Annotated in this window: 55 protein-coding genes (1 of these 55 cut by a window edge); 23 read left to right on the forward strand and 32 right to left on the reverse strand. The window is 63.1% G+C overall.

The annotated features are described in order from the left end of the window. Window positions 1-209: 209 nt before the first annotated feature. Together E2481_RS15100 and E2481_RS15105 are read left to right on the forward strand one after the other, a co-directional pair. The gene (locus E2481_RS15100) at window positions 210-935 is read left to right on the forward strand and encodes an FkbM family methyltransferase (RefSeq protein WP_136717996.1); all 726 of its coding nucleotides are present in this window, start codon (window positions 210-212) and stop codon (window positions 933-935) included. A 70-nt stretch (window positions 936-1005) separates the two neighbouring features. Beyond that, window positions 1006-2136, forward strand: a complete 1131-nt coding sequence (locus E2481_RS15105; RefSeq protein WP_136717997.1) for a hypothetical protein — start codon at window positions 1006-1008, stop codon at window positions 2134-2136. 171 nt (window positions 2137-2307) lie between these two features. Here the strand turns inward: E2481_RS15105 and E2481_RS15110 are convergent, their stop codons facing one another. The 6 genes from E2481_RS15110 to E2481_RS15135 all read right to left on the reverse strand — a co-directional run bounded on the left by E2481_RS15110 (window position 2308) and on the right by E2481_RS15135 (window position 8548). Continuing rightward, window positions 2308-3363 (reverse strand): lipid II:glycine glycyltransferase FemX, encoded by a 1056-nt coding sequence (locus tag E2481_RS15110; protein WP_136717998.1) that lies wholly within the window; start codon window positions 3361-3363, stop codon window positions 2308-2310. A 64-nt stretch (window positions 3364-3427) separates the two neighbouring features. Next, window positions 3428-4675: a sulfatase family protein gene (locus E2481_RS15115; RefSeq protein WP_136717999.1), complete on the reverse strand. Its 1248-nt coding sequence runs from the start codon at window positions 4673-4675 to the stop codon at window positions 3428-3430. A gap of 32 nt (window positions 4676-4707) precedes the next feature. Then, complete coding sequence (locus E2481_RS15120; protein ID WP_136718000.1) at window positions 4708-5832, reverse strand: DegT/DnrJ/EryC1/StrS family aminotransferase; 1125 nt, start codon at window positions 5830-5832, stop codon at window positions 4708-4710. 90 nt (window positions 5833-5922) lie between these two features. Further along, the gene (locus E2481_RS15125) at window positions 5923-6888 is read right to left on the reverse strand and encodes a Gfo/Idh/MocA family protein (RefSeq protein ID WP_136718001.1); all 966 of its coding nucleotides are present in this window, start codon (window positions 6886-6888) and stop codon (window positions 5923-5925) included. Further along, on the reverse strand, window positions 6885-7973 hold the full coding sequence (locus E2481_RS15130) for a DegT/DnrJ/EryC1/StrS family aminotransferase (protein ID WP_136718002.1): 1089 nt from the start codon (window positions 7971-7973) through the stop codon (window positions 6885-6887). The genes E2481_RS15125 and E2481_RS15130 overlap by 4 nt, the downstream gene beginning before the upstream one ends. After that, window positions 7970-8548: an acyltransferase gene (locus tag E2481_RS15135; protein ID WP_136718003.1), complete on the reverse strand. Its 579-nt coding sequence runs from the start codon at window positions 8546-8548 to the stop codon at window positions 7970-7972. Before E2481_RS15135 ends, E2481_RS15130 begins: the two co-directional genes overlap by 4 nt. Before the next feature lie 144 nt (window positions 8549-8692). Between E2481_RS15135 and E2481_RS15140 the strand changes: the two genes are divergently transcribed. Both E2481_RS15140 and asnB read left to right on the forward strand, forming a co-directional pair. Continuing rightward, window positions 8693-9601 (forward strand): NAD-dependent epimerase/dehydratase family protein, encoded by a 909-nt coding sequence (locus E2481_RS15140; RefSeq protein WP_169302461.1) that lies wholly within the window; start codon window positions 8693-8695, stop codon window positions 9599-9601. Further along, the gene (asnB, locus tag E2481_RS15145; RefSeq protein ID WP_136718005.1) at window positions 9601-11544 is read left to right on the forward strand and encodes an asparagine synthase (glutamine-hydrolyzing); all 1944 of its coding nucleotides are present in this window, start codon (window positions 9601-9603) and stop codon (window positions 11542-11544) included. The genes E2481_RS15140 and asnB overlap by 1 nt, the downstream gene beginning before the upstream one ends. Window positions 11545-11571: 27 nt before the next feature. Here the strand turns inward: asnB and E2481_RS15150 are convergent, their stop codons facing one another. Continuing rightward, a complete protein-coding gene (locus tag E2481_RS15150) occupies window positions 11572-12912 on the reverse strand; it encodes a nucleotide sugar dehydrogenase (protein WP_136718006.1) in 1341 nt (446 codons plus the stop codon). Window positions 12913-13014: 102 nt separating this feature from the next. Here E2481_RS15150 and E2481_RS15155 point away from each other — a divergent pair, with 102 nt between their 5' ends. Next, the gene (locus E2481_RS15155; RefSeq protein ID WP_136718007.1) at window positions 13015-14136 is read left to right on the forward strand and encodes a DegT/DnrJ/EryC1/StrS family aminotransferase; all 1122 of its coding nucleotides are present in this window, start codon (window positions 13015-13017) and stop codon (window positions 14134-14136) included. Between the two features lie 22 nt (window positions 14137-14158). On the opposite strand, the gene E2481_RS15160 is transcribed toward E2481_RS15155, so the two are convergent. Beyond that, on the reverse strand, window positions 14159-15967 hold the full coding sequence (locus E2481_RS15160; protein ID WP_136718008.1) for an ABC transporter ATP-binding protein: 1809 nt from the start codon (window positions 15965-15967) through the stop codon (window positions 14159-14161). Between the two features lie 288 nt (window positions 15968-16255). Next, the gene (locus E2481_RS15165; RefSeq protein ID WP_136718009.1) at window positions 16256-17230 is read right to left on the reverse strand and encodes an NAD-dependent epimerase/dehydratase family protein; all 975 of its coding nucleotides are present in this window, start codon (window positions 17228-17230) and stop codon (window positions 16256-16258) included. Between the two features lie 120 nt (window positions 17231-17350). Here E2481_RS15165 and E2481_RS15170 point away from each other — a divergent pair, with 120 nt between their 5' ends. The 3 genes from E2481_RS15170 (at window position 17351) to E2481_RS15180 (ending at window position 19119) form a co-directional block, all read left to right on the forward strand. Beyond that, the gene (locus E2481_RS15170; protein WP_136718010.1) at window positions 17351-18433 is read left to right on the forward strand and encodes a guanosine monophosphate reductase; all 1083 of its coding nucleotides are present in this window, start codon (window positions 17351-17353) and stop codon (window positions 18431-18433) included. 75 nt (window positions 18434-18508) lie between these two features. Beyond that, window positions 18509-18871: a helix-turn-helix domain-containing protein gene (locus E2481_RS15175; RefSeq protein ID WP_136718011.1), complete on the forward strand. Its 363-nt coding sequence runs from the start codon at window positions 18509-18511 to the stop codon at window positions 18869-18871. Window positions 18872-18873: 2 nt separating this feature from the next. After that, a complete protein-coding gene (locus E2481_RS15180) occupies window positions 18874-19119 on the forward strand; it encodes a type II toxin-antitoxin system RelE family toxin (protein ID WP_136718012.1) in 246 nt (81 codons plus the stop codon). Between the two features lie 34 nt (window positions 19120-19153). Here the strand turns inward: E2481_RS15180 and E2481_RS15185 are convergent, their stop codons facing one another. Next, window positions 19154-20533, reverse strand: coding sequence for a uracil-xanthine permease family protein (locus tag E2481_RS15185; protein ID WP_136718013.1), 1380 nt, complete (start codon window positions 20531-20533; stop codon window positions 19154-19156). A gap of 141 nt (window positions 20534-20674) precedes the next feature. Next, window positions 20675-21220: a hypoxanthine/guanine phosphoribosyltransferase gene (hpt, locus tag E2481_RS15190; RefSeq protein ID WP_136718014.1), complete on the reverse strand. Its 546-nt coding sequence runs from the start codon at window positions 21218-21220 to the stop codon at window positions 20675-20677. Window positions 21221-21347: 127 nt separating this feature from the next. On the opposite strand from hpt, the gene E2481_RS15195 reads away from it, so the two are divergent. Continuing rightward, window positions 21348-21566 carry an antitoxin VapB family protein gene (locus E2481_RS15195; RefSeq protein WP_136718015.1) on the forward strand — a complete coding sequence of 73 codons (219 nt, stop codon included), beginning with the start codon at window positions 21348-21350 and terminating at the stop codon, window positions 21564-21566. 31 nt (window positions 21567-21597) lie between these two features. Here the strand turns inward: E2481_RS15195 and E2481_RS15200 are convergent, their stop codons facing one another. Beyond that, window positions 21598-22569 carry an NAD-dependent epimerase/dehydratase family protein gene (locus tag E2481_RS15200; RefSeq protein WP_136718016.1) on the reverse strand — a complete coding sequence of 324 codons (972 nt, stop codon included), beginning with the start codon at window positions 22567-22569 and terminating at the stop codon, window positions 21598-21600. 3 nt (window positions 22570-22572) lie between these two features. After that, entirely contained in the window at window positions 22573-23742 is a 1170-nt protein-coding gene (locus tag E2481_RS15205; protein ID WP_136718017.1) for an NAD-dependent epimerase/dehydratase family protein, read from the reverse strand. A 155-nt stretch (window positions 23743-23897) separates the two neighbouring features. On the opposite strand from E2481_RS15205, the gene E2481_RS15210 reads away from it, so the two are divergent. Then, on the forward strand, window positions 23898-24644 hold the full coding sequence (locus E2481_RS15210; RefSeq protein WP_136718018.1) for a hypothetical protein: 747 nt from the start codon (window positions 23898-23900) through the stop codon (window positions 24642-24644). Here the strand turns inward: E2481_RS15210 and glmS are convergent, their stop codons facing one another. The 6 genes from glmS to E2481_RS15240 all read right to left on the reverse strand — a co-directional run bounded on the left by glmS (window position 24645) and on the right by E2481_RS15240 (window position 32360). After that, a complete protein-coding gene (gene glmS / locus E2481_RS15215; protein WP_136718019.1) occupies window positions 24645-26435 on the reverse strand; it encodes a glutamine--fructose-6-phosphate transaminase (isomerizing) in 1791 nt (596 codons plus the stop codon). Next, a complete protein-coding gene (glmU, locus tag E2481_RS15220) occupies window positions 26435-27628 on the reverse strand; it encodes a bifunctional sugar-1-phosphate nucleotidylyltransferase/acetyltransferase (protein ID WP_136718020.1) in 1194 nt (397 codons plus the stop codon). Before glmU ends, glmS begins: the two co-directional genes overlap by 1 nt. 111 nt (window positions 27629-27739) lie before the next feature. Next, entirely contained in the window at window positions 27740-28597 is an 858-nt protein-coding gene (locus tag E2481_RS15225) for a CheF family chemotaxis protein (RefSeq protein WP_136718021.1), read from the reverse strand. A 183-nt stretch (window positions 28598-28780) separates the two neighbouring features. Then, complete coding sequence (locus E2481_RS15230; protein WP_136718022.1) at window positions 28781-30400, reverse strand: hypothetical protein; 1620 nt, start codon at window positions 30398-30400, stop codon at window positions 28781-28783. 69 nt (window positions 30401-30469) lie between these two features. Beyond that, the gene (locus E2481_RS15235; RefSeq protein ID WP_136718108.1) at window positions 30470-31288 is read right to left on the reverse strand and encodes an undecaprenyl-diphosphate phosphatase; all 819 of its coding nucleotides are present in this window, start codon (window positions 31286-31288) and stop codon (window positions 30470-30472) included. Window positions 31289-31421: 133 nt separating this feature from the next. Next, window positions 31422-32360, reverse strand: a complete 939-nt coding sequence (locus tag E2481_RS15240; protein WP_250137843.1) for a ribonucleoside-diphosphate reductase — start codon at window positions 32358-32360, stop codon at window positions 31422-31424. A 176-nt stretch (window positions 32361-32536) separates the two neighbouring features. Between E2481_RS15240 and E2481_RS15245 the strand changes: the two genes are divergently transcribed. Then, window positions 32537-33199 carry a helix-turn-helix domain-containing protein gene (locus E2481_RS15245; protein WP_136718023.1) on the forward strand — a complete coding sequence of 221 codons (663 nt, stop codon included), beginning with the start codon at window positions 32537-32539 and terminating at the stop codon, window positions 33197-33199. An 18-nt stretch (window positions 33200-33217) separates the two neighbouring features. Here the strand turns inward: E2481_RS15245 and E2481_RS15250 are convergent, their stop codons facing one another. From E2481_RS15250 to E2481_RS15260, 3 genes are all read right to left on the reverse strand, one after another. Then, complete coding sequence (locus E2481_RS15250; RefSeq protein ID WP_136718024.1) at window positions 33218-33484, reverse strand: type II toxin-antitoxin system HicB family antitoxin; 267 nt, start codon at window positions 33482-33484, stop codon at window positions 33218-33220. 99 nt (window positions 33485-33583) lie between these two features. Continuing rightward, complete coding sequence (locus E2481_RS15255) at window positions 33584-35158, reverse strand: SLC13 family permease (RefSeq protein WP_136718025.1); 1575 nt, start codon at window positions 35156-35158, stop codon at window positions 33584-33586. Between the two features lie 197 nt (window positions 35159-35355). Next, entirely contained in the window at window positions 35356-35610 is a 255-nt protein-coding gene (locus E2481_RS15260) for a hypothetical protein (RefSeq protein WP_136718026.1), read from the reverse strand. A 259-nt stretch (window positions 35611-35869) separates the two neighbouring features. On the opposite strand from E2481_RS15260, the gene E2481_RS15265 reads away from it, so the two are divergent. From E2481_RS15265 to rnhB, 4 genes are all read left to right on the forward strand, one after another. Further along, window positions 35870-36766: an esterase/lipase family protein gene (locus E2481_RS15265; protein WP_169302462.1), complete on the forward strand. Its 897-nt coding sequence runs from the start codon at window positions 35870-35872 to the stop codon at window positions 36764-36766. A gap of 52 nt (window positions 36767-36818) precedes the next feature. Continuing rightward, window positions 36819-38126 (forward strand): tRNA pseudouridine(54/55) synthase Pus10, encoded by a 1308-nt coding sequence (locus E2481_RS15270; protein ID WP_136718028.1) that lies wholly within the window; start codon window positions 36819-36821, stop codon window positions 38124-38126. A 67-nt stretch (window positions 38127-38193) separates the two neighbouring features. Further along, window positions 38194-38379, forward strand: a complete 186-nt coding sequence (locus tag E2481_RS15275) for a hypothetical protein (protein WP_136718029.1) — start codon at window positions 38194-38196, stop codon at window positions 38377-38379. A 74-nt stretch (window positions 38380-38453) separates the two neighbouring features. Then, window positions 38454-39101 carry a ribonuclease HII gene (rnhB, locus tag E2481_RS15280; protein WP_136718030.1) on the forward strand — a complete coding sequence of 216 codons (648 nt, stop codon included), beginning with the start codon at window positions 38454-38456 and terminating at the stop codon, window positions 39099-39101. 233 nt (window positions 39102-39334) lie between these two features. On the opposite strand, the gene E2481_RS15285 is transcribed toward rnhB, so the two are convergent. Both E2481_RS15285 and secF read right to left on the reverse strand, forming a co-directional pair. Then, window positions 39335-40891, reverse strand: a complete 1557-nt coding sequence (locus E2481_RS15285; RefSeq protein ID WP_136718031.1) for a preprotein translocase subunit SecD — start codon at window positions 40889-40891, stop codon at window positions 39335-39337. After that, complete coding sequence (gene secF, locus E2481_RS15290; RefSeq protein ID WP_136718032.1) at window positions 40888-41757, reverse strand: protein translocase subunit SecF; 870 nt, start codon at window positions 41755-41757, stop codon at window positions 40888-40890. The genes E2481_RS15285 and secF overlap by 4 nt, the downstream gene beginning before the upstream one ends. Window positions 41758-42013: 256 nt before the next feature. On the opposite strand from secF, the gene E2481_RS15295 reads away from it, so the two are divergent. Continuing rightward, window positions 42014-42358, forward strand: coding sequence for a hypothetical protein (locus E2481_RS15295; protein WP_136718033.1), 345 nt, complete (start codon window positions 42014-42016; stop codon window positions 42356-42358). Here E2481_RS15295 and E2481_RS15300 read toward each other — a convergent pair whose 3' ends face one another. The 3 genes from E2481_RS15300 to E2481_RS15310 form a co-directional block, all read right to left on the reverse strand. Next, a complete protein-coding gene (locus tag E2481_RS15300) occupies window positions 42359-44122 on the reverse strand; it encodes a histidine kinase N-terminal 7TM domain-containing protein (protein ID WP_136718034.1) in 1764 nt (587 codons plus the stop codon). 138 nt (window positions 44123-44260) lie between these two features. Continuing rightward, window positions 44261-44719: a DUF5812 family protein gene (locus tag E2481_RS15305; RefSeq protein ID WP_136718035.1), complete on the reverse strand. Its 459-nt coding sequence runs from the start codon at window positions 44717-44719 to the stop codon at window positions 44261-44263. A gap of 63 nt (window positions 44720-44782) precedes the next feature. Then, complete coding sequence (locus E2481_RS15310; protein WP_250137844.1) at window positions 44783-45391, reverse strand: hypothetical protein; 609 nt, start codon at window positions 45389-45391, stop codon at window positions 44783-44785. 110 nt (window positions 45392-45501) lie between these two features. Between E2481_RS15310 and E2481_RS15315 the strand changes: the two genes are divergently transcribed. From E2481_RS15315 to E2481_RS15325, 3 genes are all read left to right on the forward strand, one after another. Next, on the forward strand, window positions 45502-46824 hold the full coding sequence (locus E2481_RS15315; RefSeq protein ID WP_136718036.1) for a glucose-6-phosphate isomerase: 1323 nt from the start codon (window positions 45502-45504) through the stop codon (window positions 46822-46824). Window positions 46825-46899: 75 nt separating this feature from the next. After that, window positions 46900-48057, forward strand: a complete 1158-nt coding sequence (locus E2481_RS15320; RefSeq protein ID WP_136718037.1) for a CPBP family intramembrane glutamic endopeptidase — start codon at window positions 46900-46902, stop codon at window positions 48055-48057. An 89-nt stretch (window positions 48058-48146) separates the two neighbouring features. Further along, on the forward strand, window positions 48147-48281 hold the full coding sequence (locus E2481_RS15325; RefSeq protein ID WP_136718038.1) for a CopG family transcriptional regulator: 135 nt from the start codon (window positions 48147-48149) through the stop codon (window positions 48279-48281). Between the two features lie 43 nt (window positions 48282-48324). Here E2481_RS15325 and E2481_RS15330 read toward each other — a convergent pair whose 3' ends face one another. Continuing rightward, window positions 48325-48783 carry an NOB1 family endonuclease gene (locus tag E2481_RS15330; protein WP_136718039.1) on the reverse strand — a complete coding sequence of 153 codons (459 nt, stop codon included), beginning with the start codon at window positions 48781-48783 and terminating at the stop codon, window positions 48325-48327. 15 nt (window positions 48784-48798) lie between these two features. After that, entirely contained in the window at window positions 48799-49038 is a 240-nt protein-coding gene (locus E2481_RS15335) for a PRC-barrel domain-containing protein (RefSeq protein ID WP_136718040.1), read from the reverse strand. Window positions 49039-49283: 245 nt separating this feature from the next. On the opposite strand from E2481_RS15335, the gene infB reads away from it, so the two are divergent. The 3 genes from infB to E2481_RS15350 all read left to right on the forward strand — a co-directional run bounded on the left by infB (window position 49284) and on the right by E2481_RS15350 (window position 52647). Continuing rightward, window positions 49284-51107, forward strand: a complete 1824-nt coding sequence (gene infB / locus E2481_RS15340; RefSeq protein ID WP_136718041.1) for a translation initiation factor IF-2 — start codon at window positions 49284-49286, stop codon at window positions 51105-51107. A gap of 262 nt (window positions 51108-51369) precedes the next feature. Next, window positions 51370-52083, forward strand: coding sequence for a hypothetical protein (locus tag E2481_RS15345; protein ID WP_169302463.1), 714 nt, complete (start codon window positions 51370-51372; stop codon window positions 52081-52083). 330 nt (window positions 52084-52413) lie between these two features. Further along, window positions 52414-52647 carry a hypothetical protein gene (locus tag E2481_RS15350; RefSeq protein ID WP_136718043.1) on the forward strand — a complete coding sequence of 78 codons (234 nt, stop codon included), beginning with the start codon at window positions 52414-52416 and terminating at the stop codon, window positions 52645-52647. Between the two features lie 316 nt (window positions 52648-52963). On the opposite strand, the gene E2481_RS15355 is transcribed toward E2481_RS15350, so the two are convergent. Next, entirely contained in the window at window positions 52964-53317 is a 354-nt protein-coding gene (locus E2481_RS15355; RefSeq protein WP_136718044.1) for a DUF5811 family protein, read from the reverse strand. A gap of 40 nt (window positions 53318-53357) precedes the next feature. Beyond that, a complete protein-coding gene (locus E2481_RS15360) occupies window positions 53358-53834 on the reverse strand; it encodes a pyruvoyl-dependent arginine decarboxylase (protein WP_136718045.1) in 477 nt (158 codons plus the stop codon). A 289-nt stretch (window positions 53835-54123) separates the two neighbouring features. Between E2481_RS15360 and E2481_RS15365 the strand changes: the two genes are divergently transcribed. Beyond that, window positions 54124-54486, forward strand: a complete 363-nt coding sequence (locus E2481_RS15365; protein WP_136718046.1) for a hypothetical protein — start codon at window positions 54124-54126, stop codon at window positions 54484-54486. A 12-nt stretch (window positions 54487-54498) separates the two neighbouring features. Here E2481_RS15365 and E2481_RS15370 read toward each other — a convergent pair whose 3' ends face one another. Beyond that, a protein-coding gene (locus E2481_RS15370) for a heme-binding protein (protein ID WP_136718047.1) crosses the window boundary here: on the reverse strand, window positions 54499-56368 show its 3' portion. The gene runs 68 nt beyond the window's last position; only the last 1870 of its 1938 coding nucleotides appear in the window; its start codon lies off the right edge, out of view; it ends in the stop codon at window positions 54499-54501.

Genomic DNA, 56368 nt, shown 5'->3' on the forward strand with positions numbered 1-56368 from the left:
TACTGTCTCGGTAGCCGCCGCATTCAAGAAGTCGTCTACCGAAGCTACGTCTTGCAGGGCGTTGGTACTGCTGGACACAGTTTCCAAACCCTGCGGCCTCCCACGGGAGGCTTTCTATGACACGCTCAAAATGCCAAATACAGGCCAACAAGTGCCTTTGTGACATTTTTACCGGCATTTATTAATGACGCAGTAAAATCATCGAACACATGACATTGAATATGTTCAAGATACCCGGAAAGTTTCTATTGAGTCAGATGTCCCACTCGAAATTCACATTTCATTTGCAGTGCTTTGCACTGAATTTCGTTTCTAACCTCCCGAAACATATCCTTGCAGACAAAGGAGATACTGTATTAGCTGCAGGAGTCTGGAGGGTTGAGACAGTCGAAGACTGGGTTGATGCCGTCGGTCCTGACGGCGAGGTCTTCGTCGTGGAAGCCGAGCCCCAGAATGTCGAGATTCTGCGAGTCGAGAAGGAGAGACGAAACTGGGAGAACGTGACGATTCTCCACCGTGCAGTCTGGAACGATTCCGAGGAGATAGAATTCCTCGTGAGCACCAATTCCGCGATCAATCGAATTTCGAGTGCGGAAACTTTCGTTCCTGACCACCCGCCAGAGGAATACCGAGAACGGGTGCCGGTCCAAGCCGACACGATCGACACCATCATTGAGGACGCGAGCGCCGGTGATGTGGACCTCGTCTTCACTCAAATTAGCGGGGCCGAGATAGAAGCCGTCGAAGGAATGGAAGAAACCCTTCGCCAACCAGACATACGAGTGTGGATGCGAGCCACACAGCCCCTCGAAGACGAAGATACCGCCGCAAACGAGAAGATCGCAACGATGCTTCAGGAACGTGGTCTAACAGTTTGCCACGGCAAACATGAACCCGACCGTTACGGAGGAAACGTCTATGCAGCACGACTGTGAACGTTCCTTACAGTCTGGCGGTTTGAATTCAATACATTCATTCGACGGACCAGGTCAGAGGTAACACAGTATGGAGTATTCTTCCGCTGAGATTTTACGTGGAGTTCAAGAAAAGCATCTTCTAGACGACGGTGTTAGCGTCGAAGATGTCGCCAATCGGACTCACAACTACTTCAACCAGCGGGGAGAGTTACAGATTCCTGTTTTAGACGAGAAACGAGCAGCTGAGGAGGGACGTCCAGAATATCCGAACGGTAAGGAATTCGCGGTGTGTCTCACACACGATGTAGACCACATCTGTCCACAAGCACTGAAGCCCCAGATCCGGCAGTTACGGACTACCGTTTCGAATCTCGTGGATAACGAGGCGAGGTCCTCACTGGTCAAGTCGTGTTTGCGGCAGTTATACGCCTTCTCGCGAGCGGCAATGTCTTCCGGGGAATCGGCCAGTGAGACAGTCTCGGGGATTGATGCTATCAGAGACGTCGAACGGAAGTACAATGCACCCTCAACGTTTTTCGTTCCACCGGAGCATTCGCTTGTGGAGTCCAGGTTGGACCCACACATCAGTTATTCAACTTGTATCGAGTACGACGGTGAAACGCGTCCATTCACAGAGGTGATGAAGGAGTTGTTGAAGGAGGGCGTTGAGATCGGTCTCCATCCTTCACTCGGAACATATCGAGATAGTTCAGCACTCCGAACACAGCGCGAGCGACTCGAAACAGTCATCGGTTCGTCCATTGAGAGCGTACGACACCATCGGTTGCAGTATGACATCCAGTCAACGCCAAGCGTGCAAGCGCAAGCAGGCTTCAAATACGATTCGAGTCTTGGGATCAAGGGTGACAACGGTTTTCGATTCGGAACGTCATATCCCTGGAAACTCTATGACTGGACGGATACCGACACGAGTGACGTTTTAGAGATTCCCCTTGTCTTGGACGAAGGGTTCTTGAAACCCGGTCGGGGGGGAATTTCAGACGCCACTTACATGTCGTATGTCGATCACTTCATTAGAGAAGTGAAGGCGGTTTCCGGCACATTAACGCTACTTTGGCATCCGAGTTTCTTCGACGACGGCGGAAGAGTAGCACTGTACGAGTCTGTCTTGGAACGACTGGCAGAAGCGGGGGCATGGTTCACCACAATCGGGCAACTTGGAGCGTGGTGGAACGAAAATGTCCAAAGTCCTAGTTGAAGAATTGGATCGATAGATGGTATGGGAGAGTGTTTCACCATGCATCGGTTCAAGAACGGTCAGCAGGAGGAGCGAGAAAGGTCGGTTTAAAGGCCGTCATTGATTTCACGGTTACGTGAGGGATAGTGAAGGACTGGAAGCAGGACGGCTTCGATGCTAACAGCCGATGGGTTACAGTTCGTCAAACGGAAGCACGTAGAACCATGGGTACTCATTTACTACCTCGTCTGGAGACAACGAAGTAAGCTCACTAACATCCTCATACTGATTAACGAAGTAATAGTACTCAGTCTCTATTGGTTCAAAACTACGTTTGAACTTGTACACACCATCCTGTGTCGTCCACGTCCCACCGAAGTTCCAAGTATCGTACCCTTCCCTGATACCATCTCGCATCGCTTGATAGATCAGATAGTTCATGGGATAGACATCACGGTACTCCGAAATAGTAACGGGGGTGAAATATTCAATCGTTTGTTGGTGATAAAATAGCAGAAGCAGTCCCACAACTTCGTTATCATATTCTGCGACATACACTTTGAAATCGTCGTTTGGTGAGAAGTGAGATTCGAGTTCTCTGAAAAACGCAGGTGGTTTCGGCGTCCCACCGACCGCTTCCATATGTTTCGTATGCTCGGTAATGAGCAGTTCGCGAATGCGCTCGTCGCACGTTCGCTCGGTGACATCAACCCCCTCTTTTTTTGCCTTGCGGATCGCCGTTCGACAGCGTTTTTCGACATCGTAAAGCAGTGTTTCCTCATCGGCGGATTGCGGGAGCGGTTTTATCTGACCGATTCGTGAATCCGTGTAATCTGGATCCAACTCTTCCTGATATATGGTATCCTCCTCAAACGGAGACGTTATGACCGTTGAGAAAACACAGTTTTCTTCACGTGCGACTGACTTGATTGTCGAAAGTAGCTCGGAACGGGCAGTGCTCCGGGTTTCTTGATCAATCTCCGACGAGACCAGAACTCCGCCGTGGCTTCCGAAGAATGGAAGTGAATTTAGAACGTTCCCATATTCATCATTTCTCGTGACGAATGTTGGAAGCGCGCCCACGGGGCGTGAGTCTTCGTACGCGATGAAATACTTCGGCTCATCTCGCATAACCAACTGTAAGTGGTCCCGGTACGCCAACGAATGGAAGAATGTACTGTTTGCCGCGGTATCAAGTACCGACTCATAATCCGACTCGTTGTCTGCTACAACTTGTTCGATTTCCATCAATAGTTAACAGCTGCCCGTTAATTGGAGTTCATTTGATAGCCGACGCGCCTGGAACATGTTGTCAGAGGTACCCGAGGTCTTCAAGTCGTTCCTGGACGATATCCGAATCCGCCCCATCTTTCATCACTCCCACATTTTCAATTTCGTCTTCCAGGATTTTCCGAAGTTCGGCGACAACCTCAGTGTTTTGCTCAGAGACATCAGTGCGTTCATCCGGGTCTGACTTGACATTATAAAGTTCCTCTGTATCGTTTTCAGGGTCCCAGATGAGTTTCCATGTGTCACGGATGACCGAGAAGTTACTGATGGCCGAGATGTCACGTTCAGACGGGTTCTCGTATCTCGTGGTGGCGCTGAATGCGATAGAGGGATAATCGACGGCCGCGGTGTCACCTTCGATTGCAGGAGACAGCGAGATTCCATCGAGGTGATGGTTGACGTCTTTCTCGATCCCAACGGACTCGTACAAGGTGGGCAGGATATCTATCGAACGGACGGGCTCCGTGATGCGGATTCCCGTTTCAGTGCCTAGATTATACAGTATTAGGGGCACTTTCAATACCTCGTTGTACAGGGACGGGCCGTGTAAATCGAAGGCGTCCATGTCTGACCGGTCCTCACGACGTTCACCCCAGGTCTCTCCGTGATCAGCCGTGATTATTATCGCTGTATCTTCCAATAGGTCCTCCCGCTTCAAACGGTCGATGATCGCACGCAGGTACCACTCACTGAAATGTTCGATTGCATTCTGGTACCGGTATTTCATCTCTCGTAAATCGTCCTCGTCATTGGAGCGAAGTTTATCGAGTCCTTCCTCCTGTGCTCGATACCAAGCCTCCTTCGAGTATTTAAGCACGTATGGAAGGTGGGTCCCTCGATAGAGATTGAAGAGGAAAAACGGTTCGTCCCCTTGTTGGGTGATGAAATCCAGAAGGTTCGTTAGGTCGAGTGATTTCGCGTAGTAATCAACATCTTTGTCCCATTGCTCATAGAGACTTTCACTGTCTAGAAAGGCAGCCGTCGTGTATCCTTTCGAAGAGAAGTGTTCAAAAACCGTCTGGACCGGTTCATCGTTTAGGTCGAACTCAGATGAGAAAATGTTCATCCGGTGGGCATATTTGCCAGTTAGATGCGTGGCGACCGAAGGGACCGTCCACGGTGCCGACGACGTGACGTCATCGAATACGACACCGTTGTCAGCAAGTCGGTCAATTTCAGTTGTCAATACAGATTCATTTCCATAACAGCCGAGATAATCCGGGCGAAGGGCGTCGACAGCCAGGTAGATGACATTCTTCTTTCGTGGCATTGCTCTTCCGCAAACCCACGGATGGAGTATTTTTAAATATTCGTGTTATCCGGGTTCTCGTCCCCGTCAGCATCTCTGAACTCGGCCACCGCCGCATCAACAGCGCTTGCACAATTTCTGACGTACTCCTCGCTGACTGTCGAATCTACCCATAGATTAATCGTGTGCAGTGACAACCGAGTTGCTACTTCGACTGGTTCGGCCCCTCCGAACTGACGGTCGATTGGATAGTAGAGGGTACTCGCGTGGAAATCGTCATCGCGAAGTGATGAGACCACATGCTCTCGACACGATTCCGACGGCATTCGGACGCTATACCTGTAGTATGAAGGTTCCCCCAGTGGTGACGGATGAGTCACTGCTGGATGGGATATTTCTGAACGATATATTCCTGCATGACGTCGACGGGTTCGGATTTCGTCCTCGAGACCGTCCATAGCTGCCTCTATATCGGCTATCGAGTCGATTTCGAACCCTTGCATGTACAGCGGACGAAACTGTTCCGGAAGTACCTCAAAGAGTTTGCCCCCACGGCGAAATTCAGATTGATAATCCTCGATAGCATAATAGAGTCGACGGTAGTGTTCCGTCATCCGTTCCAGTACATCCTGGTCTCGGACAGGAACGGCTTTCTCACGCTCGCGGAGTTCGGCAGCTAACTCGGAATTATCCGTCAGAATTGCCCCACCGTGACCGGCGTCAATCGGTTTCTTGTCGTTGAAACTGACGAGGCTCACGTCCCCTCCTGAACCGGGTTGTGGACCGTCGTGGCTAGTGCCGATCGCGTGACAAGCATCTTCTATGAGTTTCACATCGTATTCTTCACAGACGGTCGCGATAGGGTCTAGGTCAAGCGGGTGTCCGAAAAGGTGTACCGCTACCACAGCATCCGTATCGGTACTAATGACGTCTTCGAGTGCCGCACTATCCAGATTGTAATCTGACGCCCTGACATCACAGAACTTCGGCTGCGCTCCCCCGTAGATGCAACTGTAAACGGCTGAGGGACACGTGTAGGCCGGGAATATGACATCTCCGCCGTCACACATTGCTTCGATGGCAAGTGCGAGGCCGGTCGTAGCCCTCCCAAAGAGAACGCACGCTTCTCGGTCGAAGTAGTCCGCCACACTGCTGGCGAGTTCACGTCGAGAAGTCATTTATCGTCCCTCCCAGTGGACGCCTGAGACCTTCTGTTCGGGCGAACGAGAGCTGAAGCCATTTTCTGAAGGCCATTGCGAACGGGGACATCATTCTCTAAGAATCCTATCGACGATACGTGATGCACACCTGATGGCCTCGATACCGTCTTCCCCGTCGACGCGCGGTTTGGTTCTGTTCCGAACACACGCCAGGAAATGTTCAATTTCGTTTTTTAGGGGTTCGCGTGTGCTGACGAATGGACGCTCGGTTATTTTCTCCATCCGATAGCCACTCTGGTTCTCCAGTCGCGTCATCTGTTCGACTCCACGCCGTTGAATGCGGATGGACTGTTCTTGATACTTGAGTTGGATGTACTTTTCCCGTGTGGTGATGTCCAAACGCCGGACCTTTCCGTGAGTTACGTGGCTAGACGTCGCAGTTGCAACTACACCACCCTCGAAGTTCATCGTTGCCACTGCGTGGTCGATCTCTTTGGAGTAGGTCGTCGTTCCGACCGCGTTCAGCGACGTACAGTCCGCATGGACGATATTCCGGATGATGTCGAGATCATGAATCATCAGGTCGTAGACGACGCTTTCCTGTGTCAGATGCTCGTTAAACGGGCCGAGCCGATGCGCTTCGATAGCGATCAGTTCCTCATCGGAGAGGATGTCATCTAGCAGTTCTACTGCCGGGTTGAAACGCTCGATGAGACCGACTTGCAGAATGGCATCGTTTGACTTTGCAGTGTCGACAATAGCGGTTGCATCCGCAACAGTCATCGCGAGTGGCTTCTCAACGAGGAGATCTAGTCCCATTTGGAGACAGGTTTCGGACACCTCGCGGTGGCGATGGTTGGGCACAGCCACCGTTGCCGCATCGGCTACGGCGATATCCTCCGGCGAATCGAGAACGGTAACATCGTACGTATCACGGACTTCTGCTGCTCGGCTCGCATCAGGTTCAACGACTTCGACGAGTTCTGCACCAGGGAGTTCGTCGTACACCCGGAGGTGGTTTGCACCCATGTTACCGGCGCCGATGACAGCCACTGGAACGGTCTTCGATGTCATGACTCTCTTTGAGTTCGGTTGATAGTATTGCCAATCCGTTCGATGTCAGCTTCCAACAGCGTCGGATGGGTTGGGACTGAGATCACCTGCTCACTTAGCTCCCTTGCTATTGGATACAGACCACAGTCGTCATACACATGTTGGCTCGAAATCGGTGTTGGGTAGTAGATGCCATACCCGATGTCGGCCTCTTTTAGACGGGTTTCGAGATGGTCACGTAGGGGCGAGGTGATCGTGTACTGGTGGAATGCGTGGATTCTATTCTCAGGTATGTAGGGGGGAGAGGCGACGGTAGATTCGTGGATTTTTGTAGTGAGAGACCGAGCGTTCTCACGTCGTTTCTCGATCCAGTCCGGGAGCCGTCGTAACTGCTCCCTGCCGATGGCCGCGTGAACATTCGTCATCCTAAAATTGTATCCTATCTCCACATGCTCGTACCGACTGGTACGGCCGTGGTCGATGAGACGCCGTGCTCGATCGGCCACCTCGTCGTCATCGGTCGTGATCATCCCGCCCTCACCGGTCGTCATGTTCTTCGTCGGATAAAACGAGAACGCCCCAGCATCACCCAGTGACCCAACCATCTCGCCGTCGAACGTAGCGCCATGGGCCTGGGCAGCGTCTTCGAACAGTTGGAGCCCGTATTCCCGGGCGATGTCCCTGAACGCGCCCATGTCTGCCGGAAGCCCGTAGAGATGGACCGGCATGATCGCCATCACGTCGTCGCGTTCGGCCAGTACGTCCCGGACGGCGTCGGGGTCAAGGTTGAACGTATCGCGCCGTACGTCGGCGAAGGCTACCTCGGCACCCGCATGTCGAATCGCGTTTGCGGAGGCGATGAACGAGAACGGCGTCGTCAGGACGACGTCGCCGTCACCGATCCCGGCCGCCTCAAGCATCGCGTGCAGCGCTGTCGTTCCAGAGGACGTCGCGATAGCGTGGTCGACGCCGACGTACTCGGCGAACTCGGCTTCGAACTCGCGGACCACCGCACCGTCGGCGAGCATCCCCGAGTCCAGTACGTCACAGACCGCTTCCTTGGCGGCTTCTGAGACCTGTGGGTCGGCGATGGGGATCTCAGTCATAGATCGTTCTCACCAGCCAGTTCCGGCGGGAGGTCCTGGACCGTCGCTGGGACGCCCGCGGCCAGCATCCTCGCCGGCACGTCGTCAGTCACCACGGCACCAGCGGCCACGAAGGCCCCTTCACCCACGGTCACGCCCGGCAGCACAGTCGCGTTCGCGCCGACGGAGACGCCGTCTTCCAGCGTCGGTCCCGTCAGGTCGACGTCCTGCCGGAGGGGATACGGGTCGTTCAACAGCGTCGCGTTCGGGCCGAGGAAAACGTTGCTCCCGATGGTCGTGTTCCGGGGGACGTAGACCCCCGTCTGCATGCTGACGTCGTCGCCGACAGTCGTCGCCCCATCGACCACCGCCTGTGTGCCGACGAGGACATCGTCACCCACGTGGGTCTCCTCCCGAACCAAGGCGTGGTGGCCCGTCGTAAACGAACGGCCGGCCGTCACGTCATCGTAGACGATAGTCCCTGCTCGAATGACGCTTCCCGGGCCAAACTCCGGCGGGGCCGTCTCGTCATCGTAGGCGACGCCGACCGTCGCGCCATCCGAAACGACAACGTCCGGCACTGTCTCGTCGTCCATGCTTCGTTGCCTGTGGCCTGTAGTCGAGTACGTATGTGTATTTCGCCCGAGTGGACGGGAACGAGAGAGATGTCGAGGGAGGGAGTTCGGATGACCCCTCGGGGGACCGAAGGTTCTAAGCGGATACTGAACGCAATCCCGCATATGGATATTGCCGTCTTCGGCGCGTCGGGCTTCGTCGGCCGGAACCTCCTCGACGAACTCGCAGACACACAGCATCGCGTTCTCGCCTGTGACATCGAACAGATCGACCACGACGCAAGCAACGTCGAGTACCGCGACGTCGACATTACCGACGAGCAGGCCGTCGAAGACGCGGTCGGCGACGCCGACGCGATCGCACATCTCGCCGCCCATCCGTTGCCCGCCAGCACCGACGACCCGAAACTGAACGCCGAGATCAACGTCGTCGGGACGTTGAACATCCTCGACGCGGCGCGTGAACACGACGTCGAGAAGGTCTTTTTCTCCTCTGCATCCTCACTCGTCGGCGAGGTCGAGACGGTCCCGGTCCCCGAGGACCATCCGGCGAGCCCGCAGTCGCCCTACGGCGTCGCCAAACACGCCGTCGAGGAGTATCTGGAGGTGTACAATCAGCTGTACGACCTCGACTATCTGGTCTTTCGTTTCTTCAACGTCTACGGCCCCTACCAGTACCCGGAGTCGGGCGCGCTGGTTCCCGTCGTTCTCTCGCGCCTGTCAGATGACAAAGGCGTCTTCGTCACCGGCGACGGCCAGCAGACGCGGGATTTTATCTACGTCCGGGACATCACGTCGTTCATCGTCGAGGGCCTCGAGAGCGACGTGAAAAACGAGGTCGTGAACATGGGTCGTGGCACCGATACGGCGATCCTCGACGCCATCGAACTGATGGCGGACGTCGTCGGCGTCGACCCGGACATCGACCGCAAGCCCGAACGACCCGACGAGATCGACGACTTCTACGCCGACACCAGCAAGTGTGAACGGCTCTTCGGTCGGACGCCGGACACCGAGTTCCGTGACGGACTGGAACGGACGTTCCAGTGGCTGACGGAGGATACCGACCAGTAATGTGCGGTATCAGCGGCGTCGTCGGTATCGAGGACCCGTCGCTGCTCGACGAGATGACGGACTGTCTCACCCATCGGGGACCCGACAGCCGCGGGACGTACTGTGCCGATGGGGTCATGCTCGGCAGTCGGCGGCTCAGCATCATCGACCTCGCGGGCGGCGACCAGCCCATCTACAACGAGGACGGCGACGTCGTCGTCGTGTACAACGGCGAGATATACAACTACCGCCAGCTCCGCTCCGCGCTCGAAGCGCGAGGCCACAGCTTCACGACCGAGACCGACACCGAAGTCCTTGTCCACGGCTACGAGGAGTACGGCATCGACCTCTTCGAAAAGCTCAACGGGATGTTTGGCGTCGCTCTCTGGGACGAGACCGCCGAGCGCCTGCTGCTCGCGAGGGACCGCGCCGGCATCAAGCCGCTCTACTACGCCCCGTTCGACGACGGGTTCGCCTTCGCGAGCGAACCGAAGAGCATCCTCGAGAGCGGGCTCGTCACCCCCGCGGTCGACACCGAGGCGCTCCAGTACTTCCTCCAGCTACGGTTCTCACCGTCTCAGACGACGCTGTTCCAGGGTATCGAGACGGTGCTTCCCGGCACCGTCCTCGAACTGGAGCGTGAGGGAAGCGAGTGGACGCGAACGGACCACGAGTACTGGCAGCCGTCGGCCACCGGACGGGAGCCGCCGTCGGACCCGGCGGCCGCGGTCGAGGACGCGCTGTACAACGCCGTCGAGCGGCAACTGGTCAGCGACGTTCCGGTCGGGTTCTACCTGTCGGGTGGCCTCGACACCAGTAGCGTCGTGGCCATGGCGTCGGAGATCAGCGACGACCCCATCCAGACCTTCTGCATGGGCTTCGAGGACCAGGAGTGGGACGAGCGTGCCGACGCGCGCGTCGTCGCGGATCACTTCGGAACGGACCACCACGAACTGACGCTGGACGGGGACTTCATGCAGGATTTCCCCGAGATGATCTGGTACGCCGACGAGCCAAAGCGGAACCTGTATCCGTACTACGTCGCCCAGGAGATGCGCGAGAACGTGAAGGTCGCCCTCGGCGGTCTCGGTGCCGACGAGTTGTTCGGTGGGTACATCTACCGCTACAGTCGCTTACAGGAGTATCAACAGCTTCGTGCCACCGAGACAGCGGACAGCAAAGCCGCCATCCGACAGACCGCAACGTCGGTGCTCCAGGACCATCTCGCCGCCGCCGACCTCGAATCCGACGATGCGCTCAAAGACACCTCGCTCCAGCGCCACATCGACGACCCGGCCCGCCTCTACGTCCTGCTCAACAACAGTGACGTCATCGGCGACATCGAGGTGTTCCGGGAGCGGGCCTTCAGTGATGGGCTTCCCGACGATTTCGTCCCTGCGGACTGGGTGCGCCAACGCGCCACGAGGGTCGACGACGGGTCGCTCGTCGAGCAGGCCTTCGACTGGGATTTCAGCATCAAACTGCCGGACGACTTCCTCCTCGTCGAGGACCGGATGAGCATGGCCCACTCGCTCGAATCCCGCGTCCCGTTCCTGGACAACGAACTCGTCGACCTGGCACTCTCGCTCCCGCTGTCCGAGAAGTTCGGCTCCGGGCCCATCGACGGGACGGCCGGCAAGAAGGTGCTACAGGAGGCCATGCGTGACAGACTCCCCGATGCAGTGTTCGCCAAGGACAAACAGGGGTTCACCATGCCGACCTTCCCCTTCGTCAGAGACGAACTGTTACCCCACGCACGGAGTATCCTCGATGACCCACACATCGTCAGGGAGGGATACGTGCAGGAATCGTACGTACGGACGCTGCTGGAACAGGACCCCACGGAAGCGCTCACACCCCACTACAAACTCCTCTGGAAACTCGTCGCGCTGGAGATCTGGTATCAGATGTACATCGTCGAGGGTGCAGTAGGGCCCAGCGGGATCGAGCAGCACTACAGCTGACTGGCCCGGACAGCGGGAAGGGAGGGTCTAGAGGTCAGTCGTTCCGTCACCGACGCGGGCGTACGTGAACCGGGACGTCTCGTCGGTCTCGAAGAAGCTCCGCCCGTCGACGAGCACCGGCGTCCGCATCGCGTCCGCGAGGGCGTCCAGATCCAGCCGTTCGTACTCCTCGTGGCCGGTCGCGAGTACGACGGCGTCCCACGCGCCGTCGAGCGGGTCGTCGACGGCACTGGCCCTGGTCGATTCGATCTCGGCGGGAGCGAGCAGGGGGTCGTGTGCGGCGACGGTCGCACCCCGGTCGCCGAGCGCATCGATGACGTCGAAGGCGGGCGCGAACCGCGTCTCCTCGACCCCGGGTCGATACGTGAGTCCGAGGACGAGGACGGTCGCGTCGTCGAGTGAACGCCCCGCCGCGCTGAGGAGCGATTCGGTCACGGCGACCGTGTGGTCTGGCATCCCGTCGTTGACCTGCCGGGCGGTTCGCAACAGCGGCGTCTCCTCGGCCCGGTTCATCACGAAATGTGGATACACCGGGATACAGTGGCCGCCGACGCCGACGCCGGGGTCGTGGATGTCACAGTACGGCTGGCTGTTGGCCGACTCGAAGACGGCACCGGCGTCGAGCCCCCACTCTTCGCAGGCCTTCGCGAGTTCGTTCGCCAGCGCGATGTTGACGTCCCGGTAGACTCCCTCGAACACCTTGACCGCTTCCGCGGCGGTCGCGTTCGGTTGCTCGATGACGCCGGGGTCGTTGAATTGTCGGTAGAGTGCCGCCGCAGCCTCGGTCCCCGCCTCGCTGAGGCCGCCGACGATCTTCGGATACGACTCCGTGAGGTCGGTGATCACGCGCCCCGACGACGTTCGCTCCGGACAGTGTGCGACGCCGAAGTCGACCCCCGCAGTCAGATGCTCGGGTTCGACGGCCTCGGCGAACGCGCCGGCAGTCGTTCCCGGCGGGACGGTACTCTCCAGGATGACGAGGTCGCCGGCCGCGACGCCCTCGCTGATGGTCTCGGCGGCGGCGAGTACCGGACCGAGGTCGGGTTCGTACTCGTCGTCGACGAGCGTGGGAACGAGAACGATGCTGACATCGGCGTCACGGGCGGCCGCTCGACCGTCTGTCGTCGCCGTCAGACGGGACCCGGCGTGTCTGTCCAGCAGACGCTGTAGTCCGGGTTCCGAGACGGGGGAGCGCCCGTCGTTGATCGTCGCAACCGTCTCTTCGTCGATGTCGACACCGGTGACCGTTGCACCGTTGTCGGCGAGCACTGCCGCCAGCGGCAGTCCCATTTTGCCGAGTCCGAAGACGGCGACAGTGATCGGAGCGAGGTCGTCGGCGTCGACGAGGTCGGCAGTCGCGAGTTCCATCTTCGCCGAGAGTTACCCGTCAGCACGGTAATCACTTCTGGTCGTCCGGAGAGTGCGGTGAACCATCACAGCCAAGTACGCACTGGCGCATGCTACGAGCAGATGACGGACACAATCCCGCTTATCGATCCCGTAGTCGGTAACGAGGAACTGGAGAACATCGAAGCCGTCCTCGACTCCGGCTACATGACACAGGGGCCCTACGCCGAGGAATTCGAAGACGGGTTCGCCGAACGGGTCGGTGTCGACCACGCAATCACGGTCACGTCCTGTACGACCGGGATGGAACTCGCCCTCGAAGCGCTGGGCGTCGGTCCCGGCGACGAAGTACCGCTCCCCGATTTCACGCACCCCGCGACCGCGAATGCCGTCGTCCGCGTCGGTGCAGAGCCGGTTCTCGTCGACGTCGATCGCGACACGTACAACATCGACATCGATGCGCTGTCCGATGCCGTGACCGACGAAACGGGCGCCATCCTCCCCGTGTCGTGGGGCGGCCAACCACTGCCGACAGCGCCCATCAACGACATCGCAGCGGCCCACGACGTCCCGGTCCTCGAAGACGCCGCCTGTTCCTCCGGTGCCGAATACGACGGGTCCCCGGTCGGCTCGCAGTTCGACGTGAGCGTGTTCAGTTTCCATCCCCGGAAGGTCCTGACAACCGGTGAGGGCGGGATGATCACCACCGACGACGACGACCTCGAAGAGACGGTGCGCAGCATCAAGAACTTCGGGACCGACCAGCGCGAGGGCGAGATCGGGTTCGTCCGTGCGGACGCGACGAACTTCAGGTTCAGCGACATCCTCGCCGCCGTCGGTGTCGCACAGCTCGACCGTCTCGACGACATCGTTGCCCGTCGCCGCGAGATCGCACATCGATACACGGACCTGCTGGCGTCGGTCGATGGCGTCACACCCCCGACAGAGCCGTCCGAGGCCGTCCACAACTACCAGAGCTACTGTGTCTACGTCGAAGCCGGCGACGAAACCACGCGTGAAGAACTCATCGAGCTCCTCGCCGAGGAGGACATCGAGAGTCAGATCGGCACCTACGCCGTCCACCAGACCAGCGCCTTCGCGGATGCGAAACGTATCGGCGACCTCGAGACGTCCCGTTCGCTCTATCACAACCTGCTCACGCTTCCGGTCGCACACGGCATGAGCGACGCCGACCAGGACCGCGTCGTCGAAGCACTGGAAACGGCACTCGAAACCGTTCGGTGACGGTCATTACAACCGCGTCGTATCACTCGCCCCGGGACTGAATCGCGTACAACTCGGCGTACTGCCCGCCGCGCTCGATCAATTCCTCGTGTCGGCCGGCTTCGATTATCTCACCGTCATCCACGGTGTAGATGCGGTCGGTGTTCTTTACGGTCGAGAGACGATGTGCAATCCCAATCATCGCATAGTCCCACTCCATTCCCTCAATGGAGGCTTGCACCTGCTTTTCGAGACTCGAATCGAGGTCGCTGGTCGCTTCGTCCAGCACCAGGATATCAGCGTCTTTCAAAAGCGCACGGGCCAGAGCAACACGTTGTCTCTGTCCGCCAGAGAGACGAACACCGTCATCGCCGAGTTGGGTATCGTAGCCCTCCGGCATATCGTCGAAGAACTCGTCAACCTTGGCGATTTCACAGACCCGGTCGAGTTCCTGCTGAGATACCGTCCGATTCCCGATGGTAAGGTTGTACCTGAGTGTGTCGTTGAACACGAACGGATCTTGGCGAACGACGGCGATACGTGACCGCCACTCGTCGATGTCCATCTCGTGAATCGGCCGCCCGTTGGCTCGGATCTCACCTGCATCGGGTTCGTACAGCCGCGCCAGCAACGAAACGATAGTCGACTTTCCGGCCCCCGACTGACCGACGAATCCGATGAACTCTCCTTTCTCGAACTCGAACGAGAGTTCGTCTAGTGCTGTCTCTTCCTGTTCCTCATACGAGAAGCGCACGTCGTCGAACTCGACGGTTCGAACCTCGTCGGGGACCGGTTCCGAATCGGACGTCGGTTCGCTGTTCTGTTCAAGTTCGTCGATGAATTCCTGGGTCCGAACCAGATGTGGGAGGGTGTTCTCGATCTGGTAGGCCGTCGAGTTCAGGCCACTCGCTTTCGGCCCAAGTCGGAACATCGCAAACAGGAACACGCCCAGCGATCCCAGGGACATCTCCGCGAACGAGATTGCTAAGTAGATGAGAATAAACACTGAAATAGCAGTCAGCAGATTGTAGAAATTCTGAATTGCCTGCTGGTTCCGTCGTTGTCTGATACTGAACTGTGCGTACTGATTGACAGCCTCTAAGAAGTCGTCAAACAGTTCCTGTTTCAGGCCGAAGAGTTTCGTGTCCCGGATACCCTGTGTCCCTGCTTGAGCGGTCTGCTGGACGCATTCATTCGCCGTAGCGACTCTATCACCGAGTTCGTATCCCGATTCAATAACGTTCCGAAACAGCACTGAAAACCCTCCGAGAAACACGATAGCAAATAGCGCTAGTCTCGGAGCCAGCACGACTGCGGCACCGAGATACATTAGTGCCAAAAAACCCTGCTCGATGAAGTTGACAACATGCTGAATGACTCTACCAGCATACCGTACCTGAGTGACCACAGCGTTGAGGATGTCGTCTGACCCTTCATGATCGAAGTACGCAATGCGTGCATCAACCGCGTTGTTGAAAGATTGTTTTTGCATCGCTCGCGTGTAATCGACCGACAATGCGCCTCGCAGCCACCGGACGGCAAACGTTAGCGTCCATCTGACAGTCAAGACAGAACTAACGCCAGCGACGACATATCCGAGCGTAAACGGGATACCAAGGAACTGATACGCAGAAACGAATAGACCCATTGCACCATCGGCCTGTTGTGCTGGGTCACCAGGAGCCTGTACAATTTCGACGATAGGTAAGATGAAACTTAGACCAATACCTTCTAACAGTGCAGCGAAGATACCTCCAACGATAATTGCGATAGTAAAAACCGGTCTGTATCTTGCAACCCGTAGTAGGGCATGGAGTTGCTGTCGACGACCGATTTCCTCGGCCTCACTCATTGTTTGTGCTTGTACGGTCGTTATTTATAAACACTGCGAGGTAACTGGAAGGTGATAATGCATAAGACAACAAAATCGCATCTACTCCTGGTATGATCTTCTAGATAATTCTCCCCAAGCGTAGTCAGTGAATTTCAGGTAGGCGCTCACAGATTTGCCGAGAGCGATTATCACCGCCAGCAAACAAAGATAGGAGAAAACACGCCATCCAATCGTTAATACGGAGATGTATATGCAAGTAGTCACATACTCAGGGATATACATCCTTACCGGTGAATATTAGATATCCTACGATAGCAGGGTTCGAATCGATTCTCTCACCGACTCACTCGCCTTCCAGCCCAACTTCTCGCGGGCCGATGCGGTCGACACTTGGAACGTATCGACGAGTGTTTCGTTCCCACGTGGATTCCCGACTAGTTCGATATCCGCGTCGATGCCACGCTCCTCGGCGGCAATCTCTGCAACCCACTCGGCCAGCGTCATCACGCTCGGGTCCTCGTCGCTCGCGACCTCATACTTCTCCACCCCGGTCTCACCAGCATCCAACTGCTCAATCATCTGCTCGCCGCTCCGCAGGTACGCCCGCGCAACGTCTTTCACGTGCACGAAGTTCCGCGACTGCGTACCTGGCTCGTACACCGTCAGCGTCTCTCCGGCCAACGCGCGGTTGACGAAGAAGTTGGTCACCGTCCCTTTCGAGACCGACTGGCCACTGATCTCGTGTTCCCCGTACAGGTTCGAGATCATGAACTGGTGGGCCGGGAACGCTCCGTCGGCGAAGTCCTCGATGGCCCGTTCGCTAATCAACTTCGTCCGCCCGTACCAGTTCATCGGGTCCCGCGGATGATCCACGGTGATCGGGAATTCCTGGGGATCGCCCAGCACGGCCATCGAGAAGGGGAAGATCAGCCCCGCTCCCGTCTTCCGGCAGAACCAGGCGACGTTGTTCGTCCCCTGGACGTTGGCCTCGTAGGCCAAGTCCGGTTTCTCCTCGCAGTCGTCCACCCCGGAGATCGCAGCCAGGTGCATCACTACGTCCGCGCCCGACAGTGCCGCTTCCAGCCGGTCACGATTGCGAATGTCGACGTGTTCGACCGGGACGTCGCCGATCTGGCGAACGTCGCCGAGGTAGAAGTTGTCCAGTGCGGTGATCTCCCAGTCGGGGTGTTCGTCCTGGAGGACCCGAACCACGCGACTGCCGATGTAGCCCGCGGCACCGGTGACCGCGACGGTAACGTTCGATTCCGGTGACTTCGTCATACCCAGGATGTCGGTACGCCGGTATATACGCGCCGTGGTTCGGACCACGCCGTCCAGACGGAGCCTATGACACCGGATCGAGAGGTTTAAGACTGCGACACCACTTCGAAATTGTCGGCTATGGACGAACTGCGAACGGGACTGAGCTACGGTGACGTGTTACTCGTGCCACAGCGGTCTCCCGTCGACAGTCGGAGCGACGTCGACCTCTCGACGAACCTCACGCCGGCCATCGAACTTGACACCCCACTGGTGTCGGCGGCGATGGACACGGTGACCGAGGCCGAACTGGCCAGCAGTCTGGGGCAGGCCGGCGGCGTCGGGACGATCCACCGGTTTCTCACCGTCGAACAGCAGGCCGAGGCGGTGGCGGACGTCGCCGCCGATGGCGTCCCGGTCACGGCCGCCGTCGGCATCGACGAGGACTACGTCGGCCGCGTGGAGGCAATCGTCGAGGCGGGCGTCGACGCCGTCGTCGTCGACGTGGCACACGGCCACTTAGAGCGGACGCTCAACGCTGTGGCCGACATCCGGGGCGAGTTCCCCGACATCGAGATCGTCGCGGGGAACGTGGCGACGCCGGCCGGCGTCGAGGACCTCGCCGCGGCGGGTGCCGACTGCGTGAAAGTCGGGATCGGTCCCGGTTCGCACTGTACGACCAGGAAAGTCGCGGGCGCGGGCGTCCCCCAGTTGACGGCCGTCGACGACTGTGCCGAGGTCGCCGAGGACCTCGGCGTGACCATCTGTGCCGACGGCGGCATCCGCACCTCCGGCGACGCCGTCAAGGCGCTAATGGCCGGGGCCGACACGGTGATGATGGGCAGCCTCTTCGCCGGAACGGAGGAAGCCCCGGGCGAGACCATCGAGGTCGACGGGGTCCGGTACAAGCGCTCCCGCGGGATGGCCACGACGACCGCGGCCGAGGAGCGCGGCGACAAGGAGGAGAACGTCACCGCGGACGAGGGCGTCGAGGGACTGACCCCCTACAAGGGAGAAGTCGCCGACGTCGCCGAGGAGTTCTGTGCGGGCATCAAGTCCGGGCTGTCGTACTGCGGCGGCCACACCATCCCGGAAGCGCGCGCGAACGCCGAGTTCATGCGCGTCGCCGGCAGCGCGAAAGAGCGGGAAGGTGCCCACTCGGACCACGAGTGGGAGTCGGTCAGCGTCGACAGCACGAAACACGCCACGGCCGACGACGACTGATACCGGAAATCTCGAATTCGTAGACCGTTTTGATTACACCAAACGGTTATCACTCCTGCGTGAGTATCCGTCTGTATGGCGACGCAGAACCGCGACGACAGCGGGCAGTTCGGCGAGAAGATGCGCAACCAGGACATACTGAAAGCGTTCGACTTCGAGGCGAGTGCCGACGACCCCTACCTGACTGTCAGTGAGGTTCGGGCGGCACTGACCGAACACTGGGACATCGACGTCACCGACGAAGCCGTGCGGACGCGCTTAGAACAGATGATCGAAGAGGAAACGGTCCAGCGGCGGGATTTCGGTCCGGGCGTCGCGTATCGGGCACTGGTTGGTCCGCGACTCGATTCGGACCTCGAAGACGAACTGGAGACCACTCGCGAGGACGCATGGGACGATAGCACATCGATCGATGACCTCGACTTCGACAGCCAGTGACGATGCACGTCGAGTTGTCGGACCGCGCCGAGGAGTGGCTAGAAAAGGCAGAACCGGACGTTCGTGACCGAACACTCTCGAAGATTCGGGATGCAAGTGACTTCCCGGATCACTATCTTACACGTCTGAAAGGATCGACGTTCTACAAGCTCCGTATCGGAGACTACCGCGCTATCGTCGACGTGAATCGGGATCGCGACGCAATGCTCGTTCGTCGAATCGGCAAACGTGAGGGATTTTACGAGTGAGGACCGTCAGGCTCCGTACGAGTGACGTGTAGCGTCAGTCGTCGCTCGAGACGAGTCCCATCGATTCGGCGGGCGTCTCACCCGGCTCGGCGTCGAACAGCGGGCTCTGCTCGCCGGGAACGAACGTGTTCAGGATGAGCGCCGACATCGCGGTGAGGATGACCGGCTGGCCGAAGAACGTCTGAGCGGCCGAGGGGAGCCCCTGGAGCGCTTCGGGCCGGGTGGCGACGCCGAGGCCCAGGCCGAGCGAGACGGCCATGATGACCATGTTCCGGCGGTCGAGGTCGGTATGCAGGAAGATGAGCCGTGCGCCGCTTGCGGCGACCATCCCGACCATCAGCAGGACCGCACCGCCGAAGACGGCACTGGGGATCGTCGTGACGGCGGCTCCGACCTTCGGACTGAGACCGAGCAGCGCGAGGATGACGCCCCCGATGCCGACGACGTGGCGGCTCATCACGCCGGTGAAGTTGACGATGCCGACGTTCTGGGAGAAGGAGGTGATCGGGAAGGCGGCGAAGGCCGACCCGACAGAACTGAGCAGCCCGTCGGTAAAGAGGCCGCCGCGGAACTCCTCGTGCGTCGGGTTTCGGCCCTCGGCGGCCGTGACGCCGGACATGTCGCCGACGGTCTCCATCGCCGAGACGAGGAAGAGGAACGCGAACGTGACGATCGGGACCGGCTCGAAGGCGAAGCCGAACTCGCCGGGTCGCGGGACCGCGAACCAGCCGGCCTGTCCAACGGGGCTGAAGTCGACGACGCCGAGCGCGACGGCGACGGCGTAGCCGATGGTGATGCCCGCGAGCACCGAGAGGAGTCGCGTGACGCCGCTCGTGAACATGTTGAGCACGACGGCGATGCCGAGAACCAGTGATGCGAGACCGAGGTTCGTGAGCGAGCCGTAGTCGGCGGCACCGACGCCGCCGGCCGCGTAGTCCATGCCGACCGGGATAAGATAGAGGCCGATGATGACGACCACCAATCCAGTGACGAGCGGCGGGAAGAAGGGACGGATACGCTTGAACTGCCAGCCGACGAGGCCTTCAACGACGAAGCCGGTCACGAGAATCGAACCGAAGACCGCTCCCAGTCCGTAGCTCGCGCCGATCGAGGAGGCCGCGCCGACGAACGTGAAGCTCGTCCCCATCACGATCGGAAGTCGCGACCCCACGGGGCCGATGGCGTAGGTCTGGACGATCGTCGCGATCCCGGAGAACAGCAGCACCATCTGGACGAGATACGCCGTGTCGGCACCACTGAGACCGACAGCGCCGGCGACGATGTACGCCACGGCGGTCGCCGGGACGATCATCACCGCGACGTGCTGAATCCCGAGCAGAATCGACTTCGGCAACGGGGGCTTGTCGTCGACTTCGTAGTCGAGATCGATCTCACCCTCGGTCTTGGTTCCCATCTATAGCCGTTTCCAGCGGACATCGTATCATAACGGTTTCGTTATCCCCTCAATCCAGGGATTTCACCGGGTTTCGGTCCGGATTCTCGAAGATGAAGAACTATAAGAAAATGTGAATTTTCGGTCGGAGCACTGCTTCGGTCAGTGGATCGTAACCTCGCCGTCGTCGACGGTGATGTCGATGAGGCTCTCAGCGTCGTACTCGGTGTCGTCGAGCGCGGACTCGCCGACCTTCCGGATGACCACCACGATGTCGCTGATCTCCGCCCCGATATCGTCGAGCGCGTTGCAGATAGCGGCCAGCGTCCCGCCAGTCGACAGCAGGTCGTCGACGATGAGCACCCGGTCGTCGGGTTCGACGTCGTTGATGTACATCTCCGATTCGGAGTAGCCCGTGGACTTGTGCAGCGCGACTTCGTCGGGGAGGCCGTACGAGCGCTTGCGGATGACGACCAGCGGGATGTCGGTCTGCAAGGAGAGCGCGGTCGCCAGGTGAATGCCCATCGCCTCGGGCGCGACGATCTTGTCGACGTCCATGTCGGCCCGCTGGATGACCTCGACGACGACCTCCCGGAGCAACGCGGGGTCGAGCATCGGCACCCCGTTGCTGATGGGGTGGACCATGTACTCGTAGCCGTCCTTGTCGATGATCGGGGCCTCGTGTAACGATTCCCGCAGGCGTTCCATAGCCCCGGTTCGGGGGAGTCTCGGAAAAGCGAATCGTTCCCGACCGGTCACGATCGGCACGTGATTTTCGTCTCGGGGAATCCGAAGTAGCGAAACGACCTTACCCTAAGCAGCGAGTATTGATAGTATGTCCAGGAACATCTCAGTTTCCGACGAGGTGTACCGAAAACTGAAGCGTGAGAAGGGAGATCGGAGCTTCAGTAAAGTCATCGAGGAGCAGTTGGAATCGGGCGGCAAGCTGGCGGATGTGACTGGGCAGAAGATCTTCCAGCCGGGAACATATGAGGCTGTCAAAGACGAAGTCCAGCAGTCCTGTGAGGACGGACGTGACGATGAAATGCCCTGATTTGTGGTGATCTGCGAGGGTTACAGTCTGTTTAGCTTCCGCCAGTGAACCGCTCGGCCAGGTCCCGAACGCCCTCGCGGAGCGTCCACTCGGTCTCGAACCCGGTCTCGGCCAGCCGGTCGAAGTCGACGTGATACGACGGGCCGGGGTGTTCGTCCTCCAGGTAGGTGATATCGACCGGGCCGACCTCCTCCCGGACGATGTCGGCGATCTCGGAGATCTGGAAGTTCCCGTCGTTCGTGCCGACGTTGTACACCTGCCGGTCCCAGTCGTCGGGCTGCAGTGCCGCTGACTTGTAGGCTCGCGCGGCGTCCTCGACGTGAATGAACGGTCGCCAGTTCGAGCCGTCGCCGTACACCGTCAGCGCGCGGCCGGTCAGCGCCCGGAACACGAAGTAGTTGACCACGAGGTTGAACCGCACTCCGGGCGAATAGCCGTAGTTCGTGGCCATCCGCAGAGCGGTCCCCCGCATCTCGTGGTCTGCGCAGTAGTCCGCGAGCAACGATTCGGCCTCGTACTTGGCCTCGGCGTAGGGGTTGATCGGATCGGGTTCGACCGACTCGTCGATGTCGGTCGAGAGCGCCCGGCCGTAGATGTTACACGAGGAGGCCGACACGACGTTTCCGACGCCGAGTTTCCCCGCGGCCTTCAGCACGTTCTCGGTGCCGTCGTAGTTGACGCCGAACGTCTCGTCACGGCGGTCGTGGGTGCTCGCCGCACCGGTGATGGCCGCGAGGTGGATGACGGTGTCGACGCCGCGCATCGCACCCTCGACGTCGCCGTACTCCCGGACGTCGCCGCGCCGGAAGTCCAGTGCCTGCTCGCCCCCGTCGTCACCGTCACCGTCGCTGTCGACCGGCGAGAGCGTCCCCAGCAGTGCCCGGGGCGACCCGCTCTCCAGGCTGTCGAAGACGACGATCCGGTCGACGGCGTCGTCGTCGCGCAACATCGGAACGAGCGCGCTGCCGATGTAGCCACAGCCGCCGGTGACGAGGACGTCCATCCCCTAGTCCTCCAGCACGCCCGGGAGGAACCGGTCCTCGTGGGCTTCGATGGTGTCGTCGTACTGGGTCAGCGTCTCGAAGATGTCACGGACGCCGCCCTCGAAGTCCTGGGCCTGCTCGCCGATGAGCGCCTCGTACTTTCCGTTCTCGATCTCCATCTTGTGGGTCTCGTCCTCGTCGCGCGGGTTCTCGAAGTGCTCGACGTCGACGTCGAGGTCGAACTCGTCGCCCACGTCGGCGATGGTCTCGGCGATCTCGACGATGGAGATGGCGCGGGTCACCTGGTTGTACACCGTCAGGTCGTCGGGGCGGTCGTCGGGGTCTGCGAGCGCCAGCTGTGCCAGCCCCTCGACGGCGTCCTCCAGACTGATGAACGGCTTGCGCTGTTCGCCCTTGCCGTAGACGGTGACAGGGTAGCCCGCGACGGCCTGGGCGGCAAAGCGGTGGCCGACGGTCCCGAAGTAGTAGTCGAAGTCGAAGCGCGTCTTCAGCGCGTCGTGGTCGCGCGTCTCCTCGGTCTCGGTCCCGTAGGTGATCGCCGTCCGCACGTCCGAGATCGGGATGTCGAACTGCGAGTGGGCCAGGCGCATGTTCGCCGCGTCGTGGCTCTTGGTCAGGTGGTACCACGACCCCGCCATCGCCGGGAAGGGCACCTCGTCGCGCTCGCCGTCGTTCTCCATGACCGCACCGCCCTCGGGGATGGGGAACTCAGGAGCGCCGTAGACGCCGGTCGTCGTGGTCTCGATGAAGTGCGTGTCGTTCAGGTCGTGCTCTTCGAGGCCCCACAGGAGGTTCCGCGTGGCCTGCATGTTGTTGTGCTGGGTGTAGTTGGCCCGCTCGCCGTTGATCTGGGAGTACGGCGCGGAGGGCTGGGCCGCGGCGTGGACGATGACCTCCGGTTCGTGGACGGCCAGCAGCTCCTCGACGAAGGACTTCTCGGCCAGGTCGCCCTGGACGAAGGAAAGGTTGGTGACGCCGTGGACCTCCTCGGCGACGTCGAGTCGCTCGTCCATCCAGGAGACCGGCACGGCACTCACCGAGCCGACCTCTTCGACCCACTCGCGACGGGCGAAGTTGTCGACGGCCAGCACGCGGTCGTCCGTTCGAGTCGCGATTCGCAGGGCGGCGGGCCACCCGATGTAGCCGTCGCCACCAGTGACGATGATCGTCATTAGTTACTCAGAAAGTGAGTAACCAACCGCGCATAAACTTTGTGTCATCGCCATCCGACCTGTCCGGTCTGATGGGCGTTCCCTCTAAGTCGGTGGCTGGGGGGTTTACGGGCCGAAACCGATATACGGCCACCCCGAGAGGACCGAACCGACAGATGGTGGACTGGGACAGCGCCCGGAGCGGCTCGCGACTCCTCGGCGGAGTCACCGGGTTTCGACGGCGGCTCGCGGCGGCAGCGGGCGAGTCGTTGATCCTGCGCCGACTCGACGCCGTCCAGTCGGCGCTCGACCGCGCGGCGACGAACAGCAGCGTCGGTGCGGGTGGGCGGACAGTCGGGCGGTGGACCCGTGGGTCGTGGCTCTACCGGTGGCTCACGAAAGAGCCCGACCCAGACGTCATCGTGATCGACCTCCGAGAGACCTGGACGGTCGGTCCGGTCATCGCGGGACTCGACTGGCTGGCGGGCGGTGCAGGGAAGCTGGTTCAACGCAGCGGACTCGGGGAGATGGGCCGTGGAGTAGAACAAGCCTTCCGGACGGCACCGGTCCAGATTATGGGCATCGTCGCGTTCGTCGCAGTACTCGTCAACACGGTCGCGATAACTGCCCTCGGCGGGCTCGACGACGCGGGACTGGGCGTGCGGCTGGTTTTGCTGGCGATGGCGACGCTGGCGACCCGGGTCGAGACGTCGTGGGACGAACTCCGCGAGGGTCGCGTCGGCCGGTTCGTCTCGGCGATCTTCGAACCGCCGCCAGTCCCCGAGGCGGACGACGAAGTGACGACTGCAGCGGAATCGAGTAACGCCGAAGTCGATCGGGAGGACGTGGAAGACGAGCCGGAAGTCGAAGGCGGGCCGACAATCGAAGACGTCGCGACGCTCGAAAACCGCGACGACCGCTGACTACTCGACGGTGACGCTTTTCGCGAGGTTGCGCGGTTTGTCGATGGAGCGCCCGAGCATATTCGCGGTGTGGTAGGCCACGAGCTGAAGCTGGACGTTCGCGACGACGGCTGCCACGCGTGGGTGCGTATCGGGCACTTCGAGCACGTGGTCGGCGTAGCGCTCGACGTCGGACGCGCCGTCGGTCACCGCGACCACCGGCGCGTCCCGAGCCTCGACTTCCTTGACGTTCCCGATGGTCTTGCGGGCCATCTCGCCGTCGCCGGTCACCAGCGCGAAGACGGGCGTATCCTCGGTGACCAGCGCGAGTGGCCCGTGTTTCAGCTCCCCGGCGGCGAAGCCCTCGGCGTGTTTATAGGTGATTTCCTTCATTTTCAGCGCCCCTTCCAGGGCGACCGGGTAGTTGAGTCCGCGGCCGATGAAGAAGTACGACCCGGCGTCACGGTAGGTCTCGGCGACGTCCCTGGCGACCGAATCGTCGAGGATCTCCTGGACGGCGCTTGGCAGGTCGCGCAGCCCGCTGATGACCTCGCGGTCGTCGTCGCCCGAGGCGATACCGAGCGTCAGCAGGTTCAGCGCCGCGATCTGACTGGAGAAGGTCTTCGTCGCGGCGACGCCGATCTCCGGGCCGGCCCGAATGTACAGCGCGTGGTCGCACTCCCGGGCCGCAGTGGAACCGACGGTGTTGGTCACCGCGAGCGTCCGCGCGCCGCGGCGCTGGGCCTCCCGGAGCGCGGAAAGGGTGTCCGCGGTCTCACCGCTCTGGGTGACGCCGACGACGAGCGAGTCGCCGATCGGCGGCGTGCTCGTGGTGTACTCGCTGGCGAGGAACGCCTGGGCGGGAATCCCCGCCTGCTGGAACAGTTGCGTGGCGTACACCGCGGCGTGATAGCTGGTCCCGCAGGCGACGAACTGCACAGCTCTGGGGGTCAGATCGCCCAGGTCGCCGAGATCCACCTCCCCGGCGAGTTCGCCGACGCGGCCCCGGAGACACTGGCGGAGGGCGCGGGGCTGCTCGTGGATCTCCTTGAGCATGAAGTGGTCGTAGCCGCTCTTGCCGGTCTCCTCGGGGTCCCAGTCCACGGTATCGACGTCCTTGTCGACGGGGTCCCCGGAAAGGGTCGTCACCGTCCAGCCGTCGGCGTCGATCGCCGCGAACTCCCCGTCGTCCATGTAGATCACGCGGTCGGTGTGGTCCCGGAACGCCGGCACGTCGCTCGCGAGGTAGTAGGCGTCCTCGTCGATCCCCAGCACGAGCGGCGAGTCGTTGCGCGCCGCGAAGATGGTGTCCTCGCCGGCGATGACGGCCGCAACGGCGTAGCTCCCCTCTAGCTGGGCGATGGCGTTCCGAACGGCGTCTTCGGGGTCGGCACCGTCGGCCAGTTCGTCCTCGATGAGGTGGGGGACGACCTCCGTGTCGGTGTCGCTGCGGAACTCGTGGCCCGCCGTCGAGAGCCGATCCCGGAGGGTCTGGTAGTTCTCGATGATCCCGTTGTGGACGACCGCCACGTCACCGAGACAGTCCTGATGGGGGTGGGCGTTCTCGTCGGTCGGCGGACCGTGGGTACTCCAGCGCGTGTGGCCGATACCGACAGTACCGGAGAGTTCGCGCTCGGAGAGTGCCGCGCGCAGATCGTCGATCTCGCCGGCGGTCTTGCAGACCTCGATCTCGTCGGTCGCGAGGGCGACCCCTGCCGAGTCGTAGCCGCGATATTCGAGCTTCGAGAGCCCGTGGACGAGCACGTCCAGCGTCTCCCCGTGCCGACCGGCACAGCCGATGATGCCACACATCAGCGCATCACCTCCGCGCCCTCGGCGATCCGACCCTGGACGTGCGCGCCGGTGTGAAGATGTGCCGAGGGACCGACGAGCGTGCCGGGGTCGAGACTGACGTTGCCGTCGGCGGTGACCCGGTCGGAGAGCACCGCGCCGAGTCGCTGGTCCTCGAAGACCCGGTTGCCGACCCGAACGTCCGCGTCCCCGCCGGGGGCGACCGTTCCGGCCCCGACGTGGACGTCCTGCCCGGCGACCGTGTCGAACAGCGTCGACCCGGCGTCGACGCGCGTGTCGGCGTCCAGCACGGAGCGCTCGACCGTCGCGTTCGCACCGATCGTGACGTTGCGCCCGAGCGCCGTGTCGGGACCGACGACGGCACCGGGGCCGACCTCCGAGTCGGGCCCGACGACGACCGGCGCGCGGAGCGTCGCGGCATCGTGGACGAGCGCGTCCTCGTGAACCCAGATCCCCTCATCCTGGGCGGCGGTATCGACTCGGCCGCGGGCGAGAACCTCCCGGCCCATCTCCAGTAAGTCCCAGGGGTAGGTCGCGTCGACCCACATCCCCTCACAGTGGACGCCCTTGACCCGGTCCCGATCCATCAGGCGAGCGATGGTATCGGTCAGCGCGAGTTCGCCTTCCGTACGGGGCGTGTCCGCGATCTCGTCGAAGATGTCCGGTTGGAAGGCGTAGATCCCGGCGTTGATGAGCCGGTACTCGTCGGTGGTCGGTTTCTCGATCAGTTCCGTGATCTCGTCGTTCTGCAGGGAGATCGCGCCGTACTGACTAGCTTTCGGGTGCTCGAGGACGGCCAGCGCCGCCGCCGGCTCGTCGCGCTCGTAGGCGTCGGCGACGGCCTCGATCATCTCCGTCTCGATGAGCCGGTCGCCGTTGACTACCAGCGGCGGGCCCTGGACGGCCGAGCGGGCCTGCAGGAGGGCGTGCCCGCTCCCGAGCTGTTTGTGCTGGCGGACGTACTGGACGGGGACCGACCGGTACGTCGGGCCGAAGTGGTCCTGCACCCGGTCGTGTTTGTAGCCGACGACACAGACCAGCCGTTCCATGCCGGCCTCGACCAGGGCGTCGAAGACGTGTTCGAGGATAGGGCGGTTGGCAGCGGGTAACATCGGTTTCGGGCGATTGCGCGTCAGCGGGCGCAACCGAGTCCCTTCACCCGCTGCGAGGACGACCGCAGTGCTGACGCTCATACGCCATGGTATCCGTCAGGCGGTTTCAAGGTTCCGGCTCCGGCAGTCTCTTTTTGCTCTCTTTCGGCAGTAGTCGGCGTTTAACCATACAATCAACCAATTAGTTGGCGACTACTGATCACTCATCGCGTCACTCGCCATGTTTCGCCCACGAGCGTTCAGTTCGACTTCCGTCCGGACCCGGACCTCGTCAACGGCCCCGATTTCGAGGAGGTGCTGGTAGACCTCCTCTACGTCGTCGACCGGCATCCCGACGAACTCTGACATCTCGAAGGGCGAAACGCCCGAGTACAGCGCCATCAGCACCTGGCTCTCCTGTTCGTCGAGTTGGTCGACGTTCGCCTCGTTTTTTTCGACGGCGGTGGAAAACAGTGAATCCAGCGCCTGAGTGTGCGTTTCGGTCCCGGTGAGATACGTTTCGACGCTGATATCGTCCTCGGTGTGTTCGACGGAGACGACCAGGCGCTCTTTGCCCCGGACCTGCGTGTCGGTCGTGTCGATATTCCCCACGTTGTCCATGTCGATCGTGAGGCGACCGTCTGAGAGCGCCATCTTGATCGTGTCGTCGACGTAGCGGAACTTCGCTTTCTCCCAGTCGGTCTCCTGGACGACGCCGCCTTTGACGGCCGGGTGTTTCACCAAAATGATCTGGTCGTGGAGCATCGCCCGGCAGACGTCCTCCTCCAGGCCGCCCTCGCCCGCGGCGAGGAAGATGACGTTGTTGCCGACCGAAAGCGGCGTGATGTTGGTCATGTGCGCCGTCGCGCCGATGTCCGGTGGCTCGTCCTCGATCTCGACGTTCGATATCGGAACCGTCTGTTTGTTCCCGCTGGTCGCCAGGACCAGGCGCTTGTTGGTGATTATCAGTCGGCAGGACTTCCAGGTCGCCCCGTCGTTGACCTGGCCGTCCCTGACGGCGTAGAGGTAATCGCCCTGCGTGTCCACGAGTTTCTGTTCGCCGTCGCTCATACGTACCGGCAATCACCTCGGCGACCGGTCGGCGTCCAGTTCATGCGAGAGCGTGCGGCCGGGGCGCGGGACCCCCGATACCCGTTCGTCCGTACATACCAGTTCGAGAAAATAAACGTTATCGGAACGTTCTCAGGATCTGAAGCGGTCAGGTCGGTCGCTGACGACAGCCCCTATTCCCGATCACAGCCGAACGGCGTCCGCTCCAGCCAGCGATTCGGGGACGACGAGACGAACAGTCGTTGCTGTTCCCGATGCTGTAGTCATACGAACGGAGGCTGTCTGGCCCTCGTCGAGTCCGGTATCACGAATCGTAACGGCGTCACTGGGTTCGTCGAACACGCCCGGCATCTCGCCGCCCTCGACGCCCTGGGGCCCGAGGTCGACGACCAATCGCGCGCGATCGTCGGCCTCGGTTATCATGGTTCCACCGCCGGCGAGCGAGTCGTCAGGGTCTTTGATCGCGCCGTGTGCGAACGCGCCGTCGGTGTTCGCCTCGTCGAACTCGGACTCGTGGACGAGGTCGTACGTCCCGGCGTCGTCGACCCACTGCATCGTCACGCCGGACAGATCGATGTCCTCGGCACCGGGTGCCTTGCCCACGGTCATCTCGGCCGCACCGACCGTCGCCTCGCCGTCAACCCTCGCCACTCGGCCAGTGACGTTGAAGACCTGCAGGCGGTTCGTCACCTGTTCGTGGGACTGTTCGCCCGTCTCCTCGGCCTCGGTCTGGAGGAACCCGGCCGTGTTGAGGAACAACCCCGATAGCGGGAGGAAAAGAGCCGTCCCGACCGTTTCGGGCGGGCCGGTGTAGGTCGCGCTGACGGTCGTCCCGTCTCGAGACACCGACGCGTCGTCCAGCGCCGATTCGAGGTCCGCGACGACTGACTCCATCTCGGGTTCGATCTCCTCGTCGGACAGGCCGCCGACCCGGTCCTCGGCCAGCACTCGCCCGGCATCGACGACCGATTCGATGTCCTCGGCGTCGTCCTCTGTCCCCGCGTGAAAGGTCAGTTCCAGCGTCCGGTCGCTGCCGTTCTCCGCGAACGACCCCGAGGCGTATTTGGCGGCCGAAATCGGTTGCGGGTCGATTTCCGCCCCGTCGCTCGACGACGGGACCCACGACTCGGGCACGGCGGTCGCGAACCGGATCGATCCCTCCGTTCCGGCGTAGGTGTCCCGGAACGACCCCGAGACCGCGTCCGCGTCGCCGTTGTCGACGTCGATGGCGTCCTCGACTGCGTCCTCGGTGCCGAGGACGAACCGCCCGGACCCGAGGACGCCGACGCCCGCGTTACCGGACTGCTCGTAGACCGTGTTCCCCTCGTACTCGCTCTCCTCGGCGCTGGCGATGACGCCGGTCGATTCGAGCGCGTCGACGAACTCGTCTTCGTCCAGGTCCGACCAGACGAGGACCCCGCCGTATCCGGCGTCACCCTCGACATCGGCAAACAACAACAGCTCCGAGAGGGCAGTCGGGTCGACCCCCGCCGCGTCCTCGGCAGTCCCGAGCATCTCGTCGACCGACGCCGGACCCGAATACCCGTCCGTCGCCGAGAGGTCGGCGAGGTGGTCGTCGATCCCGGCTTTCAGTTCCGAGTCGGCGAGCAGCGTGTCGGCGTCGGCGTAGAACACCGCCGACGCGTCGTCCGGAACCGCGTCGGCGCGGCCACCGGCAGTCTGGTCCGGTTTCGAATCGTTCAGCACTGAACAACCCGCCAGCGAGCCGACCGTCGCGGTTCCGAGGAGGGCACCACTGGCTTGCAGGAGGGTTCGTCTGCTATGGGAAGGGTCGGGCGACATTACGCAGCGATTACTATCACTCAGACGTAAGCTTTGGGGAGCTATCGCGTCGTCGAGTCCACCGCGAGATCAGAGCAGCAACAACAACCCGCCGACGACGGCCAGCGAGCCGAAGCCGATGCAAATCCCCCAGAACGCGATCCGGCGAGCCAGCGCCACGAGCGCGCCGACGGTCAGATACCCCACGACGCCGCTGACCGCGAGCGCGAGGACGGCCGACGCCGGCGAGATCCCGGCGACGCCCGTATCGAGGACCGCCAGCAGTCCCGCACCGAGCGCTGCGGGAATCGACAGCAGGAAGGACAGCCGCAGGGAGTCGACGCCCTCGTATCCCCGCAACAGGAGCGCGCTGACGGTCGTCCCCGATCGGGAGACGCCGGGGAGAATCGCCAGACCCTGAAGACCGCCCACGAGCACGGCGTCGACCAGCGTCGGCTGTTTCTGTGCGGGTCCACCACCGCGGGACTCGGCGACCCGCTGGACGAGTCCAGTCACGATCAGGAGCGCGCCGATGAACGCGACGAACGCGCCGCCGGCCAGTTCTGACACCAGATGGTCCAGCGCCGCGTACGCAGAGAGCCCGACGATCCCCGAGACGACCGTTCCAACGCCGAGAAAGGCCAGGTCAGCCGTCGACCGCTCGAAGGCCCTCCGCGGTCGGAGCGCCGGGAGCGTTCCCAGCACCTCGCGGATCTCGGTCCGGTAGAAGACCGTCGCGGCCATCGCGGTCCCGGCGTGGAGAAAGAGGGCGTAGCTGACGGCCGCGTCCGGCGAGGCGTCGGCGACGACGGTCAGCGTCAGCGCGATCGCGCCCTCGCTTGAGACCGGGATCCACTCCAGAGCACCCTGCACGACGCCGACCAGCACGGCGACCAGCCACTCGTCCATGTCCGGGCCAGCACACCGAAAGGAGAAAGGCGATTCGGTTGTCGGAACGGTCATACGGTTTGCTGTAGCTGGTTACCGATACGACCGCACGACCTCGTGCGGTCGATTCGGGACTGTTCTACAGTAATCCGTATCAGTCCGCGGTCGCGCCGGCCTCGGACTCGTCCATGTCGACGAGTTCGTGGACCGGCGGCACCGCCGCGTCGGCGTCAGTGATGATGTCGATACGTCGCGTGAGTTTGTCGCGGGCGTACATCACGAGCGGCGTCGGGTCGATGGCCTCGCCGAAGTCGCTGACCGTGCCGGCGACGTGGGGCATCAGGTCCTGTAGCGTGTCCTGGACGACCTGCTCGTCGACCGCACCGTCCTGGACGAGGCCGCGGACCTTCTGCATCCCGAAGCCGACGTGACGGCCCTCGTCGCTCCGGATCTTCGTGATCCCGTTGACGATGCCGTCCAGATCGGGCCACTCGCGCTTTGCCACCTCGTCGGACCCGCCATCCGAGAAGGCCGACTGAAAGCCGTAGTAGCCGGTCTGGGCCAGTACGCTCTCGACGGTCAGGTGATAGTGACAGTAGGCCTTGGCCCGGTTTTCGGGCGTGTCGTCGGTCAGCAATCGTTCCATGGCGGCCTCGGTCTTGTCGAACAGCGCGACGTAGTCGTCGTTGAAGTAGTGCTGGGCCGTCGGCCTGGTCTGCTCGTAGCCCAGTTCCGCGGCCACGGGGTCGATGACCTCGCGCCAGTAGCGGTCGAAAAACTGGGTGTGCTTGCCCTCCTCGTAGATCTGGCTGGAGAGGAACATCTGGTCGTTGATGTCCTCCAGGACCAGGGCGAGGGGCATCAGGTCCTCCGTCACCGCCTCCTCGCCGGCACCGAAGCGGGAGACCGCGGTTCGGAACTCCTCGAACTCGGCTTCGGTCGGCTCGTATTCGAGGAACTTCGCTTTGTCACCCTCGAGCCCCTCGATTTCGTAGGGGTCCCAGTGACGGTAGACGGCGTTTTTGAAGTAGCCCTGTGCGAACGAGTCCGGGTCGAGTCGCATGTCGCGACTGTCGTCTTCTACCTGTGTCATCGTCCACCCGTTCGTTACCCGGAAACTCCCCTATCGTTGCTGCAAATTTGTCACGGGCCTTTTATCCGTGGTACTGGGAGACGTGCGAAAGGGTGGCGTGGGCGGCAGTCCGCGGCCCGAGCAGTCGGGCATCGGTATTCGAGGGAACCACGAAACCCAAGAGGGGGTAGTTCGATATGGCTGACATGCGCAGCGCGGAGTTGTCTCTGCGACCGGGGCGGGAGGGGTTTCATCCGGCGGACAGGGCACTGCTCGACGCCGACGAGGTAGAGCGGGTCGCTATCCACCACATCAACCAGTTGGACGACGGGACCATCGTCTTCCTCTACCAGTTACACGGGGACCTAGAGCGGGCACGGGAAATCATGGACGGGCACAAGGACGTGCTCTCACACAGCATCTCCGGCGACGGGCAGGACCTCGTCGCGTACATCCACTTCCGGCCCAACGAGACCGTCGACACGCTCTTTCGGCTCCCACAGGAGTACAGTCTGGTCGTCGACACGCCCATCGAGTGCCTCGCCGATGGCGGCATTCGCGTCCGGTCGCTGGGCGACCAGGAAACGATCACCAAATCGATCGGGCTCATCCCCGAGAACATCGACGTGGAACTGGAGTCGATGGGCGAGTACCACCCCGACGACCGACAGCTGTTCTCGATGTTGACCGACCGCCAGCGCGAAATCCTGGTGACCGCCATCGACGCGGGCTACTACGACGTGCCGCGGGGCGCGACCTACGAGGACATCGCCGCCGAGATGGATCTGGCCCCCGTCACCGTCGGCGAACACCTCCGCAAGATCGAATCGCGCGTTCTCAAAGAGATCGTTCCGGGGTAAGCGACAGCTGGCTCACGACTACTTGAGAACTTCCGGCAGTTCGTCGCCGCTCGCGTCGTCCTCAGGATCGATACCCAGTTCGCGCAGTTCCTCGTCGGTGGGTTCGCGTCCGATCTCCCCCTCGTGAAGAGCAACTGCCTCATCGAGGTTTTCGAGCGCGGCCGAGCGGGACTTTCCCTGAGTCGTGACACCCGTCTCGACATCCGTCGCGATCCACCAGTCGTCCGCACGCCACAGGCGAATCTCCTCCTCGTGGGGTTCCCCGTTTCGCGTCGAACTGGCCATTCCACCGGGGGTTGCAGGATGAGGAGTATAAGCGTTCGGCTCGGACAGTATCGCTGACTCCGTTCAGGATGACAAGAGGTGTGACAGCCGCCTCGACGGCTAGAACAGGATCGTCGGCCAGACGAACTTGAACAGCAGCCAGATGAGGCCGGTGAGCACGAGCGTCATCAGGACGTTCAGGACCATTCCGGCGCGCATCATGTGACGCTGTTTCAGGTGCCCGCTGCCGAAGACGATGGCGTTGGGGGGCGTCGCGACCGGGAGCGCGAACGCGAAGCTGGCGGCGATCGCGCCGCTGACCGCGAGGAAGACGGCCGCAGACACCTCCGAGAGCCCGAGCGTCGACGCGAAGATCCCTCCGATCCCGATGAGGATGGGGACGATGATCGTCGAGGTTGCCGTGTTCGAGGTCAGTTCGGTAAGCAGGACGACGACGAGCACGACCGCCCCGACGACGAGCACGATGGGCGCGCCGGTCAGCGATCCGAAGATGGTCTCGGCGAGCCACTTCGTCGCGCCGGTCGCGGCGAGCGCGTCGGCCAGCGCGATGCCCCCGCCGAACAGCAGGATGGTCCCCCAGTCGATGTCGACGATGTCCTCCCACTCGACGGTGTCGGCCAGGACGAGCGCCGGGATGGCGTACATCCCGACCATGACGTAGTACAGCAGCCCCTGGTGGCCGGTGACGCCGAGGACGGTCATCCCCTCGTCGGTGCCGAACAGCGTGTTGAACCAGGTCGTCGGCAGCACACCGAGTTGTTCGACGAACAGATCGAGACCGCCGACGACCCACAGGATCGCCGTCGCGGCGAAGATGTACGCGACCCGGCGACCCCGGGGTGAGAGGGGCCCTTCTTCGTCGAGGTACTCGCGTGCCTGCTCGCGGGCGTCGCTGACGTCGTCGATTTCGGGCGGGTACAGCCGGAACGTGAGCACGTACCAGACCAGCGGGAGGGTGACGGCGACGATGGGCAGGCCGATGGCGAGCCAGTCGACGAAGCCGATCTCGTAGCCCAGAATGGCGTTGAGCTGGGTCGCGAGCACGGCATTGGGCGGGGTCCCGATGAGCGTCCCGACGCCGCCGACGCTGGCCGCGTAGGCGGTCCCCAGCAGCGTCGCGATCTGCATGTTCGAGAACGCCTCGTCATCGTCCTCGGCTTCTCGGATTTCCTCGCGCCCGATCACCTGGGCCAGGACGCCCAGCGCGATGGGGGTCATCATCGCGGTCGTGGCGGTGTTCGAGACCCACATCGAGAGAAACGCCGTCGCGAGCATGATCGCGAGGATGAGCCGCCGCGGGGACGACCCCATCTTGGTCATGATCCACAGCGCGATCCGGCGGTCGATGTTGTACTTCTGGAGCGCGTTCGCGATCATGAAGCCCGCGATGAACAGAAAGATCAGGTGGTCGGCAAAGCCTGTCAGCGCCGCGTCCATGTTGTCGTACACCCCGAAGGCGGTCAGTAAGACGGGAATCGACAGCGCGGTCACCGCCAACGGCACGACGCCAGTGACCCACAGCACCGCCGCGAAAAACATCGTCGCGATCGCGTACTGTCCCCTCGTCGACAGGTTGGACGGATCAGCGACGAACGCGATCAGTCCGGCCCCGAACAACGCGACCGCGAAAACGGCCAGTTTCCCGCCTGCCGTGTCCCTCCGTAGCTGTATCATTGATACATGGTTCTCACGAGTGCCAGTATTTACTATTTACTTTCTCTGACAGAAGCGTTAACACACCCCGACAGCGGCCGGTGGTCTCATACTACCGGACAGAAGTCCGTGAACACCTGATCGGTGCTCGCACCGGACTATTGTGGATAGATGCCCGCTTGATACCCGTTGGTTGCGAAAATTTCTGTCCGGCAGTATCAGAAGTGCGTGACGAGCGCGCGGACCTGTTCGGTGGTGAGTTCGGCACTGTACAGTTCGAAGAGGGCGCGCCGACGCGCGGAGGACAACCCTCGGCTTCCGTTCTCCAGCATCGAGATGTGTGCCTGCATCAGGTCGTCGACCTCCTTTTCGACGGTTCGCTGTTCGTAGCCGGCAGCCGTACGGAGCAGTCGCCAGGCGTCGGGAGAGACGTCATCGACGTCGACATCGGCCGTGTCTTCCGACGACTCCATCAGCCGATACTACACGCGATAATCCGTAAAAACGTTCCCACCTGACAAGCCACGCGACGCCACGGCACGGGCGGGCGAGACGGACCGCTGAGCCAGTATATCGGACGGCACCGGATCGGATCTGTTAATCGGAGAGTGCACTGAGACAAGAATTCGGTAACGCTCAACCCTCGAATACTACCATCGAATGTTATTTTCCGAGTTACTCGACCGTTGTAAACGGGTAAATATATATGCTAAACGTTCACACGAAACAACCATGTCTACGCAACGGGGGCCATCGGGACCGTCGAACGTCCTGGGGAAGCTCACTTCGAATCTGATGGGACTGCGACGCTGTCGCCGGAACGGCGGTTGTCGGGTCGACTGCGAGCACGACCGGACGGACGACGAACGCCTCCCCTGGGAGACCGACGCGTACGGCGGCTGGGGCGGCCACGAGTACCACGGGACCGATCCCGGCACGGACCGGACGCCGGTCGTATTCGTCCACGGAAACCAGCGTGACGCCTGTGACTGGGAGGCCCACTCGGAGTTCTTCCGCGAGCGGGGGTACTGCGGCGACGCGCTCTGGGCGATCACCTTCGGTAGCGGGAGCCCGAGCCACGACGAGATGGCTGCCCAACTCGACGCGTTCGTCGCCAACGTTCGGGATCGCACCGGCGCGTCGTCGGTCGCCGTCGTGGGCCACAGTCTCGGCGTCACCGGCACCCGCTACTGGCTCCACCGCAGGGACCGCTACGACTGGGTGGAGACGGTCGTCGGCCTCGCGGGCGCGAACCACGGCACCGTCCTGAGTTCGATGGCCGCCAAGACCGGGCTCACGACCGGGACCTACAAGATGAGCCACTTCCTGCGAGAGGACTACGACGAGCTCTCGGACCACCCGCTGGCCGAGCTCAACACCGACGAAACACCCGGTGATATCGACTACTACACCATCAGGGGGACCGAGGACCCGCTGTTCTGGAACTGCCTCGAGAGCCCCGCCCTCGAGGGCGCGACGAACATCGCCGTCACGGCCGACCACGACGGCGTCCGGTCGAGTCTGCTGAGTCTCGAACGGATCTTCGAGTGGTGTAGCGGCCAGAAGCCGTACAACCTCAGGACCCTCTCGGCTGCCGCCGGCGAGCGACCCGAGCGAGAACGGACCTAGGCCGCGCCGGAAAGGGCAAGGGAATTACCGCCGCCCCGCCTTGGGACGCGTAATGACTGTACTGGAGACTGCCCGTCGGGCCATCGACACCGGGCCGCTCTGTGACGCCTGCCTGGGCCGACTGGTCGCCGACCGGAGTTTCGGACTGACCAACGCCGAGCGGGGCCGCTCACTGCGCGTGTCGGTCGCCCTCGAAGACGACGCGGACATCGGCGACCTCGAACCGGACGGGGACTGTTGGGTGTGTGAGGGCGAGTCCGCCCGCGCCGAGGAGTGGGCCGAGCGCGCCGCCCACGCCCTCGAAGCGTACGATTTCGACACCTACCAGACGGGAACGACTGTCCCGCCGCTGTTGGAGGAGAACGATCACCTGCTGCGCGAGGACCTCGGCCTCGACGCCGACGCCGGCGAACCGCTCAAGCGGGAACTCAACCGCGAGGTCGGCAAGCGACTCGGCCGACTGACCGATACCGAGGTCGACTTCGAGCGCCCGGACGTGCTCGTCGTCCTCGATCTGGCGACCGACGAACTCGACGTACAGATCAACTCGGCGTTCGTCTACGGCCGCTACCGCAAACTCGAACGGGACATCCCCCAGACGAAGTGGCCCTGCAACGACTGTGGCGGGACCGGCCTGAAACGCGGGGCCGCCTGTGACGGCTGTGGCGGATCGGGCTTTCGCTACGACGAGAGCGTCGAGCAACTGTCCGCGCCAGTGGTCGAAGCGGCGATGGACGGCGAGGAAGCGGTCTTCCACGGCGCCGGCCGCGAGGACGTCGACGCGCTCATGCTGGGTTCGGGTCGCCCGTTCGTCATCGAGGTCAAGGAACCCCGAACGCGGGACGTGGACCCCGAACGGCTGGAGGAAGAGATCAACGAGTTCGCCGAGGGGAAAGTCGAAGTCGAGAACCTTCGGCTGGCGACCCACGACATGGTCGAGCGCGTCAAGGGCCACGACGCCTCGAAGACCTACCGGATGGCCGTCGAGTTCGACGGGGCGGTTTCGGCGGCCGAACTCGACGAGGCGCTCGCGGCACTCGACGGCGCGACGATCCACCAGGACACCCCCCAGCGCGTCTCCCACCGGCGCGCGGACATTACCCGGACCCGCGAAGTGTACGAGATCGACGGTGAACTCGATGGAGAGTCCCCCGACACGAACGCCACCATCGAGGTTCACGGCGAGGGCGGGCTCTACGTGAAGGAACTCGTCTCGGGCGACGAGGGCCGCACCGACCCCAGCCTGTCGGGCCTGCTCGACGTCGGGGCCGTCGTCACCGCCCTAGACGTGCTGGACGTGGAGGGCGAAGACGAGCCGTTCGCACTGCCCGAGTTCTTCGCAGACGAGGCCGAATCGTAGTCCCGACGGCGGTTCGCCCCAACGTTTAGGACTGCGCAGGGCCAACGTTTTCTCGAGGCGTGATACCATGTGTCACCACCTCAAAGACGAACCCATCGACTGGCGGATGGAGTGGGGCGAAGCCGAGGCCGACGAGGAGCGTGAGGAGGCCGAGGAGTCGGCCGACCCGCCGGAAGTCGACCTCTCCAAGCCCGGTATCGGCGAAGCCGAGATTCCCGAACCCGAGATCGAGCAGCCCGAACTGGACGATTAAGCGGAGCCGAGCGGGGATCGATCGGTCGAGAACCCACCGACTTTATTCCGGTCGCAAGCCGACCAGCCCACAGTATGCGACTGGGCGTCGACGAGGCCGGCAAGGGACCCGTGCTCGGGTCGATGTTCGCGGCGGCGGTGCGGGCCGATCCGGAGGCGCTCCCGGAGGACATCGACGACTCGAAGAACCTCTCCCCGGCGCGCCGCGAGGAGTTGGCCGAGAAGTTGCACGGGGACGACCGCGTCAGCGTCGGCGTCGCCGAGATCCCGCCGGACCGCATCGACGACCCTGAAACGGACATGAACACGCTCACCGTCGCGGCGCAGGCCGATGCGCTCTCGGCGGTGGCGGCGGACGGGGACGCGGGAATCGTCGACGCGGGCGACACGGACGCCGAGCGGTTCGGCCGTCGCGTCACCGAGCGCGTGAGCGCCGACGTCGACATCGGGGCCGAACACGGTGCCGACGAGGCCCACGCGATCGTCGGGGCCGCCAGCGTTATCGCGAAGGTCGCGCGCGACAGCCACGTCGCCGAGCTCGCGACGGCGTACGAGGAGTACGACGGCATCGGCAGCGGCTACCCGAGCGACCCGACGACCCGCGAGTTCCTCCGGTCGTACGTCGACGACACCGGCGACCTCCCGTCGTGTGCCAGAGCCTCCTGGCAGACGAGTCGAGACGTGCTCGCGGCCGCAACGCAGTCGGCACTCGACGAGTTCTGAGTGTGGAAAGAGAGGAGATACCTGGAAAAGGGGGGAATGTGGTGTGTGGGTGGTGTTGGGGTGGCCTGGGGGAGCCACGTGGGGAGAGAGTGAGAGGCCAGCGCATCGCGCTGGCGTCTGACTGCACCTGATCGTACGTACTACACCCACACAAAAGGCTGTGAGCGTTTTCTGTCGCTGAAAACACCCGATCTTCTGAGACGCGAAAGGAAAACTGAAATCGGCGGTCGAAATTATTCCTGGCGCTGTTGTTCGCTGAGCATCAGGTGCCGGAGGATGTCACCGTAGGCCGGTCGCGTGACCAGCACGCCCAGCAGGACGCCGACGATGGTGACGATGGCGAACCCGGTCAGGTCGCCCAGCGAGAGGACCGTCAGCGGGCTCATGGCGATGATGGTCGTCGCCGCGGCGGCGCCGATGACCCAGAACGCCTTCCGGAACCGGTTCTGGAACACCCTGCCGGTCGCGACATCACCCTGTTGTAAGATCTCGTCGGCGATGATGATGAGGTCGTCCACCCCGGTCCCGATGACGGCGATGAACCCGGCGATGTGCGAGAGGTCCAGCGCCAGGCCGACGACCGACGCGAAGCCGAGCAGCAGGAACACCTCGGCGGCCGCGGTCCCGAGCATCGGCACGGCGACGCGCGGACTTCCGTAGCGAATGAACACGACGAGGCTCACTGCCATCCAGGCGGCCAGGGCCGCGATCACCGAGAAGAGTTTGAACTCCTGGGCGAGGCTCGGTTCCAGATAGTAGGTCGTCCCGTTCTCCTCGATGGCCAGTTCGGTCGGGAGCGCGCCGGCCTTGAGGTTGATCGAGAGCTGCTGGGCCTCGGACATGTTCTGGGCGGTGATGATGAACGACGGATCGTTCACGAAGTCACCGCTCTCCATCTCCTGTGCGAGCCCCTGACTCATCTGTGCCGCGTAGACGACTTTCCCGTCCTGCACCGTGTACAGACAGTAGCCCGACGCGTTGTCCGGATCCTGCCGGGCGGTCCCGGTCGGACAGTTCGCGATCCCTTCCCGGCTGGTGAAGCCGAACTCCTGCATCGCCGCGGAGTAGTTCCCCGCGGCCTCGTCGGTCAGCGCGACCGAAACGAAGGGATTGGGCTGGTTCCCGCCGGCCGGCTGTGCCGACCCGATGTTGACGAAGTCCTCGTTGGTCAGCAGCGAGACTTCGCGGTAGCTCCCGTTCCCGTCCGGGAAGTGTGCGACCATCTCGACCTGCCCGCGGTCCTGAACGATGTTCAGCACCTCGGTCCGGTTCTGGTTCGGCACCTCGATGACGACGAAGTGTTTCCCGGTCCCGGAGGTCGTCAGCCGCGCGCCACCGCCGGTCAACCCCGCCTGGTTGACCTTCTCGTCCAAGATCGAGACCACGTCCTCGCGAGTCTGTTGGGTGACGCCGCGCCGAACGTCGTCCTGACTCACGTCGAGCCCCTGCTGACTGAGTGCTGATGCGAGTTCCCCTTTCGTGACGTTCTTCGAGTAGACCTCGACCGCGCGTTCCTGAGTCCGGAAGTTCACGTCCCGTTCGGAGACGTTCAGGTCGCTGGCGATCGCCGCCCGCACCCGGTTCTCGTTGTCGACGTTCTGGCTGACGTTGACGTTCTCGGCGGTCATGCCGATCAGTGGCGCGCGGATACTCGTCCCGCCTGACAGTTCCAGACCGTACTGCAGTCCGGATCCACCATCACCCATCGCCATGGGTGCGAACAGTGCGACCGCACTGGCCAGCACGAACACGCAAAGGAGGACGATCCGCCAGTTCTCGCGCAGGTTCATCGTTTGATCCCCTCGTATTTGTACCAGCGAAGCAGACTGAGATTGAGCAGATACGTGTTCATGAGGTCGGCTGTCAGCCCGAAGACGAGGATGATACCGATCTCGGGCAACAGCGGGATGCCCAGCAGGAACGCCGTGATGGTCATCACTGCCATCGCCGAGATGGAAGTCAGCGTCATCGTCACACCGGTCCGCATCGCCCGGTAGGTCGACTCGTAGAAGCCCCCGCGACGCCGGAGGATGTGGTTGTTGAGCAGGATGTCCGAGTCGACGCTATACCCGATCAACATCAGGAGTGCGGCGACGGTCCCCAGCGAGAGCTTGATCCCGAAGACGTTCATCAGCGCGACCGGGATCACGATGTCGGAGAACGCCGAGATGACGACGGCGATCGAGGGGACGAAGGTCCGAAAGAGGACGAAGACGATCAGGCTCATCCCGACGAACGCCACGGCGACCCCCATCAGCGCCAGCTGGACGGAGTCGGCCCCGAAGCTCGCGGCCGTCTCGCTTTTGGATATCTCCTCGTACCCCGCCGAGTCGATCGACTGCTCGATCTGGTCCGTGTTTGTCGACTGGGTCGTCACGATGTAGCGGTCGCTCCCGCGCACCGGCTGGACCGAGTCGACCTGGAAATCGAGGTTGCTCTCGATCTCCGACGGCGAGTCGTTCGCGACGATCTGTACCTCCGTGCCCCCGGTGAACACGATGCCTAGCGACACCGGGACGCCGTTCATGACGTACCAGCCGGCGAGGATCAACAACGAAACGCCCAGCACTGCGAGCGGGATCGCAGCGAGCTGGCGGTTCGTGTACTTCGTGTAATCGATCTCGGGTAAGCGGTCCGGCAGGTCTGTCACGCTCATCCGGACCACCCCCCGTGCCCGGCTGCCGGTACCTCGAACTCCACCATGTGCCTCCGTGTGCAACAGCCCCGAATAAGCCTTCTTATCTCGGTTCAGTTCACGCGCGGGGGTGCCGAAACCAGACGACGCCGCGGACGACACCGATCCGACACGTCAGGACGCTGTCGACAGGAATTCCTGCCAACCTGTCGACCGGACGACGTACAGGCAGGGGGGACAGCCAAGGGTTTTGGCCCACGCGGGCGTACCTCGGATCATGTCACCGGAGAACAGTCCCACGCAGGAGGGAGCCGCAGCCGCGCGCCGCGTCGTCCTCTCCTACCCGGAAGACCTCTCGGCGTGGGGCCGATCCCAGGTGTCGACACCGCACTTCCAGGCGTACCTCCGGACGGTCCACGACACGGTCGAGCCGGGCGACACCTGGGCGGAGTTCGTCGGCGTCGGCTGCTGTGGCGACAGTCTGGACGTGCCGCTCCGCGTCAAAGCGGTCGACGGGGGACACCGCGTGAGCGACGAAACCGACTTCGAGTACGAGGTGCGGGCGTCCTGCGACGTCGACGGCGGCTGGCACGTCCAGAGCGCTGCCGGCCCGACGGAGTAGTCAACTCGCGTCGATGGGCGACTCGGTGCCCGAATCGGCCGGAACCACTGGCTGGCGGTGCGGAATGGTGATCGTGACGACGCTGCCGCGGGGGCCGGTATCCTCACCCTGCGACGGTTCATCCTCGTCGTCTCCCCGATCCGTAAACTCGATCTCGCCGCCGAGCATGGACACGCCCCAGTTGACCAGCCAGAGGCCGAGCCCGCTCCCGTGTTCCAGCGGTGTCTCCGTGCCCTTGACGAGCACCTCGCGTTCCTGATCCGGGATACCGGGACCGTTGTCGGCGACCGAGATCTCGATCTCCCGGGCCGTCGGGAACTCCTCGATGGCCACCTCGATCCGAGGGTCGGCGTTGTCGTTGTGGACGACGGCGTTCTCCAGAACGTTCTGAAGGACCGATTCGAGAACGCCGGTCGATCGGATCTCCAGCGAGTCTGGGAGGTCGGTTTCGACGTCGACCTCCGGGTACTCGTGACGGATCGTATCGACCTGGCGCTTGACCAGTGGCGGCAGGTCGATCGGCTGGGGGTCGTTGTGCCGCCGGGACATGATGCGTTCGATCTCCCGGGCTTTCGTGCCCGTATCGGCCAGGTCACGGGCGACCATCCGGATGCGGTCGGCCAGTTCGGCGTTCTCCTGGTCGAGTCGGTCGGTCAACTGGGTCGCACAGACGTCGATGACGTTCATGTCGTTGCGGAAGTTGTGCCGGAGCACCCGGTTCAGTACCTGCAGTTGCTGGCGGCGGTTCGTTCGGTCGGTGATGTCACGGACGACGAGGACGCGCCCGACCGTCCGGTCGTGCTGGTCGGCCACCGTCGAGGCCTTGATCTCGTACTCCATGGGCCCCGGCGCGGACCAGACGACGGTGTCCTCACCGTCGGGGACCTCGACGGCCAGTTCACGGAACGCGTCGCGGACTGACTGGCCGATCACGTCGGCCGCCTCGCAGTCGAACTGGGTCTCCGCGATAGGGTTGATGTCGATGATCACGTCGCTGTCGTCCAGAACGACGACCCCGTCGCGCATGTTCCGGACGACGGCGTTGCGGCCGATGCGTCGCGTCGCCGGGACCCGCTCCAGGAGATCGGACTGGAAGAGCGCGTAACCGAAGGTGACGCCGCTGATCGTGAACGCGAACGGCGTCAGGTCCAGTCCGGGGACGGGTGCCAGGCCCGCGATGGAGAGCAGGTTCGCCGCTAGCGGGACGAGCGCCCCGATGAGCATGGCGAGGGCCTGATCCGCGAACAGGTGCTCGGCCGTGAACACGAGTCTGAGCAGCAACACGACACCAGCGAGGACAAGCGTGTACGCGTACAGGAGATGGATCCAGAAGGCGGGACCGTACGTCTGGAAGACGATCGTCAGGCCCCCGGTCGTGACGATGTCGGAACTCGTCCAGACCAGGTGGTGAAACGGGTTCGTCACCGCGAGCGCCGCCGTCGCGACCGGCAGGACCGAGAGCGCAGCGACGGTTCGTCGGGTGACCTCGTCGCCGTGTCCCGTGTACTGGAGCACGAAGACGATCCACGCGACCGGCGTTCCGACCGACAGCAGTGTGAGCAGTCGCTGCAGAGCGATTCGCAGCGTGCGGTCCTGTACCGTCAGCGCGACGGCGTAACAGCTGGTCCAGAGAACGACCGACACGAGCAGGAGACTCAAGGCTCGCGTCCCGGGTTCGGGTCGCCGCCGCCACGTCAGCGCGGCGAGCCCGACCGCGACGACCACCGAAAGACCGAGTGCCGCGATGTATGGTGAGACAGACACGGTACTTGCTACGTCCCCCTACGCCTCCCTCGGGCGTAAGCACCGCTTACCGGTCTATCTCAATAAGAATATAGCCGGTAGACGCCGGTTATATTTAAGTACTAGATCGGGTACACCGCAGAGAAGCGGAAAATACTGTCACGGCATGTACCGGACGCTGACGACGCCGTCCGCCGCGCGCACCTCGACGCGGGCGACGCCGAGTCGGGCAGCCCGTGCAATGGTCTCCTCGTCGTCGACCACTTCCGCGGCTGCGTCGGCGGTCTGCTCCGGTGGAACGGTGAGGACGTGTAGCTCGCCCTCGCCGGCCCGTTCACGGGTCGTCAGGTCCCCGACGGGCTGGTCGCCCGCCAGCTCACGCGCCAGTTGTGTCGGCGGTTCCTCGCTGTGCTCGACCGGAATCGACCGCTGGGTGTCGAGGGTCGTGACCTGCCAGGCCACCTCCATGGGTGGCTCCGGTTCCAGCGTCGCCTCAAGAACCTCGCCGACGGCCAGCCCCGGGTTGTCCGCCAGCGTGTGAACCTGACTGTCGGCCACGTCCTGCACCACTGCAGACCCCTCGTCGGCGTGGGTCACGAGAAACGTCCCCTGTTTCATGGGTTCCCGGTATGAACTGGGTCTTTTTCCGCGTTGCGTTCGGCAGCGACCGGCTCACCGCGCTTACGCCAATCGACGGTGGACGAGATACAACAACACCACGGCGACGATCGGCGGCACCAGCCCGGAGATGGCCGGCAGGTCGTAGAACACCTCGACGATCGGAGCGGTCACGCCCGACACCGGCTCCTGTTGTTCCGGGGGGATCGAGAGCAGCAGCGTCAGGTACAGCGAGAAGACGAAAACGTACCCGCCGAGGCCGACGGCGGCGTCGTAGCGGGGCGTCGACGCCGACCGCCGATGTCTACGAGCGACCGACAGGATCGGTGCCATGAGCGGGAAGACGACGAGCATCCCGACGAAGATGATGAACGCCCGCGAAAAGGAGAACGTTCCGCCCGTCGTCCCCGTCGTGCTGGCGACGACGCCGATCAGCGAGAGGGCGAACATGAACGCGCCGATGGCCGCCAGCAACCCGCCGACGACGCCGTAGCTCTTGAACAGCCGCGACTCGCTGGTACGGATCGCGTACGGGAAGGCACCGAACACGCCGTTGTACGCGTCTTCCTCGGGCCCATCGTCCGGTTCGTCGGCCGCGGTCCCCGAGGCCGGCGAGCGTGACGCGCGGTCGTCGCTCTCGGGCGCGGACTCGCCGGGTGCCTCCTCCGTCATTGGCTCGGCGTAGGCACCCGACTCCGTTAAGCACCGCGATTCGCCCCCTGGGATCGGAGACTCCGACGCAACGAGGAAGTGTTTTCTTCGGGGGGAGACCAGGGACGCCCATGAAGGTAGACATCGGCAACGCACTCGCGAGCGAGGCGGACCCGGGGATCGCCCGGGACGCGCTCGACCGGCTCGACGAGGACGTCGCCCGCGCCCACGACCGCATCGAACGCGGTCGCGCCGACGAGGCGTTCGGCTACGCCTCGCTGAACCTCCCCGACCGCACCGACGCCGCGGCCATCGAGGACGCGGTCGAACCGCTCATCGACGCCGAGGCCATCCTGACGGTCGGCATCGGCGGCAGCGCTCTGGGCGCAGCGACGGTCTCGGGGGCGCTCGGCGGCATCAATGCCGACGGAGCGGACGCCGAAGCCCCGCCGCTGTACGTCCTCGACAACGTCGACCCCGAACGCGTCCGGGAGATTCTGGCCGAGGTTCCGCTGGAGAAGACCGCCGTCAACGTCGTCTCCCGCTCGGGCACCACGGCCGAGACGCTGTCGAACTTCCTCGTCGTCCGTGAGGCCATGGACGCCGCGGGCGTCGACTGGACCGAGCGAACCGTCGTCACTACGGGCGAGGACGGGCCGCTCCGGGAACTGGCCGACCGCCACGACATGCCCGCGCTGGACGTACCAGACGGCGTCCCGGGCCGGTTCTCGGCGCTGTCGGCCGTCGGGCTGGTCCCCGCGGCCATCCAGGGCCACGACATCGAGGGCCTGCTCGCGGGGGGTCGGGCCGCGGCCGACTCGCTGTCGGGGTCGCTGTACGACTCGCCGGCCTACGCCTACGGCGCGGTGAGTTACGCCCTGGACCAGCGCGGGGCCTCGGTCTCGGCGATGATGCCCTACGCCGAGCGCCTGGAGTACTTCGCCGAGTGGTTCGCCCAACTGTGGGCCGAGAGCCTGGGCAAGGACGGGTTGGGCCAGACGCCCGCCCGCGCGCTCGGCGCGACCGACCAGCACTCCCAGCTCCAGCTCTACCGGGCCGGCCCCCGGGACAAGATGGTCACGCTCGTCCGCACGCGCGAACGGGCCGACAGCGAGATCCCCGAAACGGACATCGACGGGCTGGCTTACCTGGGCGGGTCGACGCTCGGCGAACTCCTGGATGCGGAGTTCGAGGCGACCGAGGCGAGCCTGGCTGCCGCCGGCCGGCCGAACGTCCGGGTCGAACTCGACCGCCTGGACGCCGAGAGTGTCGGTGAACTCCTCTACGGCATGGAGGCCGCCTGCATCATGGCCGGCGAACTCTACAACGTCGAGACGTTCGACCAGCCGGCCGTCGAGTGGGGCAAACGAGCGGCCCGCGGCCTGCTGGGCGGCGGGGAGTTCGAGGAAGCCGACGCCGTCGCAGAGAAGACGGAACTGGTCGTCCAGGACTAACGGCGGCACCGGGTGTCGGAGCGTGTTCGACGGGAAGCACAGGCCATATACCGGCACGGTCCGACGCTGAAACCAATGGCAACAGCACAGACGGCCGAGGGTGGCGCACCCGCAAGCGGGGCAGCGCCGACGCTCGGTCTGGTCCTCGCGGGCGTCGCGCTGGTCGCCTCGTTCCTGCCCTGGACCGGTCAGCCGGCGTTCGTCGCCGTCGACGGGATCGAAGGTAGCGCCCTGGCTGCCGGCCTCGCCCTGATCGCGACAGCCACGTTTTCGCTCCGACGCCACGGCAAACTCGACCGCCCGATCGGCTCCGTCGTCGCCGGCCTGTTCGCGGCGGCGGTCGCCGTCGTCGCCCTCGCTCGCCTCGTCACGCCGGCACTCGGCGAGGGTGCCACGCCCACGGTCGCGCTCGGGCTGCCGATCGCCGGGCTCGCGGGGCTGTTCGGCGCAGTCGTGGCAGTCGCGGACGGACGGGCGGTGTCCGACGACCAGCTCTGGACGCAGGTCCGGGCCGTCGTAGCGGCGACCCTCCTCGGCTTCGCGGGCTTCCTGGTGAGCATGCTCATCGCGTACGCCGTCGTCATCGTTCCGATGATCGTGTCCCCCGCGTTCGGGACGAGCCAGGCATATCCGGTCCTCACTGCCGGCTCGGGGATCGGACTCGGGTTGTTCACGCTGGGCTATCTCCGGTATCGCGGCCTCGGGCTGGACTACATCGACGTGGAGTGGCCCGACCTGCGGGACGTGGGATACAGCATCGGCGGCCTGTTCGTCATCTTCCTGTCGGCGGGGCTGGTGTCGTACACGTTCACGCAACTGGGATTACCTACAGCCGACAGCAGCGTCCAGACACTCGCCGAGCAGGTCGAAGAGCCGGTCTTCCTCCTGCCGCTGATCCCGCTGTCGTGGCTCGCCATCGGGCCCGGCGAAGAACTGGTCTACCGCAACGTCGTCCAGAAGTACCTCTACGAGTCCTTCTCGCGACGGACGGCCGTCTTCGTCGCCAGCGTCGCCTTCGCCGCCGTCCACTTCCAGCAGTACGCGAGTCCCGACCCCATCGCGATGCTGTCGACGCTGTTTATCGTGTTCGTCCTCTCGCTCGTGCTGGGCTACAGCTACTACAAGTCCGAGAACCTGCTGGTCCCGATTTTCATTCACGGGACTTTCAACGCCATCCAGTTCTTCGCGCTGTACGCCCAGCTGACGGGCAACGTACCGAGTCCAGGCATGTAGCCGCCGGGCCGGGAGTCACATCGCTCCGTACGACCCGTGAGACAGTTGTCTGACGGGTTTTTATGCGTGAAAATCGCCAAGTGGGTAGTATGCCGACCCAGTACTCGGTCGTCTGCGACGACGACCTCGCAACGGAGGTCAGGACGCTGGCCCAGGAGTACGACCTCACCGAGGAGGAGGTCCTCCGCCAACTCATCGACGTCGGCCTGGAGCACCTGGACTGAGCGGGATTTTCCCGCGTCCGACTGAGCGGGCTGTTGTGCCGTACTAGGCGGGGTTCTTCCGCGTGAGTTCGCTCCCACAGATCGGACAGCGGTCGTGGTTCTCGTCGAACTCCCGGCCGCAACCGGAACACTGGAAGATCCACTCGCGCTGTTCGTCGATGCCCTCCTGTGCGATGACCTCCACCGACACGTCGAGTTTCTCCGCGACGTTTTGCATCGCGTAGTCGTCGGTCACCAGGTGTCCGTCGAGTTCGAAGGCGGCGGCGACGAGCCGGATGTCGGTGCGGGACAGCCCGTCGAAGTCGCCGGTCTCCCGGGCCGCACGTTCGATACGCTCGACGGTTTCGTCCTCCGGGATGTGGAGGTGCATGCCCGACCCTTCGAGGGCGTCGAAGCGGTAGGAACTCTCGCCTTCGAGTTCCTCGCGGACCATCGGAATCGAGGCGATGGGCTCTTGGGTGTGATACTCGTTAATGAACGCCGAGGAATCCAGAACGTACATCGAAGTGAAAACGGGCTAATGCTGAACGATCATGTGGTCTTTGACCGCCTGCACGCGAGTGACGGGGATCAGGAAACGACCGGTCTCGTCGGTGTCGAACTCCGCGTCCCGGACCATCTCGTCCGGTTCGACGACGAGATTGTGTAAGCGACCGGAGTTCGCATCCATCGTGATGTTGTACAGCATCCCGAGTTCGGTGCCGTCAGACCCCATGACGGCCTTCCCCGAGAGGTTCTCCGCGAGTATCTCTGCCATACCGGGGACTGTGTATTCCACTCACATAAACGCCACGGGCCGTGTGACGCAGGTCTGACGGATGAGCCCCTCACATTGGTTGTGCTCGCGGCTGTTGCGTGACGAGTTGACAGAGCAGTCGACGAAAGAGCAAACGTGAAGTCACATTCATCCCCGGGTACGGTAACCCGGAGAATTCTGCTGTCGAACTCTTTAAATCCCGCGCACGGTTGGTATCGGACAAGGATTTTCCACGGTGATATGCAATGTCTGACTCTGACCCGGATACCGAGACCGGACTGGCGGGGGACGAATCGACTGGACTCAGGACGCCCATCGTCGCGGTGCTCGGCCACGTCGACCACGGCAAGACCACGCTGCTAGACAAGATTCGGGGCTCGACGGTGACCGAGGGCGAGGCCGGCGCGATCACCCAGCACATCGGCGCGACCGCGGTGCCGCTCGAAACCATCTCCGAGATGGCCGGCAGCCTCGTCGATCCCGACGACTTCGACCTGCCCGGCCTGCTGTACATCGACACGCCGGGTCACCACTCCTTTTCGACGCTGCGCTCACGGGGCGGCGCGCTCGCCGACATCGCAGTACTGGTCGTCGACGTCAACGACGGGTTCCAGCCCCAGACACTGGAGGCCGTCGACATCTTGAAGCGGACCCAGACGCCCTTCATCGTCGCCGCGAACAAGGTGGACACGGTTCCCGGCTGGAACCCCAACGAAGGTGAACCCATCCAGCCGACGATGGAAAAACAGTCCGAGCGGGTCCAGGGCGACCTGAACGAGCGGCTGTACGGCATCATCGGCGAACTCAGCGACCAGGGCTTTTCCGCGGACATGTACTGGCGCGTCCAGAACTTCCAGAAGAACGTCGGCGTCGTCCCCGTCTCGGCGATGACTGGCGAGGGCGTCCCCGACCTGCTGACCGTGCTGATGGGCCTGTCCCAGCGGTACATGAAAGACGAGATGGCCATCGACGTCGAGGGACCGGGGGCCGGCACGGTCCTGGAGGTCAAGGACACCCAGGGCTTCGGCGCGACGGTCGACGCCGTTCTCTACGACGGAACCATCCAGGCCGACGACGAAATCGTCGTCGGGGGACTGAACGCCCCCATCACGACCGAGGTCAGGGCCCTGCTCCAGCCGCGGCCGCTGGCCGAGATCCGGACTGAAAAGCAGTTCGAGAAGGTCCCCGAGGTTTCGGCGGCAGCCGGGGTCAAGATCGCCGCCCCGGAACTCGACGACGCCATGGCCGGCGCGCCCATCCGCGTCGTCCGCGACCGGGACAAACCCCAGGTCATCGCCGAGGTCGAGGAGGAACTCGCCGAGATCGAGGTCCGGACCGAGGAACAGGGCGTCGTCGTCAAGGCCGACACCCTCGGGAGCCTGGAAGCCATCGCGAGCACGTTAGACGAGTCCGAGATTCCCATCGTCCGCGCGGAGGTCGGCGACGTGGCCCCGCGAGACATCCGGGTCGCCGAGACCGCCGACGAGGGGAAACACGAGGTCATCCTCGCGTTCTCGGTCGACGTCCTGAGCGACGCCGAGCAACTCGCCACCCAGGAGGACGTCCGCATCTTCGAGAACGACGTCATCTACCGGCTCATCGAGGAGTACGAGGAGCACGTCGAGGAGATCGAACAGTCCCAGCAGGAACAGGTCATGGAGAACATCACCCGGCCCGCGCGGTTCCAGATCCTCCGAGACCACACGTTCCGTCAGTCCGATCCCGCCGTCGTCGGCGTCGAGGTCGGCTCGGGGACCCTCAAGCGCAACTCCGACGTCGCGAAGTTCGAGAACGGCGAGTTCAACCGCATCGGGAACCTCAAATCGATCCAGGACGAGGGCGAGGACGTGGACGAACTCCGCGCCGGCGAGCGCGCGGCCGTCTCCATCGACGGCCCGACTGTCGGCCGCCAGATCGAGGAGGAAGACGAACTGTGGGTGTACCTCCCCGAGAAACACGCCAAAATCCTCGAACAGGAACTCGCCGAGGACATCCCCGCCGACGAACGGGAAGCGCTCTCTATGTATCTCGAAAAACAGCGCAATCGCGACCCCTTCTGGGGGAAGTAGCCAAAGCGGCTCCCTTCCTGGTCTCGTTGCAGTAGCGTGATATCCCACTCGGACTTCAGAAACGGGCAGCAGCAGTTCGGTAGCGGACGATATCCGACGTTACAAAATGAGCAACAGCCAGGACCTGGTCTCGACCGCCTGCTATCGGTTTGCAACTCAGAACAAGTGTTTTACGCAGTCTGTAACGTTGGTGCGTAATCCTGGTTAGCTCGTCGGTAGTAAATCACCGCCCCGAGACCGGATTGATAGGTGGTAGACACCTATGGAAAAACCGAATCGAACGCGACGAGATATGCTGGCCTTGACTGGAACAGTTACGCTGGCTGGAATCGGCCTTGGTTCCGCGGGGAACGTACTGGCACAGGAAACAGAGACAGTGACAGGGTCAGAACAGGAACGGACTCTCGAATGGGCTGGCCAGGGTGAAGAGAATGCCGAACAGGACTGTGACGCAACGGAACAGGGATTCTGGCACTGGATACTGACTCCCGGTGGTTCCACACCACTCGTGGAGGCAGGCGCAGAACTAACCGTCGAATTTGCGGACGGGACAACGAAGACGGTCGACGGGTCCCGTCGAGGACAGGGAAGCGGTGCCCTGCATTTCGAGATGACAAAAGACGGTGGCGGAACCGTCACAGCCGCAGCAGTCACATTCAGTGGTGGCGGAAACAACCCCGTCCTCACCATTTCTGACGCCCGGTGTGAGCAGAAGCCGGAGGAACCACCCGAGGAGTTCGAGGACCTCATGGTCACCCCCGAGTGCGTGCACGGGAACGGGAGCATAACCGTGTCGAACAGCAATGATGTCACTGTGTCAGTAACGGTCTCGGGTCCGAACGGCTATGAGCAGGAAAAAGGAGTTCCACCAGGAGATGCTATCGAATTCGGTGGCCTCGAGAACGGCACGTACGATCTCGAAACAGCGTCCGACGATATCGGTCTTGACCATTCGAGTGTGGAAATCGATTATTGACGCGCCGATGCTGGGAGGTGGGAGTCGGCCCACCATGCCGACACCGAACCCACCGTTCGGCTACGTGCGGGCGAACACCCGTAGCTGCGAATCTCTGGACGGCGACTGAGTCCCGCACACGCACTTGGTTGTGTTCCGTGTGTGGAATTGCCCCCGATTTGGACTGGGGAATCGGTCCCGTCCCGTGTTTCTTGTCATGGAACGATATTCCCCGGTAGCAACAGTGAGACCAGGAAATGATGGCATGGTACCCGACGCTACAGCCGAGTGTCGTTCCCTCTGTTCGTTGCCAGGTAATAATATTTAATTAGGACTGGATGGACAGTGGGAATGGAGGCAACCATCTCAGACACTCGCTTGAATCAGGTGTCCGAGCCTGACCTGGTCCTCTCGTTTATTCCGGGACCGCTGCTAGTGGCGGTTGTCGTCGGCTTCCTCGTGGGGGTCCCGCTCTCGCTGGCGCTGGCAGCCGGGAGTCTGCCCGCGAGCGCCGCGATGGGATACGCGCTGTTCTACGCTCCGCCGATCGACGGCGAGGAGAGGGCTGGAGAGACGCAGCCGTAGCAGGCGGGTGAGAACCGCTGGTTTCGCCGAATCCGATAGCGAAGAAGTTGTCGTTTCCAGCATCGGGCGAGCTTGCTCGCCGGTTCACCGGAAGACGCGGAGCGTCTTCCGAGCCTGCGTTCGTGCGGGCCACTCACACAGACACCGCCAGAGCGGGCTTTGCCCGCGGAGGCGGCTTTTTGGCATCATCAGAACCGCAAAGCGGTTCTGATTGGCAGTCAGAACGCCCCGCGTTCTGACAGCATCAACGGGTTTTGCCGGGGGTTGAGGCGGGCGTCGAAGACGCCCGCCGATGCCCCCGGGAAAAGAGGTTGTATTATTGCGCGGTCGGCGACGCGGAGTTGGCCATCGCCTGCTTGACCTGCAGGGCGGCGCTGGCGGCGAGTCCCTGTGCGATGTCGGTCCGTTCGTCCTCGCCGATGCGGAGGTCGGCGGTGTCGTCGGGCGTGTAGCCGGCACTGACCATGGAGCCGACGGGGGGCTGGACGGCGACGGTCGCCCGGGGACCTTCGGGGCTGGCGGAGAGTTCCAGCCCGACGGCGAAGTCGTCGGGGAGCAACTCGCGGGTCCGCGCGGCGACGTTGGCGAGATCGCTCCGGAGGTGCCGCCGCTGCTCGGCGTTCAGGGTGGGCACGTCGTCGGAACTCCCGAAGGAAGTGTTTCCGTACATTTCCCCTGAGGTATGGGTGTCGAACGTATAAACCCGCCGACTATCGCAGTATTGGTCGGCTCTCGCCGTAGGCCGCGACGACCACCGCGGTCGTGTACGCGTCGGGATCGGGTTCGGCGTCGACCACGACGGAGTCCCCCTCGACGAACGTCCAGTCGCGCAGTTCCTTGCCTGCGTCCAGTCCCTGCTCGATGCGGTCGCGCACGGCCGCCGCGTCCTCGCCCGAGGACTCGTAGAACAGGCCCTTGCCGGATTCGCTTCGCGCCCAGCCGATCCCCGCAGCGGCCGGGTCGCCGGGGTCGCGCGTCGCTCGGGCCTGGACGACCGTCAGCGAGTCGCCCACGTCTCCCAGGTCCGGGGCGGTCCCGACGGCTTCGAGGTGGGCCTCGGCGGGGATGACCGAGGAGACGGTGATCAGGTTGAAGTTGTGGACGTTGGCCGCGGCGAGTGCCGCGTCGTAGGACGCCGTCGGCGTCGGCCCGGTCGCTCGTCCCCAGGCGAGCCTGATAACGCTCATACCTGACGGTACACGCCAGTCGGTGGTAAGGGGTTACGATTCCCGACGCCAGCGCGGTGTCGCCTGTCCGGCAATCCCAGAAACCGGTAATCCAACTCCCGACACCACAACAATCCGGCAACAAAACCGGCTCGTGTTGAGGGAACGGGCACACACATTCCGAGAACCTGGTTGAAAGGCCTATACAGCCAGTCTACAATTGCCGAATGTGAAAGCGGGTATCGGACACGAACGATGACACGAAGCCGGTGCGAGTGGCGGTATCGCGGCCGCGTTCATCCCTCTGACAATGAGACAAGCCACAGAGCCCACAGTCGACGAGTTGCTCCGAGCACTGGCCCATCCCCACAGGCGTCACCTCCTCGAAGAGTTGCGTGCACGACGGACTGCGGAGGGCCGGAACCGCGTCCCGCTGAACGCGATCCACGCGTCGCTCGACGTACCCGAGGAGCGGGCGCGGATCGAATGCCACCATCAGCACCTGCCCACGTTACGGGCGGTCGGCCTCATCGAGGATTCAGACGGTGGACGGACTGACGGCGGTGCCGATACAGGCGAGTCTGCCCGCGACGCGGCCGTCGCGCCGGGGCCGCGATTCGACCGGGCGGTAGCAGTCCTCGACGTTCTCAGCGAGGTGGATCAGCGAGGGTAGGCCCCGGGCCGGTCACGCCAGGAAGACGTGTCGCGGCCGGTCGGCGAGGACGTCCTGGCCCCACGAAACCGTCTCGGAGAACGCATCGGAGCGGAAGAAGTCCATCGCGTCCTCTTTTGCGCGCCACTGACTGGAGATGAACATGTCGTTTTCGTCCTCGTGGTTGACCATCAGCGTCGTGTCGTGGTGGCCCTCCATGTCCGCCAGCAACTCGCCGACGTCGCCGAACTTCTCGACGAAGTCCTCGCGGTGTTCGGGCTTGACCGTGTAGAACATGCCCATCGTCCCGAACCCGGACTCTTCACCGGCTCGACCGACGATGTCGGGCAGGTCCGAGAGGAAGTCCGACGCCGTGTCGGCCGCGTCCTGGGTCTCCCAGATGGAAACGACGGCCGTCCGGTCGGTCCCGCCGGACTCTGCGTCGTAGAGGGCCGTCTTCACGTGGGTGTCGTAGCGGTCGAAGCCGTCCCGGAGGTCGTCGACTTCCTCGAACAGTTCCTCGCGGTCGGCCTCCGAGTAGAGGACGAGAGCGTACACGTCCTCGCCGTGGGGCTTGCCCGCGTAGATGTTCAGGTCTTCGAGTTCGCCGCGGATCTCGTCGCCGGTGTCCGCGTCGACGTCCTCGGTCTCGCCGTCGCCCTCGCCCAGCGGCCCGCGGTACCCCTCGACGACCCCCGGGAGGTCGTTGAGGAAGCCGCTGGCCGTGTCGGCGGCGCTTTCGGTCTCCCAGACGCTGGCGATGGCCGCCCGGCCCTCGTTGGCCCGGACCGCCGTCAGCACGTGCGTGTCGTAGTGCTCGAAGTTGCTCCGCAGACCGTCGACCTCGTCGGCGAGGTCCTGGGCGTCGGCCTCCGAGTAGAGCACCAGTCCGTAGGTCCCCTCCTCGTAGTCGTCGCCGGGATAGATACCCAGGGTGCCGAGTTTCGCCTGGATGTCCCCGTCGGGTTCGACGTCGACGTCTTTCTCCTCGACGGCCTGGCTGGGCGGGCCGCCGCCGTGGGAGTCGCCGTCGGACTCGCCGTGGGAGTCACCGTCGGACTCGCCGTGGGAGTCACCGTCGGCATCGCTGGCGTGCCCGTCGGCACCGCCGGCGTGGGCCGGAGCCTCGGTTTCGGCGTGCTGGCCGGCGGTTTCGGCGTCCCCAGTGGGAACGTCCTCGCCAGCGAGGACGGCCGGCAGGTCCGCGGGCGGGAACTTCCGGCCGAAGTAGAAGGGGCCGAACTCGGCGAAGTGGCTGGAGGAGGGGTCGAAGCGCATCTCGTTCAGGAGGTCCTTGACGTCGGTGGGATCGTCGGCCCAGAGGGTGATTCCCCACTCCCAGTCGTCCAGGCCGACGCTGCTGGCGATCATCTGGTTGACCTTCCCGGCGTAGCCTCGGCCGATGTCGCCGTGGTCGGCCATAATCTCGGCCCGCTCCTCGAAGGGCATGTCGTACCAGTTCTGCTCGGGCTGGCGACGCTTGCTCATCGGGTAGAAACAGACGTGCTCGGCGTCGGGCACGTCCGGATGCAGGCGCTTCTGGATGTACTGGGCCAGTCCCGAGTCGTCGTCGACCTCGCCCTCGAAGTAGCCGCGGGCCTCTTCCGTGTAGCCCGACGCCTCGGTCACCGAGAGGTACGACGACGGCTGCTCGGTGAACTGGGCGAAGGCCGTCTGCTCGAACTGGCGCTCTGCCGTGTCCAGTTCCGCGACGGTCTCGCGCAGGTGCAGGACCAGGATGTCGGCCTTGTGTCCGACGATAGTATAGACGACCGTGTCGCCGCCGCCGAACTCGTCGGGGTCGGTCACGTCCGCTTGGTTCGCGTGGGACTGGAGGTAGTCGATGCCTTCTTCGAGCGCCCGCTCGCGGCGGTGCTCGGGCGCGTCGCGCCAGGCGTCCCAG

Source organism: Halorientalis salina, from assembly GCF_005049285.1.
Taxonomy (GTDB): Archaea; Halobacteriota; Halobacteria; order Halobacteriales; family Haloarculaceae; genus Halorientalis; species Halorientalis salina.

Coding starts and splice junctions, on each gene's coding strand:
- E2481_RS15100 (WP_136717996.1), top strand. CDS start 210: ATGACATTGAATATGTTCAAGATACCCGGAAAGTTTCTATTGAGTCAG.
- E2481_RS15105 (WP_136717997.1), top strand. CDS start 1,006: ATGGAGTATTCTTCCGCTGAGATTTTACGTGGAGTTCAAGAAAAGCAT.
- E2481_RS15110 (WP_136717998.1), bottom strand. CDS start 3,363: ATGGAAATCGAACAAGTTGTAGCAGACAACGAGTCGGATTATGAGTCG.
- E2481_RS15115 (WP_136717999.1), bottom strand. CDS start 4,675: ATGCCACGAAAGAAGAATGTCATCTACCTGGCTGTCGACGCCCTTCGC.
- E2481_RS15120 (WP_136718000.1), bottom strand. CDS start 5,832: ATGACTTCTCGACGTGAACTCGCCAGCAGTGTGGCGGACTACTTCGAC.
- E2481_RS15125 (WP_136718001.1), bottom strand. CDS start 6,888: ATGACATCGAAGACCGTTCCAGTGGCTGTCATCGGCGCCGGTAACATG.
- E2481_RS15130 (WP_136718002.1), bottom strand. CDS start 7,973: ATGACTGAGATCCCCATCGCCGACCCACAGGTCTCAGAAGCCGCCAAG.
- E2481_RS15135 (WP_136718003.1), bottom strand. CDS start 8,548: ATGGACGACGAGACAGTGCCGGACGTTGTCGTTTCGGATGGCGCGACG.
- E2481_RS15140 (WP_169302461.1), top strand. CDS start 8,693: ATGGATATTGCCGTCTTCGGCGCGTCGGGCTTCGTCGGCCGGAACCTC.
- asnB (WP_136718005.1), top strand. CDS start 9,601: ATGTGCGGTATCAGCGGCGTCGTCGGTATCGAGGACCCGTCGCTGCTC.
- E2481_RS15150 (WP_136718006.1), bottom strand. CDS start 12,912: ATGGAACTCGCGACTGCCGACCTCGTCGACGCCGACGACCTCGCTCCG.
- E2481_RS15155 (WP_136718007.1), top strand. CDS start 13,015: ATGACGGACACAATCCCGCTTATCGATCCCGTAGTCGGTAACGAGGAA.
- E2481_RS15160 (WP_136718008.1), bottom strand. CDS start 15,967: ATGAGTGAGGCCGAGGAAATCGGTCGTCGACAGCAACTCCATGCCCTA.
- E2481_RS15165 (WP_136718009.1), bottom strand. CDS start 17,230: ATGACGAAGTCACCGGAATCGAACGTTACCGTCGCGGTCACCGGTGCC.
- E2481_RS15170 (WP_136718010.1), top strand. CDS start 17,351: ATGGACGAACTGCGAACGGGACTGAGCTACGGTGACGTGTTACTCGTG.
- E2481_RS15175 (WP_136718011.1), top strand. CDS start 18,509: ATGGCGACGCAGAACCGCGACGACAGCGGGCAGTTCGGCGAGAAGATG.
- E2481_RS15180 (WP_136718012.1), top strand. CDS start 18,874: ATGCACGTCGAGTTGTCGGACCGCGCCGAGGAGTGGCTAGAAAAGGCA.
- E2481_RS15185 (WP_136718013.1), bottom strand. CDS start 20,533: ATGGGAACCAAGACCGAGGGTGAGATCGATCTCGACTACGAAGTCGAC.
- hpt (WP_136718014.1), bottom strand. CDS start 21,220: ATGGAACGCCTGCGGGAATCGTTACACGAGGCCCCGATCATCGACAAG.
- E2481_RS15195 (WP_136718015.1), top strand. CDS start 21,348: ATGTCCAGGAACATCTCAGTTTCCGACGAGGTGTACCGAAAACTGAAG.
- E2481_RS15200 (WP_136718016.1), bottom strand. CDS start 22,569: ATGGACGTCCTCGTCACCGGCGGCTGTGGCTACATCGGCAGCGCGCTC.
- E2481_RS15205 (WP_136718017.1), bottom strand. CDS start 23,742: ATGACGATCATCGTCACTGGTGGCGACGGCTACATCGGGTGGCCCGCC.
- E2481_RS15210 (WP_136718018.1), top strand. CDS start 23,898: ATGGTGGACTGGGACAGCGCCCGGAGCGGCTCGCGACTCCTCGGCGGA.
- glmS (WP_136718019.1), bottom strand. CDS start 26,435: ATGTGTGGCATCATCGGCTGTGCCGGTCGGCACGGGGAGACGCTGGAC.
- glmU (WP_136718020.1), bottom strand. CDS start 27,628: ATGAGCGTCAGCACTGCGGTCGTCCTCGCAGCGGGTGAAGGGACTCGG.
- E2481_RS15225 (WP_136718021.1), bottom strand. CDS start 28,597: ATGAGCGACGGCGAACAGAAACTCGTGGACACGCAGGGCGATTACCTC.
- E2481_RS15230 (WP_136718022.1), bottom strand. CDS start 30,400: ATGTCGCCCGACCCTTCCCATAGCAGACGAACCCTCCTGCAAGCCAGT.
- E2481_RS15235 (WP_136718108.1), bottom strand. CDS start 31,288: ATGGACGAGTGGCTGGTCGCCGTGCTGGTCGGCGTCGTGCAGGGTGCT.
- E2481_RS15240 (WP_250137843.1), bottom strand. CDS start 32,360: ATGACACAGGTAGAAGACGACAGTCGCGACATGCGACTCGACCCGGAC.
- E2481_RS15245 (WP_136718023.1), top strand. CDS start 32,537: ATGGCTGACATGCGCAGCGCGGAGTTGTCTCTGCGACCGGGGCGGGAG.
- E2481_RS15250 (WP_136718024.1), bottom strand. CDS start 33,484: ATGGCCAGTTCGACGCGAAACGGGGAACCCCACGAGGAGGAGATTCGC.
- E2481_RS15255 (WP_136718025.1), bottom strand. CDS start 35,158: ATGATACAGCTACGGAGGGACACGGCAGGCGGGAAACTGGCCGTTTTC.
- E2481_RS15260 (WP_136718026.1), bottom strand. CDS start 35,610: ATGGAGTCGTCGGAAGACACGGCCGATGTCGACGTCGATGACGTCTCT.
- E2481_RS15265 (WP_169302462.1), top strand. CDS start 35,870: ATGTCTACGCAACGGGGGCCATCGGGACCGTCGAACGTCCTGGGGAAG.
- E2481_RS15270 (WP_136718028.1), top strand. CDS start 36,819: ATGACTGTACTGGAGACTGCCCGTCGGGCCATCGACACCGGGCCGCTC.
- E2481_RS15275 (WP_136718029.1), top strand. CDS start 38,194: ATGTGTCACCACCTCAAAGACGAACCCATCGACTGGCGGATGGAGTGG.
- rnhB (WP_136718030.1), top strand. CDS start 38,454: ATGCGACTGGGCGTCGACGAGGCCGGCAAGGGACCCGTGCTCGGGTCG.
- E2481_RS15285 (WP_136718031.1), bottom strand. CDS start 40,891: ATGAACCTGCGCGAGAACTGGCGGATCGTCCTCCTTTGCGTGTTCGTG.
- secF (WP_136718032.1), bottom strand. CDS start 41,757: ATGAGCGTGACAGACCTGCCGGACCGCTTACCCGAGATCGATTACACG.
- E2481_RS15295 (WP_136718033.1), top strand. CDS start 42,014: ATGTCACCGGAGAACAGTCCCACGCAGGAGGGAGCCGCAGCCGCGCGC.
- E2481_RS15305 (WP_136718035.1), bottom strand. CDS start 44,719: ATGAAACAGGGGACGTTTCTCGTGACCCACGCCGACGAGGGGTCTGCA.
- E2481_RS15310 (WP_250137844.1), bottom strand. CDS start 45,391: ATGACGGAGGAGGCACCCGGCGAGTCCGCGCCCGAGAGCGACGACCGC.
- E2481_RS15315 (WP_136718036.1), top strand. CDS start 45,502: ATGAAGGTAGACATCGGCAACGCACTCGCGAGCGAGGCGGACCCGGGG.
- E2481_RS15320 (WP_136718037.1), top strand. CDS start 46,900: ATGGCAACAGCACAGACGGCCGAGGGTGGCGCACCCGCAAGCGGGGCA.
- E2481_RS15325 (WP_136718038.1), top strand. CDS start 48,147: ATGCCGACCCAGTACTCGGTCGTCTGCGACGACGACCTCGCAACGGAG.
- E2481_RS15330 (WP_136718039.1), bottom strand. CDS start 48,783: ATGTACGTTCTGGATTCCTCGGCGTTCATTAACGAGTATCACACCCAA.
- E2481_RS15335 (WP_136718040.1), bottom strand. CDS start 49,038: ATGGCAGAGATACTCGCGGAGAACCTCTCGGGGAAGGCCGTCATGGGG.
- infB (WP_136718041.1), top strand. CDS start 49,284: ATGTCTGACTCTGACCCGGATACCGAGACCGGACTGGCGGGGGACGAA.
- E2481_RS15345 (WP_169302463.1), top strand. CDS start 51,370: ATGGAAAAACCGAATCGAACGCGACGAGATATGCTGGCCTTGACTGGA.
- E2481_RS15350 (WP_136718043.1), top strand. CDS start 52,414: ATGGAGGCAACCATCTCAGACACTCGCTTGAATCAGGTGTCCGAGCCT.
- E2481_RS15355 (WP_136718044.1), bottom strand. CDS start 53,317: ATGTACGGAAACACTTCCTTCGGGAGTTCCGACGACGTGCCCACCCTG.
- E2481_RS15360 (WP_136718045.1), bottom strand. CDS start 53,834: ATGAGCGTTATCAGGCTCGCCTGGGGACGAGCGACCGGGCCGACGCCG.
- E2481_RS15365 (WP_136718046.1), top strand. CDS start 54,124: ATGAGACAAGCCACAGAGCCCACAGTCGACGAGTTGCTCCGAGCACTG.